At 37.0% G+C, this 57,671-nt stretch carries 60 protein-coding genes (1 of these 60 cut by a window edge); 31 read left to right on the top strand and 29 right to left on the bottom strand.

Going from position 1 to position 57,671, the window contains the following annotated elements:
- Positions 1-119: 119 nt before the first annotated feature.
- Positions 120-3,122 carry a TonB-dependent hemoglobin/transferrin/lactoferrin family receptor gene (locus U5B17_RS02360; protein ID WP_430803863.1) on the top strand — a complete coding sequence of 1,001 codons (3,003 nt, stop codon included), beginning with the start codon at positions 120-122 and terminating at the stop codon, positions 3,120-3,122.
- A gap of 119 nt (positions 3,123-3,241) precedes the next feature.
- Positions 3,242-4,066 (top strand): hypothetical protein, encoded by an 825-nt coding sequence (locus U5B17_RS02355; protein ID WP_430803752.1) that lies wholly within the window; start codon positions 3,242-3,244, stop codon positions 4,064-4,066.
- Between the two features lie 42 nt (positions 4,067-4,108).
- Here the strand turns inward: U5B17_RS02355 and U5B17_RS02350 are convergent, their stop codons facing one another.
- From U5B17_RS02350 to U5B17_RS02330, 5 genes are all read right to left on the bottom strand, one after another.
- Positions 4,109-5,125: a type II asparaginase gene (locus U5B17_RS02350; protein ID WP_430803862.1), complete on the bottom strand. Its 1,017-nt coding sequence runs from the start codon at positions 5,123-5,125 to the stop codon at positions 4,109-4,111.
- A 153-nt stretch (positions 5,126-5,278) separates the two neighbouring features.
- On the bottom strand, positions 5,279-6,949 hold the full coding sequence (locus U5B17_RS02345; protein WP_430803751.1) for an anaerobic C4-dicarboxylate transporter: 1,671 nt from the start codon (positions 6,947-6,949) through the stop codon (positions 5,279-5,281).
- 117 nt (positions 6,950-7,066) lie between these two features.
- Positions 7,067-9,448: a TonB-dependent hemoglobin/transferrin/lactoferrin family receptor gene (locus U5B17_RS02340; protein ID WP_430803750.1), complete on the bottom strand. Its 2,382-nt coding sequence runs from the start codon at positions 9,446-9,448 to the stop codon at positions 7,067-7,069.
- 248 nt (positions 9,449-9,696) lie between these two features.
- Complete coding sequence (gene flgG, locus U5B17_RS02335) at positions 9,697-10,485, bottom strand: flagellar basal-body rod protein FlgG (RefSeq protein WP_230056282.1); 789 nt, start codon at positions 10,483-10,485, stop codon at positions 9,697-9,699.
- A gap of 20 nt (positions 10,486-10,505) precedes the next feature.
- Positions 10,506-11,318 (bottom strand): flagellar hook-basal body protein, encoded by an 813-nt coding sequence (locus tag U5B17_RS02330; RefSeq protein ID WP_430803749.1) that lies wholly within the window; start codon positions 11,316-11,318, stop codon positions 10,506-10,508.
- A gap of 158 nt (positions 11,319-11,476) precedes the next feature.
- Between U5B17_RS02330 and rpoD the strand changes: the two genes are divergently transcribed.
- Both rpoD and U5B17_RS02320 read left to right on the top strand, forming a co-directional pair.
- A complete protein-coding gene (rpoD, locus tag U5B17_RS02325) occupies positions 11,477-13,321 on the top strand; it encodes an RNA polymerase sigma factor RpoD (protein WP_430803748.1) in 1,845 nt (614 codons plus the stop codon).
- An 87-nt stretch (positions 13,322-13,408) separates the two neighbouring features.
- A complete protein-coding gene (locus U5B17_RS02320; RefSeq protein ID WP_430803747.1) occupies positions 13,409-13,612 on the top strand; it encodes a hypothetical protein in 204 nt (67 codons plus the stop codon).
- 35 nt (positions 13,613-13,647) lie between these two features.
- Here the strand turns inward: U5B17_RS02320 and U5B17_RS02315 are convergent, their stop codons facing one another.
- The 4 genes from U5B17_RS02315 to U5B17_RS02300 are packed head-to-tail and all read right to left on the bottom strand — an operon-like array spanning position 13,648 to position 16,605.
- Entirely contained in the window at positions 13,648-14,931 is a 1,284-nt protein-coding gene (locus tag U5B17_RS02315) for a M20/M25/M40 family metallo-hydrolase (protein WP_430803746.1), read from the bottom strand.
- A 10-nt stretch (positions 14,932-14,941) separates the two neighbouring features.
- Positions 14,942-15,202: a heavy-metal-associated domain-containing protein gene (locus U5B17_RS02310; RefSeq protein WP_430803745.1), complete on the bottom strand. Its 261-nt coding sequence runs from the start codon at positions 15,200-15,202 to the stop codon at positions 14,942-14,944.
- The gene (locus U5B17_RS02305; RefSeq protein WP_430803744.1) at positions 15,195-15,518 is read right to left on the bottom strand and encodes an aryl sulfotransferase; all 324 of its coding nucleotides are present in this window, start codon (positions 15,516-15,518) and stop codon (positions 15,195-15,197) included. The genes U5B17_RS02310 and U5B17_RS02305 overlap by 8 nt, the downstream gene beginning before the upstream one ends.
- A 1-nt stretch (position 15,519) precedes the next feature.
- Positions 15,520-16,605, bottom strand: coding sequence for a transglutaminase domain-containing protein (locus U5B17_RS02300; protein ID WP_430803743.1), 1,086 nt, complete (start codon positions 16,603-16,605; stop codon positions 15,520-15,522).
- Between the two features lie 88 nt (positions 16,606-16,693).
- Between U5B17_RS02300 and U5B17_RS02295 the strand changes: the two genes are divergently transcribed.
- The 3 genes from U5B17_RS02295 to U5B17_RS02285 are packed head-to-tail and all read left to right on the top strand — an operon-like array spanning position 16,694 to position 18,292.
- A complete protein-coding gene (locus U5B17_RS02295; protein WP_430803742.1) occupies positions 16,694-16,870 on the top strand; it encodes a hypothetical protein in 177 nt (58 codons plus the stop codon).
- A 1-nt stretch (position 16,871) separates the two neighbouring features.
- Positions 16,872-17,762 carry a tRNA 5-methoxyuridine(34)/uridine 5-oxyacetic acid(34) synthase CmoB gene (gene cmoB, locus U5B17_RS02290; protein ID WP_430803741.1) on the top strand — a complete coding sequence of 297 codons (891 nt, stop codon included), beginning with the start codon at positions 16,872-16,874 and terminating at the stop codon, positions 17,760-17,762.
- Positions 17,763-17,770: 8 nt separating this feature from the next.
- A complete protein-coding gene (locus U5B17_RS02285; protein ID WP_430803740.1) occupies positions 17,771-18,292 on the top strand; it encodes a hotdog domain-containing protein in 522 nt (173 codons plus the stop codon).
- A 1-nt stretch (position 18,293) separates the two neighbouring features.
- Here the strand turns inward: U5B17_RS02285 and U5B17_RS02280 are convergent, their stop codons facing one another.
- Positions 18,294-18,893: an MBL fold metallo-hydrolase gene (locus tag U5B17_RS02280; protein ID WP_430803739.1), complete on the bottom strand. Its 600-nt coding sequence runs from the start codon at positions 18,891-18,893 to the stop codon at positions 18,294-18,296.
- Between the two features lie 136 nt (positions 18,894-19,029).
- Between U5B17_RS02280 and U5B17_RS02275 the strand changes: the two genes are divergently transcribed.
- The 6 genes from U5B17_RS02275 to U5B17_RS02250 all read left to right on the top strand — a co-directional run bounded on the left by U5B17_RS02275 (position 19,030) and on the right by U5B17_RS02250 (position 24,496).
- Positions 19,030-19,785, top strand: a complete 756-nt coding sequence (locus tag U5B17_RS02275; RefSeq protein ID WP_430803861.1) for an NAD+ synthase — start codon at positions 19,030-19,032, stop codon at positions 19,783-19,785.
- 19 nt (positions 19,786-19,804) lie between these two features.
- Positions 19,805-20,935: a DegT/DnrJ/EryC1/StrS family aminotransferase gene (locus U5B17_RS02270; RefSeq protein ID WP_430803738.1), complete on the top strand. Its 1,131-nt coding sequence runs from the start codon at positions 19,805-19,807 to the stop codon at positions 20,933-20,935.
- Positions 20,928-21,842 (top strand): tetraacyldisaccharide 4'-kinase, encoded by a 915-nt coding sequence (locus tag U5B17_RS02265; protein ID WP_430803737.1) that lies wholly within the window; start codon positions 20,928-20,930, stop codon positions 21,840-21,842. The genes U5B17_RS02270 and U5B17_RS02265 overlap by 8 nt, the downstream gene beginning before the upstream one ends.
- A 39-nt stretch (positions 21,843-21,881) precedes the next feature.
- Positions 21,882-23,342: a threonine synthase gene (thrC, locus tag U5B17_RS02260; RefSeq protein WP_430803736.1), complete on the top strand. Its 1,461-nt coding sequence runs from the start codon at positions 21,882-21,884 to the stop codon at positions 23,340-23,342.
- The gene (gene kdsB / locus U5B17_RS02255; RefSeq protein WP_430803735.1) at positions 23,339-24,049 is read left to right on the top strand and encodes a 3-deoxy-manno-octulosonate cytidylyltransferase; all 711 of its coding nucleotides are present in this window, start codon (positions 23,339-23,341) and stop codon (positions 24,047-24,049) included. Before thrC ends, kdsB begins: the two co-directional genes overlap by 4 nt.
- 84 nt (positions 24,050-24,133) lie before the next feature.
- Positions 24,134-24,496, top strand: coding sequence for a nitrous oxide-stimulated promoter family protein (locus tag U5B17_RS02250; protein WP_430803734.1), 363 nt, complete (start codon positions 24,134-24,136; stop codon positions 24,494-24,496).
- 11 nt (positions 24,497-24,507) lie between these two features.
- On the opposite strand, the gene nth is transcribed toward U5B17_RS02250, so the two are convergent.
- A complete protein-coding gene (gene nth, locus U5B17_RS02245) occupies positions 24,508-25,152 on the bottom strand; it encodes an endonuclease III (protein ID WP_430803733.1) in 645 nt (214 codons plus the stop codon).
- A gap of 84 nt (positions 25,153-25,236) precedes the next feature.
- Here nth and U5B17_RS02240 point away from each other — a divergent pair, with 84 nt between their 5' ends.
- From U5B17_RS02240 to dsbD, 11 genes are all read left to right on the top strand, one after another.
- Positions 25,237-26,055 (top strand): peptidylprolyl isomerase, encoded by an 819-nt coding sequence (locus tag U5B17_RS02240; RefSeq protein WP_430803732.1) that lies wholly within the window; start codon positions 25,237-25,239, stop codon positions 26,053-26,055.
- Between the two features lie 18 nt (positions 26,056-26,073).
- Positions 26,074-27,138 (top strand): class II fructose-bisphosphate aldolase, encoded by a 1,065-nt coding sequence (gene fbaA / locus U5B17_RS02235; RefSeq protein ID WP_430803731.1) that lies wholly within the window; start codon positions 26,074-26,076, stop codon positions 27,136-27,138.
- A gap of 3 nt (positions 27,139-27,141) precedes the next feature.
- On the top strand, positions 27,142-28,458 hold the full coding sequence (locus tag U5B17_RS02230) for a MotA/TolQ/ExbB proton channel family protein (RefSeq protein WP_430803730.1): 1,317 nt from the start codon (positions 27,142-27,144) through the stop codon (positions 28,456-28,458).
- Positions 28,442-29,551: an OmpA family protein gene (locus tag U5B17_RS02225; RefSeq protein ID WP_430803729.1), complete on the top strand. Its 1,110-nt coding sequence runs from the start codon at positions 28,442-28,444 to the stop codon at positions 29,549-29,551. Before U5B17_RS02230 ends, U5B17_RS02225 begins: the two co-directional genes overlap by 17 nt.
- A complete protein-coding gene (locus U5B17_RS02220) occupies positions 29,548-30,396 on the top strand; it encodes a 1-aminocyclopropane-1-carboxylate deaminase (RefSeq protein WP_430803728.1) in 849 nt (282 codons plus the stop codon). Before U5B17_RS02225 ends, U5B17_RS02220 begins: the two co-directional genes overlap by 4 nt.
- A 10-nt stretch (positions 30,397-30,406) precedes the next feature.
- The gene (gene hisD, locus U5B17_RS02215; protein ID WP_430803727.1) at positions 30,407-31,699 is read left to right on the top strand and encodes a histidinol dehydrogenase; all 1,293 of its coding nucleotides are present in this window, start codon (positions 30,407-30,409) and stop codon (positions 31,697-31,699) included.
- Positions 31,700-31,758: 59 nt separating this feature from the next.
- Positions 31,759-32,529 carry a flagellin gene (locus tag U5B17_RS02210; RefSeq protein ID WP_430803726.1) on the top strand — a complete coding sequence of 257 codons (771 nt, stop codon included), beginning with the start codon at positions 31,759-31,761 and terminating at the stop codon, positions 32,527-32,529.
- 214 nt (positions 32,530-32,743) lie between these two features.
- A complete protein-coding gene (lysM, locus tag U5B17_RS02205) occupies positions 32,744-33,160 on the top strand; it encodes a peptidoglycan-binding protein LysM (RefSeq protein ID WP_430803725.1) in 417 nt (138 codons plus the stop codon).
- Between the two features lie 9 nt (positions 33,161-33,169).
- Positions 33,170-33,691: a DUF937 domain-containing protein gene (locus U5B17_RS02200; protein ID WP_430803724.1), complete on the top strand. Its 522-nt coding sequence runs from the start codon at positions 33,170-33,172 to the stop codon at positions 33,689-33,691.
- A 158-nt stretch (positions 33,692-33,849) separates the two neighbouring features.
- Positions 33,850-35,046: a major outer membrane protein gene (locus tag U5B17_RS02195; protein WP_430803723.1), complete on the top strand. Its 1,197-nt coding sequence runs from the start codon at positions 33,850-33,852 to the stop codon at positions 35,044-35,046.
- A gap of 144 nt (positions 35,047-35,190) precedes the next feature.
- Positions 35,191-36,906 (top strand): protein-disulfide reductase DsbD, encoded by a 1,716-nt coding sequence (gene dsbD / locus U5B17_RS02190; RefSeq protein WP_430803722.1) that lies wholly within the window; start codon positions 35,191-35,193, stop codon positions 36,904-36,906.
- A gap of 63 nt (positions 36,907-36,969) precedes the next feature.
- Here dsbD and U5B17_RS02185 read toward each other — a convergent pair whose 3' ends face one another.
- The 5 genes from U5B17_RS02185 to U5B17_RS02165 form a co-directional block, all read right to left on the bottom strand.
- Positions 36,970-39,963, bottom strand: a complete 2,994-nt coding sequence (locus U5B17_RS02185; RefSeq protein WP_430803860.1) for a S8 family serine peptidase — start codon at positions 39,961-39,963, stop codon at positions 36,970-36,972.
- 5 nt (positions 39,964-39,968) lie between these two features.
- Positions 39,969-40,100, bottom strand: a complete 132-nt coding sequence (locus tag U5B17_RS02180) for a hypothetical protein (protein WP_430803721.1) — start codon at positions 40,098-40,100, stop codon at positions 39,969-39,971.
- A gap of 206 nt (positions 40,101-40,306) precedes the next feature.
- Entirely contained in the window at positions 40,307-42,181 is a 1,875-nt protein-coding gene (gene dnaK / locus U5B17_RS02175) for a molecular chaperone DnaK (protein ID WP_430803720.1), read from the bottom strand.
- A 65-nt stretch (positions 42,182-42,246) separates the two neighbouring features.
- Positions 42,247-42,780, bottom strand: coding sequence for a nucleotide exchange factor GrpE (gene grpE / locus U5B17_RS02170; protein ID WP_430803719.1), 534 nt, complete (start codon positions 42,778-42,780; stop codon positions 42,247-42,249).
- On the bottom strand, positions 42,777-43,580 hold the full coding sequence (locus tag U5B17_RS02165; RefSeq protein ID WP_430803718.1) for an HrcA family transcriptional regulator: 804 nt from the start codon (positions 43,578-43,580) through the stop codon (positions 42,777-42,779). Before U5B17_RS02165 ends, grpE begins: the two co-directional genes overlap by 4 nt.
- 328 nt (positions 43,581-43,908) lie before the next feature.
- Here U5B17_RS02165 and U5B17_RS02160 point away from each other — a divergent pair, with 328 nt between their 5' ends.
- Positions 43,909-44,154 (top strand): helix-turn-helix domain-containing protein, encoded by a 246-nt coding sequence (locus U5B17_RS02160; RefSeq protein ID WP_430803717.1) that lies wholly within the window; start codon positions 43,909-43,911, stop codon positions 44,152-44,154.
- 2 nt (positions 44,155-44,156) lie between these two features.
- A complete protein-coding gene (locus U5B17_RS02155; protein WP_430803716.1) occupies positions 44,157-44,324 on the top strand; it encodes a hypothetical protein in 168 nt (55 codons plus the stop codon).
- A gap of 10 nt (positions 44,325-44,334) precedes the next feature.
- Here U5B17_RS02155 and acpS read toward each other — a convergent pair whose 3' ends face one another.
- Genes acpS through U5B17_RS02090 form a run of 13 tightly spaced genes read right to left on the bottom strand, consistent with a single transcriptional unit; the run spans position 44,335 to position 53,101 of the window.
- Complete coding sequence (acpS, locus tag U5B17_RS02150; protein WP_430803715.1) at positions 44,335-44,688, bottom strand: holo-ACP synthase; 354 nt, start codon at positions 44,686-44,688, stop codon at positions 44,335-44,337.
- The gene (fliL, locus tag U5B17_RS02145) at positions 44,685-45,221 is read right to left on the bottom strand and encodes a flagellar basal body-associated protein FliL (RefSeq protein WP_430803714.1); all 537 of its coding nucleotides are present in this window, start codon (positions 45,219-45,221) and stop codon (positions 44,685-44,687) included. The genes acpS and fliL overlap by 4 nt, the downstream gene beginning before the upstream one ends.
- Before the next feature lie 45 nt (positions 45,222-45,266).
- Positions 45,267-45,962 carry a hypothetical protein gene (locus U5B17_RS02140; RefSeq protein ID WP_430803713.1) on the bottom strand — a complete coding sequence of 232 codons (696 nt, stop codon included), beginning with the start codon at positions 45,960-45,962 and terminating at the stop codon, positions 45,267-45,269.
- Complete coding sequence (hemC, locus tag U5B17_RS02135) at positions 45,959-46,897, bottom strand: hydroxymethylbilane synthase (RefSeq protein WP_430803712.1); 939 nt, start codon at positions 46,895-46,897, stop codon at positions 45,959-45,961. Before hemC ends, U5B17_RS02140 begins: the two co-directional genes overlap by 4 nt.
- The gene (locus U5B17_RS02130; protein WP_430803711.1) at positions 46,872-47,234 is read right to left on the bottom strand and encodes a hypothetical protein; all 363 of its coding nucleotides are present in this window, start codon (positions 47,232-47,234) and stop codon (positions 46,872-46,874) included. The genes hemC and U5B17_RS02130 overlap by 26 nt, the downstream gene beginning before the upstream one ends.
- A complete protein-coding gene (locus U5B17_RS02125; RefSeq protein ID WP_430803710.1) occupies positions 47,197-47,619 on the bottom strand; it encodes an FxsA family protein in 423 nt (140 codons plus the stop codon). The genes U5B17_RS02130 and U5B17_RS02125 overlap by 38 nt, the downstream gene beginning before the upstream one ends.
- The gene (locus U5B17_RS02120) at positions 47,613-49,316 is read right to left on the bottom strand and encodes a proline--tRNA ligase (RefSeq protein WP_430803709.1); all 1,704 of its coding nucleotides are present in this window, start codon (positions 49,314-49,316) and stop codon (positions 47,613-47,615) included. The genes U5B17_RS02125 and U5B17_RS02120 overlap by 7 nt, the downstream gene beginning before the upstream one ends.
- Positions 49,303-50,580 carry a glutamyl-tRNA reductase gene (gene hemA / locus U5B17_RS02115; RefSeq protein ID WP_430803708.1) on the bottom strand — a complete coding sequence of 426 codons (1,278 nt, stop codon included), beginning with the start codon at positions 50,578-50,580 and terminating at the stop codon, positions 49,303-49,305. Before hemA ends, U5B17_RS02120 begins: the two co-directional genes overlap by 14 nt.
- Positions 50,580-51,473 carry a polyprenyl synthetase family protein gene (locus U5B17_RS02110; protein ID WP_430803707.1) on the bottom strand — a complete coding sequence of 298 codons (894 nt, stop codon included), beginning with the start codon at positions 51,471-51,473 and terminating at the stop codon, positions 50,580-50,582. Before U5B17_RS02110 ends, hemA begins: the two co-directional genes overlap by 1 nt.
- Positions 51,460-51,900 carry a hypothetical protein gene (locus U5B17_RS02105; RefSeq protein ID WP_430803706.1) on the bottom strand — a complete coding sequence of 147 codons (441 nt, stop codon included), beginning with the start codon at positions 51,898-51,900 and terminating at the stop codon, positions 51,460-51,462. The genes U5B17_RS02110 and U5B17_RS02105 overlap by 14 nt, the downstream gene beginning before the upstream one ends.
- Positions 51,893-52,147, bottom strand: a complete 255-nt coding sequence (locus U5B17_RS02100) for a DUF2018 family protein (RefSeq protein ID WP_430803705.1) — start codon at positions 52,145-52,147, stop codon at positions 51,893-51,895. Before U5B17_RS02100 ends, U5B17_RS02105 begins: the two co-directional genes overlap by 8 nt.
- A complete protein-coding gene (locus tag U5B17_RS02095) occupies positions 52,140-52,772 on the bottom strand; it encodes an HAD family hydrolase (protein ID WP_430803704.1) in 633 nt (210 codons plus the stop codon). The genes U5B17_RS02100 and U5B17_RS02095 overlap by 8 nt, the downstream gene beginning before the upstream one ends.
- Positions 52,769-53,101 carry a hypothetical protein gene (locus tag U5B17_RS02090; RefSeq protein ID WP_230056236.1) on the bottom strand — a complete coding sequence of 111 codons (333 nt, stop codon included), beginning with the start codon at positions 53,099-53,101 and terminating at the stop codon, positions 52,769-52,771. Before U5B17_RS02090 ends, U5B17_RS02095 begins: the two co-directional genes overlap by 4 nt.
- A 163-nt stretch (positions 53,102-53,264) precedes the next feature.
- Between U5B17_RS02090 and U5B17_RS02085 the strand changes: the two genes are divergently transcribed.
- The 5 genes from U5B17_RS02085 to U5B17_RS02065 all read left to right on the top strand — a co-directional run.
- Positions 53,265-54,533 carry an O-acetylhomoserine aminocarboxypropyltransferase/cysteine synthase family protein gene (locus U5B17_RS02085; protein WP_430803703.1) on the top strand — a complete coding sequence of 423 codons (1,269 nt, stop codon included), beginning with the start codon at positions 53,265-53,267 and terminating at the stop codon, positions 54,531-54,533.
- 75 nt (positions 54,534-54,608) lie between these two features.
- Positions 54,609-55,295 (top strand): response regulator transcription factor, encoded by a 687-nt coding sequence (locus U5B17_RS02080; RefSeq protein ID WP_430803702.1) that lies wholly within the window; start codon positions 54,609-54,611, stop codon positions 55,293-55,295.
- Entirely contained in the window at positions 55,295-56,536 is a 1,242-nt protein-coding gene (locus U5B17_RS02075) for an ArsS family sensor histidine kinase (RefSeq protein ID WP_430803701.1), read from the top strand. Before U5B17_RS02080 ends, U5B17_RS02075 begins: the two co-directional genes overlap by 1 nt.
- 24 nt (positions 56,537-56,560) lie before the next feature.
- Positions 56,561-57,004 (top strand): pyridoxal-5'-phosphate-dependent protein, encoded by a 444-nt coding sequence (locus tag U5B17_RS02070; RefSeq protein WP_430803700.1) that lies wholly within the window; start codon positions 56,561-56,563, stop codon positions 57,002-57,004.
- Positions 57,005-57,020: 16 nt separating this feature from the next.
- Positions 57,021-57,671 carry the 5' portion of a potassium/proton antiporter gene (locus U5B17_RS02065; RefSeq protein ID WP_430803699.1) on the top strand. Its footprint extends 786 nt past the window's final position, so only the first 651 of its 1,437 coding nucleotides appear in the window; the start codon lies at positions 57,021-57,023; its stop codon lies beyond the right edge, outside the window.

Here is a 57,671-nt window from a genome sequence, read left to right as displayed (position 1 = left end):
ATCAAATAATATATTTTAAACAAAGCATTAATATTAAGCAACATATAAAAATTTTAATGTTATTATTTTTACAAAAAAAATGATAATAATTTTAATTATGAAAGGAGTTTTTGAGAAAGATGAGAACAGGGATTTACTTATCTCTTTTTCTTTGTTGTGCCTTACTGGGACAAGAATCAGAGGTTGCCCTTGAAGAGGTAACTGCATATGGTGATAGCGAGGAACAAACCGTCAAAGAAAAAAAGGTTGGTGAGACAAAAATAAAAGCTGAAACGCTAAACAAAAGACAAGTTTCAGATAGCAGAGATTTGGTTAAGTACGAAACTGGTGTTACAGTTGTTGAGGCTGGTAGAAGTGGTTCTAGTGGGTATGCTATACGTGGTGTGGATGAAAATCGTGTCGGCATCATGATTGATGGACTTAGACAAGCAGAAACACTTAGCTCGCAAGGCTTTAAGGACATTTATGAGGGTTATGGGAATTTTAACAATACAAGAAATGGTGTGGAAATGGAAAATGTCAAAATGGCAACCATTACAAAAGGTGCAGACTCCATAAAAAGCGGTAGTGGCGCTTTAGGTGGCTCTGTAATGTTTGAAACAAAGGATGCAAGAGATTTTTTAATCAATAAAGATTATTATTTAGGTTTTAAAAATGGTTACCAAAGTGCCGATAGTCAAAATTTTAGATCACTTACAGCAGCGGCTAAATATAAGTGGTTTGATATGCTAGTAATTAAAACAAACAGGGACGGACACGAGAGGAAAAACTACTTTTTTGATATATACAAATCGCAAGAACAAGACTACAAAGCTTTAGGAAGAGAGCGAGAAAAGGTTGATCCATACGATATCAAACGACAAAGCACTCTTGTTAAATTTAGCTTTTCTCCATTTGATGAGCTAAGAGTAAGTGCTTCAGTAGATGACTCAAAGCTAACTTCAAAAGGAGATGATCTATCGTATCTTATTCCTGACGATCAAGGGGCTATCAGAAAAACAGATGATTATTCACATAGAAAAAATACTCAATACACAATAGAAAGCTTTACAGAGACTCCATTTTGGGATAGTGTAAAAATTTCTTACTCAAATCAAAAGATTACAAACAGAGCAAGAAACGATCAGTATTGTGATAGAGATGACTGTAAAGGTGTGTTAAATCCAAAAGGTCTAGTGTTAGACAATAGTTCAGATATTATAAAAACAGTTGATAAAGACGGAAATGAACTTACTGGTAAAAAAGATGGATATTATAGAAGCTACCACATAAAAGGAGAAAAACTTTCAGGAACAGACTATATGGAGTATGAGGCTTCAAGAGCTTATATTGATTGCAGTGTTTATGACTGCTCAAAAAAGATCAAAGTCTTTCTTGAAAGAGATGAAGAAAAAGACCAAGATGTTAATAATTTTGTAGAAAGAGAGCTTGAGATAAAAGAGATAAATGGCAAAAAATATGGTGCCGTAAAGCTACATAAATTTAAACAATTTGGCTTTTTACCAGCGATAGAAAAGGCTTATATTATAGTGCCAGGAGGCACAGGATTTGAAAACAACTCTTACACAGATAGGGACTTAAACACCAATACAAAGCAGTTTAGTATAGACTTTGAAAAAGAATTTGAAATTCTAACAACAGAACACAGCCTAAAATACGGCGGTCTTTATGGTAAAACCAGAAAAAGCATGGTAAATAAAGATGGTTTTGAAGGCAAACAAATACAATGGTGGCAAAAGAATTTTCTCTATGTAAAAGAAGAAACAGACTGGGATACAGATACTTTAAACCACATACCAGATCCTACTAGATGGGTTGGTCCAAAGTCGGGTGGAAATATAAAAACAAATATAAATTCAAGAGATTCGTTTTTAATACCAGTTCAGACAACAAATACTGCTCTTTATGTTAGTGATTACATACGGGGGGGGGATTATGCTGACTGGATAGGATTTGATTTAAATTATCGATATGACAAGACAAAACACTCGCCAAGATACGATGAAAACACTCCTGTGCCAAAAGGACTTATTACTGGCACACTTTTAAAGTTACCTTGCCCTATTGGCTCTAGGAATTGCGGATATAATGACCCAGTCTATGAAACTAATTTTCGTCAAAATTTAGCGCTTTTACTACAAGAAAAAGAGTATAAAAACCATAGCTATTCATTTGGCATAGATTTTGATCCATTTTCGTTTATGCGATTTCAAGTGAAATATGCAAATGCATTTAGGGTTCCTACATCAGATGAAATATATATGACTTTTAAACATCCTAGTTTTTCTATATTGCCAAATATAAACCTAAAAACAGAAACAGCAAAGACAAAAGAAGCTGCACTAACCTTTTATCATAACAAAAGCTTTATAACAGCAAATATCTTTCAAACCGACTATAAAAATTTTATCGATATGGAGTATCAAGGCAGAAAAGAGTTAGCATCTGGCGTTTTGCCTTATCCAACATACCAAAGCATTAATAGAGATAGTGCTGTCGTAAAGGGGTTTGAGATCAGTTCGCGATTGGAGCTAGGAGACATACATTCTAAAATGGATGGTTTTAGAATAGGATATAAACTAACCAAGCAAAAAGGCAGAATGGATGGCAATATACCAATGGATGCCATACAACCAGATACATCAGTATACACCATCGGATACTCTACCACTAACGATAAATATGGCATAGATCTTCTTTTAACAGATGTAAGAGCAAAAAAAAGTAAAGACACACACAACCCATACTGGAAAGAGCAAAGCTCAAGATGCAATGATCCATATCATATATATGCGCCACATACTTCACAAAGCTGCCCAGCAGATCATCAGCTGTCGCCAGATATAGTTAATGGGTATGCAGTAACAGATAGTACAAAACACTGGCGTAGTGGCGCATATAGAGTACTTGATCTTATCGCATATGCAAAACCAACTAAAAATTTCTCATTTACTTTTGGAGTATATAACATAACAGATGAGAAATATATCACTTGGGATTCGATGCGTTCCATTCGTGTTTTTGGTACATCAAATTTAATAAATCAGAAAACAGGCGCAGGTATAAAACGCTTCTATGCGCCAGGTAGAAACTTTAAATTCACTTGGGAAGTGAAATTTTAAGCTTAAAATTTCACAGATAAATGAAAATTTTATCTGTGAAATTTTTTCTTTTTATATATCTATAAAGCTATTTTTAACTTATATTTTTATAGAATATATTTCAAACAAAGGAGCCTTTATTGAGAGTTTTGTCAAGAATTTACAACCATCTTTTTAGTCCTGCTTCACTTATAAATATCATTGAAGAAAACAAGATAAAAGGCATGAGTGTAGATTCTAGTGAGCTTTATAAATTTGCCATCTTAAAAACTGAACGCAACATGAAAGCAACCATATTAGCATATGAAGAATTACTAGCAAAACATCCGACAAAACGACCACTTTTTATATTTGAAAACACGACTCAGTGTGAATACACAAGCTCTCATGCAGCCACTGGTGAGTTTTTTTTCGATATTGACGAGTACAATAGATCTTTTGCTAATGGAGCAGCAGAGATTAAGAAGTTTGAGCACATTTTAAGAGTTTTAAACACTAAAAATACAAGCCTTAGCGACTTTTATGGCAAGATAAATTTAAGTAAAAATAATGCATTTAAAGCACTTGCAGAGCTTAGCTACAATGATGCAAAATTCTTAGAAGAGGATATCATCGTGCACCTTTGTCCCACCAAAAAGAGCTCAGAATGTTTTGCGAGGATGATAAATGGTTACTTTGTTGATGACTTACAACCTCACCAAAGCTACGCACTTATAAATTTTGTCTGCTCGTTTGAATATGATTTTATAGGTATAGGCGCGAATTTAATGCTATTTTACAGACCAAATCTACTCGAAAAAAATAGAGCAAAAGAGCTTTTTGCTGAGCTTGAAAAATTATATGGACTAAATGAAAAACAGTTGCAAGAAGCGATCAGCTTTTTAGTAGAAAGCAAAAAATATCTCTTACTACCTTACACAAACTCATTTAGCGACACAAAATCTACTCAACCAAGTATAAAATAATTATATTTTTAAAAAAGGACGGAGTATCTCCGTCCATAAGATTTAATGAGTTAAAAATAGCTCTTGAATTTTTGCTTTATCCATAGTTTTTGTAAGTGCTAGCATCAAAAGCACTCTAGCCTTTTGAGCATTTAAGTTATCGCTTGCTAAAAAGCCGTATTTTGCGTCATCTACCTCGCCATTTAGCGTTGTTTCACCACTTCCTACACGAGAGTCGCGCACTACAACAACACCCTTTTTTACGCCTTCGCCAAGCGCTTCAAGCACAGTTGGGAAAGGGTTTCCGTTGCCCATACCAGCACTTATAATGCCTTTTGCTCCGTTTTTAATAGCTATATTTGCAAAGTCGGCATTGTCATTTGCATGGCTGTAAAGTATATCAACGCGAGGCAACTCAGTGATTTTTGTGATGTCAAACTCTGAGCTAGATGTGTGTTTTCTAAGTGGAGCCATATAAAATTTGACATTGCCATAAAATACAGTACCTATCTTGCCAGCATTTGGCGACTTAAATGTCTCAACTCCAGTGGTATTAGTTTTAGTAACCTCTCTTGCTGCATGAATTTCATCATTCATCACAACCATAACGCCCTTATTTACACTATCTTTACTAATTGCAACATTTACAGCATTAAAAAGATTTAGCGGTCCGTCAGCACTTAGTGAGCCAGAGTTTCTCATAGCACCAACCATAACGATCGGCTTATCGCTTTTAACTACTAAATTTAGAAAATATGCCGTCTCTTCCATAGTATCCGTACCATGAGTGATAACAACACCATCTGCCTTACCACTAGTTAGTAGCTCATTTACGCGTTTGGCAAGTTTTAGCCATACTTCGTTATTCATCTCCTGAGAGCCTATTTGTGAGATTTGCTCGCCCTTTATCGTAGCTATCTCATTTATCTGTGGAACTGCTGCAATAAGCTTATCTACTGTAACAGTGCCAGAAGTATAAGCGGTCGAAAGCTCTCCAGATCCACTACCAGCGATAGTACCACCAGTTGCAAGGATATAAATCGTAGGCTTAGCAAAAGCCAAAGTAGTTCCAAGAAGCATAAATGCTACCACCTTTAATACAAATTTCATTCTATCTCCTTTGTAAGAAAATTGATGAAACATTATATCTATATTAAATTAAAATTTTACTTAGTTATTTTAAAGATTTGTCTAAAATTTTAGAGATTTCGGGGATACTCTCCCCGAAAGTTTTTATAGGTAGCCAAAAAGACCTGTAAATATATAGCCAAATATACAAGAAACTACAACACCGATGAGTCCTGGTATGATAAAGCTGTGGTTAATAACAAATTTACCTATCTTTGTTGTGCCAGAGCGGTCAAACTGTATCGCTGCAAGGTCACTTGGGTAAGTTGGCAAAATATAATACCCATAGCAAGCTGCAGCAAAAGCAAGAATAATAGCTGGATCAACACCAATACCAAGCGCAAGTGGAACAAATGCAACAAGTGCAGCTGCTTGAGAATTTACAAATTTTGAAATCAAAAGCAACATCACAGCATATGTCCAAGGATACTCTTTTACTATATCCCCAAGCGCAGCCTTCATCATAGGCGTATGCACTGCAAACATCGTTTCAGCCATCCAGCTGATACCAAAAACTGCAACAAGCGCGATCATACCTGATCTAAATATCTCATTTTTACCGATCTTGTTAGCATCAGTTGGTGTAAATATAATAATCGCCGCACCAGCTAAAAGCATAAAAATTTGAATAACATGAACCATGCCAAGAGTATATTTTGAAGCTTGTTTATTAGAAATATTAATGTATGAGCCTTGAAATTCCTCTTTTTTACCATCAGCGTTCATATAAGTAACTGTGCCATCATTTGAACGCACAAAGCTCTCTTTCGCGCCATTTTTACTTGTTATCTCAACAGCTTGAGCTTTCTGGCTTGAGCCTATCTTGCTGTTTGAGACACTAAGTTCTGTTGATTGAGCCAAAATGCTACCATCTTTTACGGTAACAGTTTTTAAAATTTTTTGCTCTGTTGGATAGTTTGCAATAACTTGAACTATCGTCGCATCTTTTGTAGAAGACCAGCTTGGACGAAGCTCTTTAAAGTATCCAAGAAATGCCACCACAGCGATAGCAGCCAAAAATATCCACATCGCAGCCCACTGATGATTTGGTAATTTTTTACCAAGAAGAGTTACAGAGTCGCCATAAACATACTTTTTAAATTCAGGATCTTTAATCTTTTCTTGAAATTCCTCATCTTTATCAAGATCTTTTCCTCTAAACCAACTAAAAATTCCTATCACTAAAACACCACAAAATGTCGATGGTATAGTGATTTTCAAAAGATCAAGATAGCCATCAAAGCCAGGGATAGGGTTTTTTGCGCCCAGCAAAAATGCAGTCAGCGTAACAACAGCAACCGAAACTGGACTTGCGATAATACCCATCTGCGATGAAATCGAGCTTGCAGCCATCGGGCGCTCAGGGCGTATGCCATTTTTAATAGCAATATCATAAACAATCGGAAGCACCGTATAAACAACATGTCCAGTACCACAAAGTATAGTAAGCGTGCAAGTAACAAACGGCGCAAGAATGCTTACATATTTTGGATTTTTACGCAAAATTCTCTCTGCGATCTGAAGCATAACATCAAGACCTCCAGAGGCTTGCAAGGTAGCACTGGCCACAACAACCGCAAGAATAGTTAGCATTACATCTATAGCTGGCTTTCCTGGTTGGATATGAAAGCCAAATATAAGCATAATAAGTCCTATACCTCCTAGCATACCAAGAGCTATACCGCCCTTTTTTGCACCATAAAACAGACAAATAAGCACGATGGCGATTTGTATGCTAAACTGCCACCCCTCGCTTAAACTTGTGAGAAATTCCATATTTTCCCCTTCCCATTTAAAATATATTTGACATTATATTAACTTTGCTTTAAAAAATAATTAAATTTTTAACTTTAAATTTACTTTAGCACAATTTATGTTTTATAAAAGTTTGTTTTAATATCTCATCTCAAAACTAACGCTAAAATTTCGCCCAGCTGCTGTATATCGTTCAAGTCCAACGCCAGAGCCTAAAACATAACCTTGATTACCATTATATCTTAGCTGACGAAGACTATCCCAAGTTGTATATTTTTTATCAAAAAGATTAAAAATCCCTGCATTGATACTAAAATTTTTACTTATTTTATACCCTGCAGTTAGGTCGTAGATGGTGTAGGACTTGCCTAGATATGGATGCGGTTTTATATCGCCTTTATATACATCTCCGGTCGTTTTATCGACATTTACTTGAAGTGAGTTTAGTGGGATAAAATCCATCGCATCTTTTTGCTTTTTAGCTCTTACATATTTGCTAGTTAGCAAGAGATTAAGTTTTTCTCCTTCATAGCCAAAACCTAAAATTGCCGTAAACGGCTGAACCGCCATAAGCGAAGTTCCGTCGCTTTTGCGTCCTTTTTGATAGGTGGCTTTTAGCGTTGCAAAATATTCGTCAGCCAAATTTAATACTCCACCATTTGCCCTTGCATTTAGCTCAATGCCTTTGATGACCGCTTGATCAATATTTGTCTGTTTATAGATGACTTTATCAAGCGAGTATTCCGTCCTATGTGTTGGCGTACCAGGAGGGGCACCCCAGTTACGAACTCGTCTAGAATTTACTACAACATCATATCCAATATCTATAAAATCACTATATTTTGTATAAAACGCACTAGCTGCAACTGCGTAATTTTCACTATTTTTAACCAAACTAATTTCATGATTTTGTGCTTTTTCTGGCTTTAAGTCCAAATTTCTAGCATAAACGGTGTTAGAGCTTGAAGTCCCCATCTCAAAATACATCTCTTCAACTTTTGGTGCACGAAAGCCTGTGCTAAACGCATAAGAAAATGCCGTATCATCAGCAAATTCATACTCAAATCCAGCCTCGTAAGTAAAAGCATTAAATTTACTCTCAGGAAGCTGTTTAATTTGCTGTCTTGCGTTTTCATATTTTAAATTTGAAATTTTTGGCGTATAGGTATAGCTATCAGCTCTAATGCCGAAGTTTAAATTTAGTGTGTCATTTACGCTAATATCATCTCTTAAATACGCATAAAAAAGTTTGCTTTCAACAGGTTGCTGGTAAGTGAAATTTTTGGTATCTGCCCCCCCTGCACCGTGGTAGCTGTAAGTTAGCTCGGTATTTTCGTTTGAAAACTCACCATTATGAAGTCCAGCACCAAAGCTAAAAATATGTCCGCCAATATCGCCAAAAATACCCTCGCTATCAAATTGTGTGCGTTTTTGGCTAAACTCATAGCTTCTATACTTATCAATCTTATCATTTAGATGTGCATTTAATCTAGGAAATGCATTATACTGTGTGCTGTGCGAAATTTGCTGGACTTTTTGCTTTGATAGACCAGCCTTAAAATAGCTTAAAATTTCATCACTGCTTGGTTCGTATTCGTAGTATATACCATATCTTTCGTATGGTATTTTTTCATTGAAATTTCGCCTGTTTGCCGATGCGACGCTGTTGCTTTTTTGCTCTGTAAAATGCTCTTGTTTTAAATCTTCGTAAAAACTGTTTATAAAGTGATCGTCATATCTGTAGCCTAGTTTTGCAAGGCGAGAGTTGCTTTTGCTATCTGCTGTGTCTGGTAAAATTCTACCAAAAGAGCAGAGATTTGGGTATTTGTGCGTGTTATTTTCGCCACTTGTTGTCATACCACAATACGATATGTCTTTAATGCTTCCGCTGTAATAGTTTTTATACTCATCGCCGTTTTTGTAAGTGTGCTGAAAAAGTGCTTCGATGCCGTGAAATTTCACACCAGCACCTGTGACTTGGCGAAATTCATTATTTATAGATGCGTAGCCTGTTTTGCTATAAAAGCCAAAATTTTCACCCTCTCTTACAAAATCATCGGCATTTTTAGTCTGCATGGATACCGATCCACCGATCGCACCACTACCTTTTGTTAGAGAATTTGCTCCTTTTGTGATCTCGACACTTGATAAATTTTCAAGCTCAGTAGAGTTGCGATTGCCATTCATTAAGCCTTTGATATAGTAAAATCTTGGCATAAAACTTTGTGCGGCCTCCATCCCATCAACCTTTACAGACACTCTATCGCTATCAACGCCTCGTATAGCATAGCCGTTATTACCACTTCTGCCACCCTCGGTAACGCTAACGCCCGTTTCATTTCTTACAAGATCTTTTTCGTTAAAAATTTGCCCTTTTTTAATATCGCTTTTATTTAAAATAGACTTTTTAGATGAGTTATTTTTGGCTGTTACGCTTACTTCATCAAGCCTAACTTCATTAGTTGCAAAGATCGTATTTACGAGCAACATCGCAACTATGCCACCATATTTTTTAAGCATAAGAATTCCTTTAAATTAAAAATAGTTCTCAATTATAAGGGAATTTTGCTTAATTATAATTGATACTAATTATTAATATATAAAGAAATTTATAAATAAAACAAACCCACAAGTCACAAAATTTGCAGGTTTTAAACCTAGTTGATCGTCCGACTATTTTTAAACTCATCGCTTGAAAAATAAAGCACATCGACCACCCAAGCAAGAAGCATAAATACAATCACAGATAAAACATAAATCATCTTAACCTACCTTTTTAGTCCATTTACTATCTCAAGCATCGAGTCGCTCGTAGTGATGCCTTTTGAATTTGCCTCATAAGCACGCTGACCCGTGATAAGATCAGTCATCTCCTCAACTAGCTGGACATTACTCATCTCTATAAAGCCCTGCCTTATAGTGCCAATACCATCAAGTCCAGCTACGCCAACAACGACATTGCCACTAGCCGCTGTTTCAAGATAGTTATTATCGCCCATAGAGTGAAGTCCTGCTGGGTTTATAAAATTTGCAAGCTCTATCTGTCCCACTTGCGCCATCTCAGCCTCTCCTGGTTGCAAGATAGAAACCGTACCATCAATGCCGATAGAAATTTGTGTTGCATTTTCAGGGATAACTATCTGCGGTATAAGCTGATAACCATCAGAATTTACTACCGTACCGTTTGCATCAAGCTTAAACGCGCCATTTCTAGTATAAGCTGTAGTTCCATCGGGAAGCTGAATTTGAAAAAAGCCATCGCCAGCGATAACAACATCAAGGTTGTTGCTTGTCTCTTTAAAATATCCTTGTGAAAAAATTTTATTTATAGCTGTTGGACGAACACCAAGACCCACCTCAATGCCAGTTGGGCTTGTAGTAGTCTGGCTAGTTGCAGTGCCTGCATACTCCATAACCTGATACATTAAGTCTGCAAATTCCGCACGATTTTTCTTATATCCATAGGTATTTACATTTGCGATATTGTGCGTTGTTACATCTATTTGCGTTTGCTGTGCTATCATACCTGTTGCAGAGGTATAAAGTGATCTCATCATAGCTTTTATCCTTTTAAATTTTATTGTCTTACACTGGCGATTTTTGAGATCGCGTCGTTGTTTAGGTCGTCCATATGGCTTGTCATGACTTTTTGATAAATTTCAACCAAACGCTGTGTCTCAATAAGACCCACCATTTCGGTTACTGGATTGACATTTGACATCTGAGCATATCCTTGAAATACAACATCAGCATCTGCCACATCAGCAACATCGTCCATTGTTTTTGGTTTATACAAATTATCTCCCACCTTTTCTATGTCACGAATTTCTCTTGGTTGCGCTATAAAAAGCTTTACTATAGGCTCGTTATTAGCGTAAGCATTACCGTTTTTATCAACCGTTAGCTTTGTGTCAGAAGCTATTTGAATACCACGAGAATTTTCAGGCAAAGCCTCATATCCACTAGGCAAAACCCTATATCCCTCTTTGCTAACCAAAAAACCTTCACTATCAAGGCTAAAAGCACCATTTTTAGTTAGTCTTGGTCCTTGAGGAGTATCGACTAAGAAAAAAAGGTCATCTCGCTTTATTGCAAAGTCAAGATCATTTGTACTGTGCTTTATACCACCAGAGCTAAAATCTGTATATTCTTCAACGATTTGCGGAACTCTATCAATCGTTCTATTTAAGTATTTTGCAGCATCTTTTGTATGATTTTTAAGCGGAAGCTCATCTTGAACTTGCTTAAAAATTCTAGCAAAATCTCCAACAACAACATCATCTCTTTTATATCCAATAGTATTTACATTTGCGAGATTGTTTGTAATGACATTTAGTCTATTAAACTGCGTAACCATCGCGCCTGTGGCTTGGTAGTATCCATTTTGCATTTTACACCTTAGTATAGGCTTTTGCCAAAAAATTTTTATCTTTAACCTCACATAAGCAAAAAGTGTTCCAAAATAAATTTTATAAAATATTAAGAAAATTTCGGTATAATCCATCTCTTTTAAAACCCGTGATAGCACAAAAGGGAGTATCTACTAATATGAGTTCAGCAAAGAAAAATTTTTCCCAAGTCGAAGAGCTTTTTGCCGAAAATGCAAAAGGTTTTGTTACCTATGAAAAACTTGTAAAACTATTTGACAAAGCCCCAGCAGCAACGGTCATAAAAAAGATCGAATCCTTAGCTAAAACACATAAAGTACAGCTTCTTACTGCTGCTTCAATCGCAAAAATGCGAAATATTGAAGATGCTAAAAAACGCCAAAAAGAGATCGAAAAAACACAAGAAGTTGATATAGAAGAAGAATTTGACCTAGTTGGCGATAGTGACTTTTTAGAGTGGTCGCGCTCTGATAGCCCAGTCAGAATGTATCTTAGAGAGATGGGTCAAATAGCCTTGCTTACAAAAGAAGAAGAAGTAGAGATAAGCAAAAGAATAGAACTTGGCGAAGACATAATAATCGACGCTTTTTGCTCTGTGCCATTTTTGATAGACTTTATACTAGATTATAAAGAGCCACTTATAAACAGAGAGCGTCGTGTTAAAGAACTTTTTAAAAGCTTTGAAGATGAAAATGAAGAGGATATCGAAGAAGATGAAAATGAAGATGAATACACTGATGAAGATGAAAAGCCAAAGAAAAATTTAAAAAACGATAAGCGTGCAGAGAAGGTTATAGAGAGTTTTAAAGCACTTGAAAAAGCCAAAAAAGAGTGGCTTAAAAGTGCTGGAAAGCAAGCAGAGCTTGAAGAAAACGATGTGGGCGGAAACTTAAATATAGCATTTAAGAAGAAGATTTTAAAAGACAAGCTCATGGACTTAGGTCCTACAAGCAAGCTGATAACCGAGATCGTAAAATCAATGGAGACGGCACTAAAAAGCGATGATGAGTTTGACAGAGAACTAAAACGCCTAGAATACCGCCTTCCGATGTTTAGTGATGAGCTTAAGAAAAACCACAAAGGAATTTTAAAAGATATCTTAAAACTTAGTAAAGAAGATATCATCTCTCGTGTTCCAGAAGCCACGATGGTTTCAACTTATGTTGAGATAAAAAAACTTTTTCAAACAAAAGAGGCAAGTAAAAGTGGTTTTAACCTAGAACCAGCTAAGCTTAAAGAGGTTTTAGAACAAATAAAACGCGGAAAGAAAATTTCTGATGAAGCAAAAGCCAGAATGGCAAAGTCAAACCTAAGACTGGTTGTAAGTATCGCAAAACGCTACACAAACCGCGGTCTGCCATTCCTTGATCTTATACAAGAGGGAAATATCGGGCTTATGAAGGCGGTAGATAAATTTGAGTACCGCAAAGGGTATAAATTTTCTACCTATGCAACATGGTGGATACGCCAAGCAATCTCTAGAGCTATCGCAGATCAGGCCAGAACTATAAGAATCCCTATCCATATGATAGAAACTATAAACCGCATTAACAAAATAAATAGAAAATACATGCAAGAAGAAGGCAAAGAGCCAGATGTTAGTGTAATAGCTGAAGAGGTCGGACTGAGCATAGATAAGGTGAAACAGGTTATAAAAATCACAAAAGAGCCTATCAGTCTTGAAGCCCCTATCGCAAACGAGGATGATGGTAAATTTGGTGATTTTGTTGAGGATAAAACATCTTTAAGTCCTATGGATCACATCCTAAAAGGTGACTTAAGACAGCAAATAGATGAGGTTTTAAGTCAGCTAAATGACCGTGAAAAGGCTGTTATTTGTATGAGATTTGGTCTGCTTGACGATGAGAGCGACCGCACACTTGAAGAGATAGGCAAAGCACTAAATGTTACTCGCGAGCGTGTTCGCCAGATCGAAAGTTCGGCGATTAAAAAACTAAAACATCCAAAAGTTGGCAGAAAACTTAAAAACTATATCGAGGGGTAAGCACCCCCCCCACTTCTGTAAGTTTTATAAAAAAGTTTTGCATTTACTTTAAAATACTATAATGTATAAAAATTTAGAAGGATAAAAGTGATCTCAGGGATAAATTCTTTTAACACTTACCAAAACATTAGCCAACCAAGAGAACGCAGTGAGCTTAATCAAGCCGAAGAGGTACAAAAAGTGCAACTTCAAGCTATGAAAGCTTCAGAACAACTTGCCGAGCAAACACTTGAGCTAAGTGCAAGTGAAGAAAATTTACAAGCAAGAAAAAATTTAGATATTTTTGCTTAAACTTAAAAATTTAGGCTAGTTACCCTAGCCTAAATTTACTGATATTTTTTTACGATATTTCTTACGACTTTAGTTATGATCTCCACCGAAGCTATCTCGCATTTTTCACGAGTTGAGTGCGGAGAGTAGATATTTGGACCTATCGAGCAAGCTTCCATATCACCATGCTTATCACGCAAAACTCCACATTCAAGTCCAGCATGTATAGCAGCTAGCTTTGCTTGTGGGCGAAACTTTAAAAGCTCTTCTAAAACTGTATGCGCAAACTTATCTGGTTCTGGTTTCCAAGGCACCGATCTATCCTTGCTAGTTACGCTAAAACCAAGAGCCAAGGCAAGCTCACTAAGCTCAAATTCCATCCTATGAAGCCCATTCCAAGTCATCGAACGAGCAAAAAACTCAACCTCGGCTGTCTTTTTATCAAATTTTAAAAGTGATAAATTTACGCTATCATTTGGCAAGCCAAGCTCTGAATTATAACTTCTTACACCTTGCGAAAAGGCATTTATAAGAGCTAGGATTTTATCCCCATTTTCCAAAATTTCATATTTTTCATCAAGTTTTTTAACGCTTATGTGTGGGTTATCACTTTTTAGTAAAATTTTACTTACAACTATTGCTTTTGCTGAAGTTGGTATAGAGTTGCTTCGCTCGCCACCCTCGATAAAAGCAATCTTTGCTTTGCTTTTTCTCACAAATTCAGCCAAGACTTTTATCGCATTTGGTATATCTTTATGTATCTCATTTCCAGAGTGCCCACCGGGATAGCCAGATACCAAAATCTCATACACATCTCCTTGATCGGCTTTTTTTGAGCTCACATCAATGCTAGCAAATACATTTATACCACCGGCACATCCTGTTACAACCTCGTTATCATCTTCACTGTCAAGGTTTAAAAGTTTTTTACTAACAAGCTTACCTTTAAAGTTATTTGCCCCAACAAGCCCAACCTCTTCGTCATTTGTAAAAAGACACTCAACATTATCAAAATCGGCAAGCATTTGCATCATCATGGCAACACCTATACCATTATCAGCACCTAAAGATGAGTTTTTAGCTCTCATAAAGCCATCATCATGATACTCAACTACAACATTTGGTGCATCACCCATGCAAACCATATCATAATGACTTTGTAAACAAATTTTTGGCTCGCCCTTTATGGCATGTATATTTCCAAACTCATCTACGCTTACTTTTGCACCTTTTTGCTTTGCAAAATCAGCCAAAAACTCACGCATCTGTGCAGTTTCAAAACTACAATGCGGTATCTTGCAAAGTTGCTCAAATTTTACTAAAACTTCATTTTTGATCACTTTTGCCTCCTTATTTTATGATAACTCCTGGATATTCAGTTGCTTCAAGTGCTTTTAATATCTCATTTTCATTAACATCATCGCTAGCTTGTATGGTTAAAATTTTACTTTTCATATCAGCCTTTGCGCTTTTTACACCATCAACTTTCAAACTAGCTTTTCTTACTATGGCTGTACATAATGGGCAATGAATTTTTTCAACCTTTATAACTATCATTTTATCAGCAAAAAGCGACGATGTAAAAAGTAAAATAGCTAAAATTTTACGCATAAAGTTCTCCTAAAATTTCTGGATAAAATAGCAAAATAACCAGCAAAAAACCCAAAAGAGCATATATCACATACCATCTTTTGCGTCTGCTATCTAGCGAGCAGGTATTTTGGTTAAAAAATATATAAAATATCGAAACACCGAAAGAAACAAGTGAAAGCATAGTAAATATTGTACGATATTGACTAAGTGGCTCTAAAAATGAAAGAAACGAAAAACTCGTTCCAAACAAGACAAAAAGTAGCGCAGGAAGGCAACAAAGTGTTGCCATAAATGCGCTTACAATAGCTAAAAATATAAATTTTATATGTTTCAACTCACACTTCTTTTGATGTATAATTGTAGCTAAATTCTTTTGGATCGTAATAGTTTTGTGTATTACCATCAACCTCGGCATACGGATAACCAAAATTATTTATAGGTGTTTGCTCGGCTCTTGGCTTTAAGTTAAAGTCGCGACCATAGTTAAAGCCTATCCAGCACATCTCCCAGTTACCAAATAAAAACTCGCGCACCTCATTTAGCTTCGCATCGCCATTTTGTAGCTTCTCGCCAAGTCTAACCTTTGTCACATCAGCAGGATCAACAGGTATCCAGCCATAACCCTTAAGATAAAACTCTGCTCTACAATGCTGAGCACCAGAAATATGACTTAGTCCGTCATCTTTTGGCTTTGCACCCATTTGACCGCTAAATCTTGATGAGCCAACCCTAATACCAAAAAGCTCACGAGCAGGGATACCTAGCGCCCTACAAAGCCCAACAAATACACTATTTATATCCGTACATTTGCCAACTAATTTACCACTTTCAAGTATCATTTTTACATCGCCCAGACCACATCCCATAACGCTATTATCGCGCTCCATCGTATCAGCTACCCAGTTATAAATAAGCCTTGCACGCTCCAAATCGCCCTTAGTCTTGCCAACTATCTTGTCTGCAAATTCTTTTACTATGCCCGTTGTTGGAATTTGTGCAGTAGGTTCTAAATAGCGCGATATCTCAGGAACAAGCTTTTCATTTTCGTTAAAATTTACCTTGCTAAAGTCAGTGTTTCTCTCAGTTGTTTGAATTTTAAAGCTAACATCTATAAACGCCTTTTGCTCGTCTTTATTAAAGTCTGCAAAAAGTGTAGGAATTTCAAGATCTGAGATAAAATACTCTCTTGCGCTTGTGTCTACTTTATAGTCACTTACAAGTTGTTGAAAAGGGGTATTTGTAACAAGTGGCAGCCAAAATCTGGTCATCTTGCCCTTTTCTAAAATGGCATGTTTTAAACTCACATCAAAAATTCGCACTGCACCCATTTTTTGGACACTATTAGCTCCAAAAGCAACACTTGGCAGCACACTTGCTGCACCTAAAACCGCACCTATTTTAAAAAAATCTCGTCTTTGCATAAAAATGCCTTGTATTAAAATGACTAAACTTAGTCCTAGTGCTTGCATTTTACTATAAATTCTTAAAATTTATGATAAAATCAACGCCATGAGAAATTTTTTTAAACTTTTTATCCTGATATTTGTTTCATTTTGCCTAAATGGCTGTCTATTTTTAAATGAAAGAGGCATTTCTACAAGATATTATAACGACTGCAAAGAGTATTATGATGCGGCTGGAAACTACCAAAAAGACTGCCCACACAATGTCATAGACTGGAAATAGCATGCAAGAGTTTTTAAAACTTAAGCAAAAAGAGCTAAATACAGCTAAAAATTTAGACATCTTAAAAAAGCTTGAATATCTTGGTAAGATAGAGGCAAAATGCGATTTTGATGATGTTGTAAGAATAAATTTTAGCAATATAAGTGGCCAAAATTTAAAGCGCATAGAAGACATAGCAAAACAGCTAAAACCATGGAGAAAAGGACCTTTTGCGCTAAATGAAATTTTTATTGATACCGAATGGCAAAGCTTTATAAAATTTAATCTACTCGCCCCACATCTTGATTTATGTGAAAAAAGCGTTGCAGATGTTGGGTGCAATAATGGCTATTATATGTTTCGTATGTTGCCATTTAAGCCCAAAAAACTGGTTGGTTTTGATCCTAGTGTGCATACTTTTATGCAGTTTAGATTTTTAAATCACTTCATTTGTTCAGACATTCAGTATGAACTTCTTGGCGTGGAGCACTTAGCTAGCTATGGCATGAAATTTGATACTATTTTTTGCCTTGGTGTGATATATCATAGAAGCGATCCAGTAAAGATGTTAAAAGAGTTAAAAAGTGCATTAAATGATGGCGGAGAAATTTTTTTAGATACGATGTATATTGACATGCGAGGAGACTTTGCGCTAACACCAAAAAATACATATTCTAAAATCCCAAATATCTACTTTGTGCCTACCATTTCAGCACTTCAAAACTGGTGCGAAAGGGCAAAATTTAAGGATTTTGAAATTTTAGCAACAAAGCCGACAGACTTTGAAGAGCAACGAAAAACTGAGTGGATAAACGGACAAAGTCTTGAAAGCTTTTTAGACCCATTTGATAGCACAAAAACTATCGAAGGCTATCCAGCGCCACGCAGAGTTTATATTAAAATAAAAATTTAAGGAAAAATATGGCTGAAGATAACATTTATGAAGAGGCTAACGACTCGCAAATCATCCTTCCAGAAGATGAAAATCCATTTCGCAATGACATAAAAACATCAACAGAGATAAAGCTAAACTTAAGCGGAGTGGTGACAGAACTTGAAAAAAACCATTCAAAAACACGGCTATTTACGACAGCTGAGATGGTTTGCGACACTGAAGGACTTATACATAGCGGTTTTATATTTTCTGCTGCAAACTATGCGGCACTAACATCAATAAATTTACAAAACTGCGTTACCATAAACGCTAGGATAAATTTCTTTGCTCCCGCAAAGCTTGGAGATGTTATAGACTTTGAAGCCACAGCTTATTTTGACGAGTCGCGCAAGCGAGATGTGCGAGTAATAGGTCGCATAAGAGAGATGAAGGTCTTTGAAGGCACATTCCAGCTAGTGACACTTGAAGAGCATATATTTACAGCTCAACAAAAAAATATCCAAAAAGAGGCTGCCCTAAGGCGTGCTAGAGATAAAGAACAAGCTTAGGTCAATACATTTTTACATATTGTAGCCAAGAGGTAAAATTTTGCTTCTCACGCTGTAGTGAAGTTTCACCTCCATGCCCTGGCAATATCCTAAAATCACCCTGCAATTTCATAGCCTTTTCAAGACTTTTTATCATATCATTTTTATTTGAATACGGAAAATCCCATCTGCCTATACTATCTTTAAATAAAAAATCCCCACTAAACACAACATCTGCAAAACGAACCATCGAACAGCCAGGAGTGTGGCCTGCAAAGTGCATAAACTCAAAGCTAAACCCCTCACACTCATAAGCACCCTCATCAACGGCAAAATCTGGTTTGCAAACATTATATCCTTCATTAAAAATATCATTTTCAAGCATAAAAGCATCATCTTTATGGATAAAAATTGGTGCCAAACTTGCCTTTTTGATCTCACAAATATCATAGATATGATCGAAATGTCCGTGCGTGCAGATGATAGCTTTTAAATTTTTAGCATTTTTCATAACCCAGTCAAAAGCGCCGTCTCCGGGGTCTATAACAGCCTGTTTGTCTCCTAAATTTACTATATAGCAGTTTGTTGCATATACGCCAAAGGCTTTTGAGAGAATTTCCATATTTTTCCCTTTTTTAATTCATTTCTTTAAGAATTTTACAAAAAAATCCTTAAACTTAAAAAAAAATTTATGCTAAATAGGCTACAATAGCTATTATTAAATAATATTTTAAGAGGGCTATTAGCACAAAGTTATGATGGATTTTAAGAATATCAAGTCAAATTTAGTAACTTTTTTGCAAAATGCACAAAAAATGACTAGGGCTGAAAATTTACTACTTGGTGTTAGTGGAGGTCTTGATTCTGCTGTTGTTGCAACACTTTGCAAACTTGCAGCACCACAAAATACATATGCCCTTTTGATGCCTACAAGCTCCTCAAATAAGCAAAATTTACAAGATGGACTTAAGCTTTGTAAAACACTCGATATAAATCATAAAATCATCAACATAGATGAAATTCTAACCGCATATCAAAACCAAATAGGCGAAAATTTAGGCAACCTTAGAAAGGGAAATTTATGCGCAAGGATTCGTATGAGCTTACTTTATGACTACTCTGTAAATATCGATGCTATCGTTGTTGGCACAAGTAACAAAAGTGAACTTATGCTAGGATATGGTACGATTTTTGGCGATCTAGCATGCGCTATTAATCCTATCGGCGAGCTTTATAAGAGTGAAATTTTTGAGTTTGCGCGCTTTTTGGGTATAAGTGAAAATATCATAAACAAAGCCCCATCGGCTGACTTATGGGAGGGTCAAAGTGATGAAGGCGACCTTGGATACAACTATGGCGTCCTTGACGAGGTATTACGACAAATAGATGAAAATAAACAAAATTTAAGCCTTTTAGACGAAAAAGTAGGCGACAAGGATCTGCTAAAAAGTGTTTTAAGTAGATACCATAAAAACCGCTTTAAAGCGCATATGCCTATCATCGCAAAACTATAAGATAAAACAAGGAGATAAGATGAGTGAGATTAGCTTTTACAAACCAAGTATCGGAGATAGAGAGCGTGAGCTTATATCCGAAGCACTTAGTAACCCAAATTCTCAAATGGTAGAAAGGCTTGAAGAGAAGCTAAGGGAGTATTTTGGAGTAAAGCATGTTATTAGTACAAATAACTCCGCTGCTGCTCATCATCTAAGTCTTTGCGCGATGGATATAAAGCGTGGGGATAAGTTTATCTGTTCGGTAAATGCCTTTCCAAGCATTGCTCAAGCTATCCGTCACTTCGATGCCGAGCCGATATTTGTGGACATCAATGAAGATGATTTAGGAATTTGCCCAAAAGCACTTGAGGTAACTTTAGAGAAATTTAACCACAAAAAGCTAAAAGGAATTTTTCTAAACCATGTCGCTGGACAAAGTGCCGAATTAGATAAAATTTATGATATAGCAAAACAGTATAAAATAGAAGTTCTTGATAGCGCTAACAGAGCTATCGGACTAACTTACAATGGTCAAAAAATAGGCAACACTGGCTCACTTTTAACTTGCTTTCAAACTTATTCGCAAGTTAAAGACTCAGTTGCAACAGCTGGATTTATCGCTACAAATAACGATGAGATAGCCAAAAAAGCCGAGCTGCTTCGCAACTATGCCATTACAACTGGTTTTGATAAATTTGGAAACCTAAGCTATATATATGATGTTGTTGATATTGGAGTAAAATACGACTTAACAACGATAGATGCGGCATACTCGCTCGCACAAATCGAAAAAAATGATGTGATTATCAAACGCCACCAAGACATAGCTGCGTATTATGACGAGCAACTTAAAGACTGCCCACATGTAAGCACCCCAGTAAAAAAACGAGACCACATATACACACAATACATCATCAAGATAGACAAAAACAGAGATGGTTTTGCTAGAGAGTTACTTGAAAAGGGCATAAATACTTCGCTTCACTATATACCTATCCATCTTTTAAGCTACTATAAAAATAAATATGCCCTAAAAGTAAATGCTTTCCCAATAGCGCTTAAAACATATCAGCAGATACTATCCTTACCTATCTATAATGTCATGAGTGATGCCGATGTTGAGCGTGTCGCAAAAGAGATAAAAACGATAGCACACTCTCGTGTTTAAAAACAAACTCCACCTATGGGCGCAAGACTTTTTCTTGCACCCTAGCCTTACTCAAAGGCTACTTGCCTACGCACTTTTACCACTTTCTTTAGTATATGCATTTTGTGTTTGTATTAAAAAATTCTATACCAAAGAAAAAGACTTTTATGCACCTATTATTAGCATAGGAAACCTAACTCTTGGCGGTAGCGGCAAAACCCCTTTAGGTATCGCTATAGCAAATGAATTTTCAGGCTCTGCCATCATACTTAGAGGATACGGTCGCGCTTCAAAGGGGATGATATTAGTAGCTAAAAATGGTAAAATTTTAACAGATGTAGCAAAGAGTGGTGATGAAGCGATGGAGTATGCAAAGTGCGTCCGAAAAGCTACTGTTATCGTTAGTGAAAAGCGAGAAAAAGCCATAGAGCTAGCTAAAAACTTAGGGGCAAAATATATCTTGCTGGATGATGGCTTTGGCAAATTTCATATCAAAAAGTTTAATATCTTAGTAGTTCCGACCCCAGAGCCAAAACTAAATTTTTGCATACCTAGTGGCGTATATCGATATCCAAAATTTTTTTATAAATATTCTGATTTTATAGCCAAAGAGGGTATTTCACATTTTAGAGAGAGTGAAATTTTAGCTGCGACTAGTCGCATGGTACTTGTAACTGCTATTGCTAACCCAAGCCGCCTTGAGCAATTTTTTAACAAGAGTATAGCTCAAGTTTTTTTCCCAGATCATCACACTTTTAGCAAAAAAGAGTTAAGCGAAATTTTAGAAAAATACAACGCAACTTCGCTTTTAATGACACAAAAAGACATCGTAAAGGTTGAAAATTTCAACCTGCCCATATCGCTCATAAAGCTAAAAACCACACTTTGTGATGAGTTTAAAAGCGTTCTAAAAACATTTTTGCTATAATTGCCTAAAATAAATTTGCCCAAACATCAAGGACAGCCAATGAGACTAAATCCAACCAGACTAAATCTAAACGAAAAACCAAAACAAGTAAACTTTAGCACCGCACTTTTAAGCCCAAGTAGTATGCACGGCGGACTTTATGCACCCACAAAACTACCAAAAATAAGCATGCGAAAATGGCTTGAGCTTAGCACTCTTAGCTACGAGAAGTTGGCTACTGAGATTATTTTGATGTTTAAATTTGATGTAGATGAGAAAATTTTTAAAAGTGCTATCAAGCGTTATAAAAATTTTGACCGTCCAAATCAACCAGTTGAGTTTAAAAAAATAGACAAAAATCTCTATATAAACGAGCTTTATCACGGACCAACAAGGGCCTTTAAGGATATGGCGCTTCAGCCATTTGGCGAAATTTTAAGCCAACTGGCCAAAAAACGAGATGAGAACTACCTTATCATGTGTGCAACAAGTGGCGACACTGGTCCAGCCACGCTTAAAACATTTGCCAACACTTCAAATATCAAGGTAGTTTGCCTTTATCCAGATGGTGGCACAAGTGATATACAAAGACTTCAGATGACATCAATGAAGGGCGAAAATCTAAAAAGTATCGGCATAAAAGGAAACTTTGATGATGCACAGCGTGCCCTAAAAACACTTTTAGTAAGCCAAAATTTTAAAGATGAACTAGCCAAAAGTAACTTAAAGCTAAGTGCGGCAAATTCAGTAAATTTTGGCAGGATCTTATTTCAGATCATCTATCACGCTTATGCCTATGCAAAGCTAATTAAAAACGGCGCTTTAAGTAAAAATGAAAGCTTTGATATTATCGTACCAAGCGGAAATTTTGGCAATGCACTTGGAGCATATTATGCCAAAAAAATGGGTGCAAAGATTAACAAGATAAAAATCGTTTCAAACGCCAACAACATACTTACCGAGTTTTTTACAACTGGCACATACGACCTACGCAACAAGTCACTAATACAAACAATAAGCCCAGCCATGGATATACTAATTAGCTCAAATGTTGAGCGACTTCTTTTTGATAAATTTGGCGCAGTCCGCACAAAAGAGCTTATGGATGATCTCACAAATCAAAAATTCTATAAACTCACAAAAGCCGAACTAGAGAGCGTAAAAGAGGACTTTGAGGCTGATTTTTGTACGGATAAAGAGTGTGAAACATTTATAAACGAGCAAGCAAGCAAGGGTGTTATCGTAGATCCGCACACAGCGACTTGCTTTAAAGTGATAGATAAAACTCGTATAAATATCATAACTTCAACGGCTGACTGGGTGAAATTTACACCAAGTATGCTAAAAGCTTGTGGTCTAAAAGCAAAAAGCGAGCTAGAAGGTTTAAAAGCTTTTGCAAAAGCACACAAGCAAGAAATTTCACCAAATATTTTAGAACTTTTTAGTGCTAAAATTTTACATCCAGATGTGATAGCCAAAGAAAAGATCGAAGATAAAATTTTAGAATGGATCAAAAAATGATAATCATCCCAGCAAGACTTGGCTCAACCCGCTTTGCAAATAAAATTTTAACCGACATTGGCGGAGTTCCTATGTTTGTAGCTACCGCTAGACAAGTATCAAAGTGCGATGATGTCGTGGTTGCAGTTGATGATGAAAGCGTGGCAAAAATTGCAAAAGAGTACAAACTAAACTCTGTTTTAACCGATACTTCGCATAACAGCGGCACAGACCGCATAAGACAAGCTTGTGAAATTTTAGGGCTTAGCAAAGATGAGATCATTATAAATGTCCAAGCTGACGAGCCATTTATCGAAGCTGAAAATATCTCAAAATTTCGTAGCTTTTGCGAAAAAATGCGCGAAAGCGCCTTTATGTTTTCGTGCTATAAAGTGATAGATAGCTCGCATGTAGATGATACAAATTTGGTTAAAGTGGTGACGGATAATAAAGGCTTTGCGCTTTATTTTTCACGCTCAAGAGTGCCATTTAACCGCGCTGAATGCGAATTTTACAAGGCTCATCTTGGCATTTACGGATATAGTGTAGCAAGTTTAAATGAATTTTGCACACTACCCTACTCACATCTTGAAAATACTGAAAAACTCGAGCAGCTACGCGCTCTTGAAAGTGGTAAACGCATAGCGATGCTTGAAGTAAAAAGCGAAAGCATAGGTATTGACAGCAAAGCAGATCTTGTACGAGCAAGAGCAAAATTTGGTTTTTGATATAGGATTTTAGCACAAATTTGTTGAGCTACATCAAAGAAATTTTTTCATTTTTTTGCTAATCTTTTACAAAAAAGGATAATGATGACAACTGAAAAATTTATCTATGAAGTTACAACGGTTACAAAATTTATACAAATTTATTGCAACGATAAGCACAAAGATATTCCAAAGCGCGAAAGCTCTGCAACACTTGACTTTAAGAGTGAAAAAGCAGTCGTAAAAGCTGAGTTTTGCCTATGTGCAGAGTGCGAGCAAATGGCTCGCTACGCCTACGCACGCTTACAAGCATGTTCACACGAAGTAAAGCCACGCTGTCATACCTGCCCACACCCATGTTACGAGCTGCCAGTGTGGAAAAATATGGCTAAGATGATGAAATACAGCGGTATGAAGCTAGGATTAAATAAAATAAAAAGGCTATTTTTACGCTCAAGAGAGGAGTAAGTTTAAAATTTCTAGCTATTTTTTACTAAAATTTTATCCTTACTCTTGCAAAGATCGGCTAAAAAACAGGCTTCACACTGTGGTTTTACCGCCTTGCAAGTATAACGCCCAAAAAGCACCATGCCTTGATGAAGCTTGCCAAGATCCGTTTTAAACATTTTTACTAGGTCATCCTCTGTCGCTTCTGGTGTCTTTGCGTTGCTTAGCCCAAGTCTGTGCGAAACGCGAAAAACATGCGTATCCACAGCCATTACATTTGCGCCCACAGCCTCAAGCATAACTACATGCGCAGTCTTTTGACCCACGCCAGCTAGACTTTTTAAGTCATTTTCATTTAGCGGAATTTCTGCGTTAAAGCGCTCTATAACAGCGTTTGCCATTTTTATTAAATTTTCAGCTTTATTGTTAAAAAAACTACATGAGTTTATTAAAAGCTTTAGTGACGCTAGTTTTGCATTTGCTAAAGCGCGCACATCAGGATACGCCTCAAAAAGAGCTGGAGTGATCAAATTGACTCGCTTATCCGTACATTGCGCACTTAACATTACACAAACTATTAATTCATAGTAGTTTCTAAATTTTAGCTCACTTTTAGCGCCATCAAAGTGCAACAAAATTCTCTTTTTTATCTCTAAAATATCTTTTTTCGTTCTCATAACTGAATTTTACCATAAATTACTAAAAGTTAATGAGTTTCTTGCTATAATATAGTTTTTCAAATTTTATTTTAAGGAAACACAATGAAAAAATCTTTACTTTCTGGGCTTATAGCTCTTTCAATGGCTGCAACACTTAACGCTGCAACAGTAGCAACAGTCGATGGAGTGGCTATAACCGACACCGAAGTAAATGCGCTTCTTGCAGTAACTGCACCTGGCGCAACTATCGACAAGATACCAGCTGATGCTAAAAAACAAGTTATAAATTCTCTAATAGACAGAAAACTAATTATCAAAGATGCTCAAGCAAAAGGTATCGACAAGGACGCTGAGTTTGTTCAGGCTTTGGCAAATGTTCGCGAGCAAGTTTTGGTTGAAGCATACATGAAGAAAATTTTTGACACTATGAAAGCTAGTGATGCTGATGCAAAGGCATTTTATGACAAAAATAAAGAGATGTTTAACCAGCCAGCATCAGCTCGTGCTAGACACATCTTGGTTGAAAAAGAGGCTGATGCAACTGCTATCATCTCTGAGCTTAAAGGCTTAAGTGGTGACGCTCTTACTAAGAAATTTGCAGAACTTGCGAGCACAAAATCTATCGACAAAGGCTCTGCTTCTCAAGGTGGCGAACTAGGCTGGTTTGGTCAAAGCCAAATGGTTAAGCCTTTTGCAGACGCTGCATTTGCACTTAAAAATGGTCAAATTTCACAAAAACCAGTTAAGTCAAATTTTGGCTACCATGTCATCTTAAAAGAGGAGTCAAAACCAGCTGGAACTATACCTTTTAACGATGTTAAAGAGCAGATCATTCACCAGCTAAAAATGGAAAAATTTCAACAAAACATCAAAGCTCAAACAGATGCTTTAAAAGCAAAAGCAAAAATAGAGTATAAATAATCAATCAAAGGAGCAAAAATGGGCGTTTTAGATGTAGTAAAACCTGGTGTTGTAAGCGGTGATGATCTAAGCAAACTTTATGCCTATGCAAAAGAGCATGGTTTTGCTATCCCTGCGGTAAATGTCGTTGGCTCACACTCGATAAATGCAGTCCTTGAAGCTGCAAAGATTGCAAATTCGCCTGTTATAGTTCAATTTAGCAATGGCGGTGCTGGCTTTTACGCCGGCAAAGCCTGCCAAAACGCTGATGTGTTGGGCGCGATCGCTGGAGCCCAGCAGGTTCATCTACTAGCAAAAGCATACGGGATTCCTGTTATCCTTCACACAGACCATGCCGCAAGAAAGCTTCTTCCTTGGATAGACAGCCTAATAAATGCAAGCAAAGAGCATAAAAAAACTCATGGAGTACCGCTCTTTAGCTCACACATGCTTGATCTTAGCGAAGAAAATTTGGATGAAAATTTATCAACTTGCGAAGAGTATCTAAAAAAACTTAGCGAACTTGGTATAAGCTTAGAGATCGAGCTTGGTGTTACTGGCGGAGAAGAAGATGGAGTGGATAATACAGGTGTAGATAACGCGCTTCTTTACACGCAACCAGAAGATGTTGCTCTTGCTTATGAAAGGTTACTAAAAATAAGCGATAAATTTAGTATCGCCGCTAGTTTTGGCAATGTTCATGGCGTTTATAAGCCTGGCAATGTCGTGCTTCGTCCAGAAATTCTTAAAAACTCACAGGAATTTGTGGCTAAGAAATTTAACACAACTGATAAAAAGCCTATAAATTTTGTCTTTCACGGCGGTAGCGGAAGCGAACTACAAGATATCAAAGATGCCGTTAGTTACGGTGTTATAAAGATGAATATCGATACAGATACACAGTGGGCATTTTGGGATGGGGTAAGAGGCTATGAGTCCAAAAATAGAGCCTACTTACAAGCTCAAATAGGTAACCCAGAAGGCGAAGATAAACCAAATAAAAAATACTACGATCCGCGCAAATTTTTACGAGCAGGAGAAGAGAGTATGGTAAAACGCCTACAAATCGCATTTAGCGACCTAAACTGTATAAGTAGGAACTAAAAAATGGCAAATCATGCCGAATTTACAGACTTAGCCCTGCCACACTCGCAGGGCAGTTCACCGCTGACTTACTTTAAGATCATATTTTTACCCATCTTAGCCTATATTTTTGTACTTCTTGGATATTTTGGCATAGTAAATTTCAAAGTCCATCTTCATACACTTTTAATGATGGGCTTCATACTGGTTATAGCGCTCATTTTTGCAAGACATAGCGCAGAGCTAGCCTATGCAAAACTAGCCAAAAGCAGTGATGATTTTAAACTAGGTCTTAAAAATTTCATAATGTCACACCTTATAGAAATTTCTGGGAAAAAGAAATCAAATGCAAAATTTGAGCAGTTCTTAGATGATTACACCAAGGATCTACGCAACGATAACTTCGCAAATATCGGCACTGGATTATTTCCGATGCTTGGAATTTTAGGCACTTTTATAAGTATAACCATCTCCATGCCATCGTTTGATTCAAGCGATACTCTCGGTCTTGAAAAGGAGATAGGTGTCCTTTTAAACGGTATCGGAACAGCCTTTTATGTCTCTGTATATGGCATCTCTCTTGCTATTTGGTGGATGTTTTTTGAAAAGCTGGGACTTACAAAATTTGAGCGCTTTGCAAATGAGCAAAAACGCATAAGTAGTGAGTTTTTTTGGCAAAAAGATGAACTAGAACAAAGCTTTATGAGTTTAGCTTCACGCCATTTTGATGATATCAGAAGTGTTTTTGCACGCATTAGCAATGAGGAATTTTTCAAGAATCTTGACAATGTTGTGGGAAGCAAATTTGCCTCATATAAAAACCTACAAGAGCTAGAACAAAAAATCATCTCAGAAGCCCAAGTTAGGGTTGATCAAAACCTACGCCTACTAAGCAAAGCTGGCTTAAAACAAGAAGAGTTTTTAAAGGTAAATAGCGACATCTATAGAGCTCTTAGCGAATTTAACTCAAGCTTGCGTGATGTTGAGCTAAAATTTTCAACCCACTACAACCGTCTAAACGACCTAAATAATGATCGTATCGGCGGACTAGAAAAAAGTATAGCCAAATTTGATGCCACACTAAAAGGGCTTGACATGAGCCTAAAAAGCTTTGCTGTAAAAGTTTTAGAGGAGCAAAACCGCACGCTTGAAGCATTTAAACATAGCGTTTTGGAAGGGATTGGTGAATTTAAAAAAGTTTATGATAGCGAAGTTTTAAGCGAAAAAGAGCAAAAACGAAATGCCTTATTAAACGACCTAAAGCAAGATGCAAGCGAGCTTGAAAAAGAGATCGAGCGAGTGATGAAAAACCTAGAAAACAGCAATGAAACTAAACAATAAACAAACCGAAGAGCAGACATTTTGGGTTTCTTATGCTGACCTTATGGCTGGTCTTTTGTTTGTTTTTATGCTTATTATCGGTGCCGTCGTTGTTAAGTATGTCTTATCTCAAAACACCATCGCAAAACAAGACGCTACTATAAGTGCCGCACTTGCAAATTTAAAAGACGAACAGGGTAAAAATTTAAGCCTAGACAAACTAAATACACTACTAAAAGATGAGCTAGAAAAGGCGAGTAGTGCAAATTTGGCATTACAAAATAAAAATGAAGTCATTATCGTAGAACTTCAAGCACTAAAAAAGCGTATTTCTCGTTTAAGTCAAGAAAATAGTGACGCAAACGCCTCGATACTAAGCCTGCAAACCCAAAATTTAGAACTAAACAAAACTACTCAAGACCTTCAAACAAGGCTCATACTTCTTGATGATGAGCTTGAAAAAAGCAAAAATGATTTAGATGACGCAAATAAGACAAATATTAAAAATTTAGAGCAAATAGCTGCTCTTTTAAGTCAGATAAGCGATAAGGAGACTAGATACAACCTACTACTAACTGATCTAAACACCACACAAAGTCGTATCAAAAATTTAACCGGCATTAGAGTAAAAGTTATCTCCGAGCTTAAAGAAAAGCTTGGTAGCAGCATAGAGATAGACCAAAATTCTGGCGCGATGAAGCTTAGCTCTTCTGTGCTCTTTGACAAAAAAGACGCAACACTAAAAGATGAGGCAAAAGCAGAGCTTAAGCAAACCCTTACAAAGTATTTTGATGTACTTTTAAATGATAAAGAGATAAGTAAAAATATCGATCAGATAATGATAGAGGGCTTTACTGATAGCGATGGAAGCTATATCTACAACCTTGAGCTTTCTCAACGCAGAGCCTATGCCGTAATGGAGTTTATAAACTCATTTTACAAAGATGACCGCCTACGAAAACTACTTGTGGCAAGCGGCAGGAGCTATAATGACCTTATCTTAAAAGATGGGGTTGAAGATAAAGACGCTTCAAGGCGTATTGAGCTTAAATTTCAGCTTTCAAACAAAGAGGCTATGCGCGAGATTGAGAAATTTTTGGAACAAAAAAGATGATAGCACCCATAGAGCCATTTAACTTTTTAGGAGAAAAAATTTGGCTCTTGCGCGATGACTTGCTTGGCGAATTTAACGGCAACAAAGCAAGAAAGCTTGAGCGCCTATTAAGTGTTGATTTAAGCCAATACAAGGGCATTATCTCGCATGGCTCAAGCCAGTCAAATGCCATGTATAGCCTTAGTGTTTTTGCAAAAATGCGTAGATTAAATTTTCACTATGTCATCTCGCACCTTAGCTCATATCTATCGCAAAATCCCACTGGAAATTTCAAAGCCGCCCTGCAAAATGGCATGCTACTTACGGTAAATGAAAACAGAGAGCTTTTTGCTAAAGAATTTGCTATAAAAAATAGCCTTCTTTTTATTCAAGAGGGCGTTGCTATGAGCGAAGCTGAAGCTGGCTTTAAAACACAAGCTGCACAGATAAAAGAGCATGCAAAAAAGCTTGGCGTAAAATTTGATATATTCCTACCAAGCGGCACTGGAACAAGCGCTACATATTTAGCCAAAAACATTGATATGAGCGTATTTACATGCCCTTGTGTGGGTGATAGCAAGTATCTAAAAAAACAAATTCTCGCCCTTGACCCAAACTCAAAAGTAACCATACTAAACCCACCTAAAAAATACCACTTTGGCGATCTAAAGCCAGAGCTATTTGAGATATGGCAACAAATTTGCAAACAAAGCGGCGTTGAGTTTGAGCTGCTTTATGACCCAGTAGGTTTTTTGACACTAAAAAGGCATTTTCAAAACTTTAAAAATCCCATCCTTTACATACATCAGGGCGGAATTTTAGGCAATGAAAGCCAACTTAAACGATATCAAAGAAAACTAAAATAAAGGTAAGAATATGAAAATTCTAAACACAAAAGACAAAAATTTTAAAGATGAATTTAATAAACTAGTCCATCGCTCTGATATGGATATGAGTAGCGTTACACCAGTGGTTTTAAACATTATAGATGAAGTAAAAAGCCAAAAAGACAAGGCTATAATCTCACAAATTTCAAAGTTTGATCGCTGGGAGCCAAAAACAGCGGATGAGCTTAGAATTTCAACTGATGAGATGAAAAAAGCCTTTGAAAATTTAGATGAACCCCTAAAAAATGCTTTAAAGTTAGCATTTAAGCGCATAAAAGCCTACCACGAAAAAAACAAGCCATCTACATGGAGCATAAAAGATGAGCACGGCAACACATTGGGAGCGAAATTTAGCCCAGTAGATAGAGCTGGACTTTATATACCTGGAGGAAAGGCGGCATACCCTAGCTCACTTCTTATGAATGCCGTCCCAGCTATCGTGGCTGGAGTGCGCGACATTATCGTTTGCACACCTGCTATTGGTGGTGAAGTAAACTCTCTTTTGCTAGCAGCCATGCATCTTTGTGGTATAAAAACTGCCTTTAAGCTAGGCGGGGCAAGTGCTGTTGCAGCGATGGCATACGGAACGCAAAGTATCCCAAAAGTAGATGTCATCACAGGTCCCGGAAATATCTATGTCGCAACGGCTAAAAAGCTAGTTTTTGGCGAGGTAAATATCGATATGATAGCAGGTCCAAGCGAGATAGGCGTGATAGCTGACGATAGCGCAAACGCCCGCCACATAGCTATTGACCTACTTAGTCAAGCCGAGCATGACGAGCTTGCAAGTAGCTTTTTGCTAACTCCAAGCGAAAATTTTGCCAAAAGCGTAGCAGAGCATGTAAAAACTGAGCTTAACACACTCAAAAGAGAGTCTATCGCAAGAACTAGTATCCAAAATAAAAGCGCCATCATCGTATGCGCCGACATGCCTGAATGTATAAATTTAATGAACGAGCTTGCGGTTGAGCACTTAGAGATAGCTACAGATGATTGCGAGCGTTATCTTGATGACATAAAGCATGCAGGAGCGATATTTTTAGGACACTATACACCAGAAGCAATGGGTGATTACCTAGCTGGACCAAATCACACTCTACCAACTGGCGGAAGCGCGCGCTTTTACTCGCCTTTGGGGGTTGAAAATTTTATGAAAAGAAGTTCTATTATCGGTCTTAACAAGAGTGGTTTTCGCGCACTTTCATCAGCATGTATCGCACTTGCAAATGCAGAAGGTCTTGGCGCACATGCCCGCTCTGTAAGCGCTAGATTAGATGAGTAAATAAAGCTTAAATTTATATTGTCTAGGTTATAATTAGAAAATTTTTAGAAGGAGCTAAAATGAAAATCAATAGCTTTACAACAAATTCCCAGCAGATAAACGCCAATGGAGATAAGGCAAAAACAGCTGGAGAAAAGGCACTCCAAAACATATCTGCTGCTCGTGCTTTAAGCGGAGCTGACAGCTCAAATTTAGCCATCGCTGACGCGCTATTAAGTCAGAGTAATATCCTAGAACAAGGCATAACAAATGCTAACGACGCTATCGGCATGCTCGGTATAGCAGATAGTACTCTTGCAAATTTAAGCCAGAGTGCAGACCGTTTAAATGAGCTTTCAGTTAGAAGCAACAGTGCCGCACTAAATGATACCCAACGCTCTATGTTAAATAGTGAAGCTAACGCGCTTAAAGACTCTATGAACCAAAGCTTACAAGATGCTACATTTAATGGCAAAAATGTGTTTGGTGCAGAGATGAACTTCTTTACTGGATCAGCAACACAAGAGATAAATCTAAATTCAGAAACTATCGGCGCAGGAATTTCAAGCCTTGATATATCAAATCCTTCAACTATTGACGAATTTACAAAAAATATCAACTCACTTCGTGGCGATATAGGCGCAGCGCAAAATGGCATGCTTTCTGACATCTCAAACACCCTAAGACAAGGTGTTTCACTAAGACAGAGCGAAAGCAATTTACAAAATAACGACATAGCTAAAAATTTAAACGATATAAATAGCAGCAACTTACAGCTAAACGCTGCGCTTTTGGCTCAAGCACACAACACACAAGCTCTTGCAGCACAGATGGACAGACTTCTGGCGTAATAAACTTATCATTTTTTGGGGCTAGCACGCCCCTTTTTATTTTTAAATTTTCAAACAAACCAAAAATAGATTTTACAAATAATCCAGCAAAAAACATCATTTATCTACACAGCCAAAGCCCCAAAAATACTCTTTGTTAAATTTTTCTTACAACATATTCATTTATTTACCGTTTTACCGATATAATGATGTAATTTTTTAAAAGGAGTAAAACATGGGTTTTCTTTCATTTGTAGCAGAGGCGGGCAAAAAGCTTCTAGGCATAGGCGACGACAACAAGAGTGTTAAAGATGAGCTATCAACAAGCCTTGGTGACGCTGTTAAAAATTTTGAAGTCAAAGTCGAAGGAGACACCGTAAAGATAACTGGTGACGCACCACAAGATGTCAAAGAAAAAGCAGCACTCATCGCTGGCAATGTCGCTGGCATTAAAAATGTCGAATTTGACGGCGTCAAAGACAGCGAAGACAGCTTTTATACTATCCAAAAAGGCGACAACTTATCAAAGATAGCTAAGCAATTTTACGGCGACGCAAACAAATATCCAAAAATTTTTGAAGCCAACCGAGAAGTCATAAAAGACGCAAACCTTATCTATCCTGGTCAAAAGATCAGAATTCCAAAGCTTTAAAGGAACACAATGAACATTCTAAATCTTTTACTAAACTCTGGTCTAAGCCAAAACACCATAGAGCAGATGGCAAACAAAACAGGGCTAAACCCAGCAGATGTAAGCTCTGTTATAGCTAAAGTCGCGCCAGTATTTATGCAGCGCGCAAATGCAAATTTTAAGTCAGACGAGGACTCAAGCCAGCTACTTGATCTTATAAAAACAGCCGACATGAAAAGTCCAGACGCACAGCATGGCAACGAGCTTCTAGGCTTTTTAACAGGCTCAAAAGAAAACAGCCGAGCACTTGCTGGCGATGTTGGCTCACAGCTTGGTATAGACGCTGGCTCTATAAAGCAGCTTTTGCCACTTATAGCTCCAATTGTTGCAGGACTTTTTAACAAACAAGTAAGTTCATCAAATTTAAGCCAAAACGCTAGCCAAGGCGACCTTACCACTATGCTTACAAATTTCATCGATCAAAACAACGATGGCTCTATCGTTGATGATCTTTTTAAAATGGCTGGAAATTTCTTCGGCAAAAAAGCTTAAATACTTGGCGAGTTATCTCGCCAAATTTCTCTTTTTACTATTTTTTCGCACTTTTTGGTTAATATTCGGTAACAAATTTTAAAAATTCCACAAAATTTAAGCATACTTTAAAATATAAAAAGTTACCATTCTACTACATTTCTTAAAAGGAGAACATTATGAAACTTGCAAAAATATCACTTGCAACTATAGTTGCTCTAGGTGCTTTCTCAAGCGTAGCTTCAGCTACTCCACTTGAAGAAGCTATAAAAAATGTAGATGTATCAGGTATGGCTAGATACAGATATGATAGCATTAAGGATAAAACACAAAAAAATGATCATAATTCACACCATACTTTCAGAATCAAGACAAATTTCAAAGCAGCCATTGACGACAACTTCTTTGGCGTTTTAGGTCTAAGATATCAGTCAAGAGATACATCTGGTAATAATGGTCTTGATAAAACAGATGCTGATAAACATTTTGGCGTATACCAACTATATCTAGGCTACAAAGCTGGTAATACAACAGTTACAGCTGGTAAGCAAGAGGTCGGTACATTCTTTACAGATGATGAAGTTGGCACAGGTATTAGAGTTGTTAACCAAGATATCGAAGGTCTAACACTTGCAGCAGTAGCATTTGATGCACTTGATTATGATACTTATGAGGCAGATGGCCAATTACTAAAAACTGCAAACGCTAAATCATATAAGCCAGGCAACCTTTATGGTGTAGCAGCTATCGGCTCTTATGATCCAGTAGGCTTTCAATTATGGTATGCTAGCTTAGATAAGGTAGCTGATCTACTTGCAGTTGAGCTAACTGGTAAATTTAATGTTACTGACGATGTAGCTATCAGAGCTAAAGCTCAGTATGTTCACTCAGATGCTGACAGTAAAGCAGAAAAAATACTAGGCACAACAGATGGTAACTTCTATGCTGCTCAACTTGGCACAGATCTATTTGGCGCTGCGCTTGACGCTGGCTATGTAGGTTTTAAAGCAAAAGACTACGGCACTACATCTTATGCTTTTGAAGATGCTGGCAAACTTATCGAACCAGGCGAAAGACTAGTAAGTGATAAGATTGACTACACTCTAGCTGATGGCAAAGGCAGCTTTTGGTTTGTAAAAGCTGGATATACATTTGACAAATTCTTTGTAGGTGGCGACTATGCTGATGGAAATAAAAAGATTAAAAACGCTAATGGCATATCTAAAGTAAAATATGATGAGTGGGTAGCTAGACTAGGCTATAAATACAGCAAAAAGCTTAACTTTACAAGCTGGTATTCACAAATTACAGAAAAAGACAATAGCGGCAAAGATAAACGAGACTACTTCCGCTTCCAAACTGTATACTCTTTCTAAAAACTTGATATAAGTTTTACTCACCCCAAGCTAGGTTCGCCCTGCTTGGGGTTTTTAAATTTTATACTTTAAGACTCTGCTCTTACTTATTTTTACAAAAAATTTATAATTTTCAAGTAAAATTATCCCTTTTAAGGAGATAAGATGCTACGACTGATGACAGCCCTACTTTTAACCACCTGCATAGCTTTTTCACAAGTTTTAAACATAAGCGAAGCCTTTGATATAAAACATAAAACAAACACAGACGGAGTTGAATTTAGCTTTAAATTTGGAGAAAATATCTATATCTATAAAGATACTTTTAATATCTTGCTTGATGGGAAAAATATAAACAACAGCCTAGATATGCCACCCCATGAACAAAGTGGCGAGTACAACATCATCTTTAAAGAATTTAGCCTGCTTGTACCTAAAAATTTGCTTCAAAACGATATATCTACAATAACACTAAACTATCAAGGCTGTGCTAAAAATGGTATCTGCTACCGACCGCAAACTAAAATATATACCATAAGCTATAAAAATGGCGAACTAAAAGCTAGTGAACAAGTTGAAAATACAAGTAATGAAGTACCAGAACTTGCTGATGATGAGCGCATAGCAAATGAGTTGAAAAATACAAATTTCATACTCTCGCTCGCTACATTTTTTGGCTATGGCCTACTTTTAGCGCTTACGCCTTGTATCTTTCCTATGATACCAATACTTTCATCTATCATCATATCAAAAGGTGGTTCACAGCTTGGAGCTTGGCGCGGTTTTGTGCTTTCGCTAGTATATGTTGTTGCGATGAGTTTGGCTTATGCGCTGGCTGGTGTAGCGGCTAGCTTTTTGGGCTTGGGTCTTGGTGGTATGTTGCAAAATGGCTGGGTGCTGGGCTCTTTCGCTCTTGTATTTATCGGGCTTGCATTTAGCATGTTTGGTTTTTATGATTTAAGACTACCAGCAAAATTTGAAAATTTTATCAATAAGCGCTCGCAAGGCAAAAGCGGTCTATTTGGCGTTTTTATCATGGGTTTTGCAGCGGCTCTTGTGGTTTCGCCTTGTGTGGCTGCCCCTTTGGCTGGAGCCCTACTTTACATAGCACAAAGCGGAAATGCACTTTATGGTGGCGTAATGCTTTTTGTAATGGGTCTTGGAATGGGCATACCGCTACTTGTTATAGGAACTAGCAGCGGTAAAATTTTACCAAAGCCTGGTAAGTGGATGGATGCTATAAAGGCTGCATTTGGCTTTTTGATGTTAGCTATGGCAGTATGGCTTCTTTCTAGGACGCTAGGAAGTGGCTTTGAGCTTGCCGGATATGGAGTGATCGGTGTATTTATGGCGGTATTTTTTGGAGCATTTGAACCAGCAAGTAGCGCAAAACAAAGGGCAAAAAAAGCGATATTTTTACTTTTATTTATATACTCAGCTATGCTTTTAGTTGGGGCTTTTAGTGGTGCAAAAGATCCTTTAAAACCATTGGCAAATTTTAATCAAAATACAAACTCCAAAGAGATACAAAATGAGCTAAATTTTCGCTCTATAACAAATCTAAACGAGCTAAAACAAGCCATACAAACCGCCCAAAAACCGCTTATGATTGACTTTTACGCCGACTGGTGCGCTAGCTGTAAGGAGCTTGAGAGCATAACTTTTACTGATCAAGCAGTTGTAAAACGCCTTAAAGAATTTGAGCTTATCCGTATAGATGTAACTAAACAAAGTAGCGAAAATGACGCAATGTTGAAAGAATTTTCACTCATTGATCCACCAGCTTTGCTCTTTTTTAAAAATGGCGAACAACTTAGCTCAAAACGCATAATCGGCTTTATATCGCCCGAAAAGTTTTTAGAGAAAATTTCAGGGATATGATTGTTATTTTTTAAATTTTAACACAAAAAAACAAGGGCAAATTTTTGCCCTTGTCACTAGAAGTTAAAATCCAAATTTTACTTTTGCATACGCTCCATGCGACTTGCTATTGTCATTAAATGCTCCGCTATAGCCTATACCAAGCATTAAATTTTTTATCGGTTTTGCCTCAACACCAAACTCAATCGTAGTTAAATTTTTCGCTTTATTGTCTTTCATTGTAGTTTCGCCAATATCCTTAATATACATGTCTATGCTATTTTTGTTGTTTAAAATTTGATTATAAGCAACATCGGCGACCACTGTTATACTGCCAAAAGCCACACTAGGACGCACACCAGCCGTTGCGACTTGTGTGTTTTGGTTGTTTGCCTTGATGGTATAAAGCGATGTGTTTATCTCAGGAATTTTCATGCTGATGTTTGCTGCACCAAGATACGGCTCCACGCTAACTCCACCAAGATTAAGCTTGCTTAAGGCAAGTTCGACAAAGCTTGTCATCACTTTTTTATTGTATGCTACACTGTTATAAGCGATCTTGCTGTGCTCCAAGTAAGCTTCTTTGCTCTTTACATCACTGTTTGAGCCTAGTATGCCCATTTTAAGTGTAGCATTTAAAAGATAAACATCACCCATTACACCAAAATATCTAGTGTTTGCTTTGTTATCAATGAGCTTAACTTTTTCCTTACCGCCACCCAAGAAAATGCCAAATCTATATCCATCATTTAAAACATTTACACCGATAATCTCATCAGTTGTGTTTAGATTTGCGCTTTGCAAGTAACCATTTTTCCTACTTGAAATTTTATTTGCTAGTGTAGTACTCCATAGTTCAAGTCCATCGTCAAGCTGAGTGCGTTTAAATTTTGAACTAGTAGCAAGCGCATTTTTAAGCAGTATCGTATGAACCAGCTCATTTTGTCGAGCAGCTAACTCGTCATCTTTTGCAAGTGCTCTATTTATGGCATTAAGGTTATCCTTTGTGCTAAGCATCATCGCTTTGTAAAGCTCACTTTGTCGATTTGTATTAGCTAGATTTACTAGGCGTTTTTCGTTTTCGCTTTTAGCAAATTCGCTCATAGTGGCTAATTTTTTAACCTTTAAAACCACTTGTGAGTTGGTTAAAACTTCACGCTCAGTCTTAAAAAGTGCATATTCAAAGACTTTTGTATTATCCTGTCCAACAAATGTGCCATTGCCAGTAAAGATTAGCTCATTTTGGCTACCATCTTGCAACGCCTCTGCTTTGCTTATGTCAAGAGCAGCTTTCATTACAGAATTTTGTGCATAAGTTATATTTAACCCACGAACATTTTCGCCAATAGCAAGGGTTGCGCCAGAGTTTAGTGTGGCAGTAACGGCGGAATTGTCACTATTTTTTGTAATGACTTCAAGCCCTGTTGCTGTAGGTTTTACGATGTCTGCCTTGCTTAAAATTTCAAGCTCTGCACCATCTTTTACGATAACTAGTTTAGAGCTTGAAAGAGATTGATTTAGAGCTGAAATTTTACCTTCATTAATTGTAGTTTTTCCAGTAAAAGTATTGTCTCCTGTTAGTATTAGCTCGGCGCTGCCATTTTTGGTTAATGCACCCTCATATCCTTGTGTAGTTCTAGCTTCTCTTGCAGTCGCTCTTGCGGTTTCAAATTCTTTTTCAAGTCTTTCATGTTCAGTTAGTGCGCTTTTTGCATCCAAAACAGCCTTTCTTGTCACCCATTCTGCTGCTTCTGTTTCATCTTCTGTTTTTCTAAATTTTATAGCCTTATCGCTTATGTCGTTACTCCAAGTATCATCACTTGATAGATTTAAGTTAAACTCACCCAAAAACTGACCAGGACCAAACATCGCCTTACCAAGATCAAGCGCGCCCCAGCCCCATATCTCATCTGGCGTACCATGTTGTGCTGTAAAATTATCCAGTGGAGTTACGCCATCACTTTTGGTTTGTCTAGCTGTTGTTAGCATTACCTCTCTGATTTGTTGTGGTGTCATATAGTCATATCGCTGAGCCATCACTCCAAGCGCTCCTGTTACATGCGGCGCTGCCATTGATGTGCCATTTTTGCTTTGGTATGTTGGCGTACCATAAGTATCTTCATTTTCAACATCCACAACAGTTGATAAAATTTTATTTCCTGGTGCGGCTATACCCCACCATTTTGATGCACCAACATAGTTGTAGTCTTGCTTATCATCATCTTTTATGCCAGTAACTGCAACCCATAAATTTTCAATATCTGGACGAAAGTACGGCAGTATCGCACGAGTAAATGGATGTGTCATCTTGCGCTGGTTGCCGGTGGTGAAAACTTGCACCATATTATTTGCCTTTGCAACATCATAAGCTGCGTCTAAGAAATTTTTATTGCCATTTTCAATAAACTGATAATACGCCTTTTTTGCAACTTCAAGATCTTTAATGTAAATATGCGCATCTTTATCTGATGGTTCTGTAATGGTATCGGTTGATTTTTTATATTTATATCCCGGCGCGCCATTGTATGATGAGTTTAATCTAGGATTTGACCCCCAGCTATTATTTACAAATTTCACACCTTGCTTAGCAAGTTCGTTGTAAATTTCATAAAATAGATTGTAATCCAAATTTGCACCATAGGTTATATTGTCATTTGTGCCGTGATTTCCCACATAAACCTCAGACTCAAATGCTACGCCATGCATCTCCTTTCCATCTCTTGCTGCACCAATAGTGCCTGTTACATGAGTGCCGTGGTTATCGTTTGTAGCATATATCCAATCGCCATCGATGTTAAAGGCTTCGCCTTTTTTAAATTCACCTTTGTCTGATTGATCATAGTTTCTGCCGCCGCCATCTGCAACTGGCTGTGATTTATTTATAGGGGCATTTACTCGGTTTCCATCAATGCTTGCATCAGGGTGTTTAAAACCATCTTTGCTATATACTCCAATTGCATTTACGCCAAAAACCCTTCCGATAAATTCTGGATGCGATAGTAATGCACCAGAATCAACAACACCAATTTTAACCCCTTTGCCAGTAAAACCAAGCGCATAAGCAGTAGAGGCGTTTATGCCTTTTAAGCCCCAATATTTGCTATATTCAGCACTTTCCCAACTTGTCGTGCTACCCCCCCCATTTCAGTATAGCCATTTAGCCCACAAGTTAAAAACATCAAGGCCACTGTGGAAGCAACCATCCTCCTCGACATATAAACTCCTTGTTTTATAAAATGAAACTTACAAAGTATTATATGTTGATCAAGATTAAAAGTTAATAAATTTTTTTAGTTTTATATTTTAAGATAAAATTTATGTAAGAAAAATTTCTATTTTTAGACCTTTCTTGTAGTAAAGCCTTAAAATTTTACATTTAAAAAGATAATTTTAGCGGACTTTCATCCGCTAAAATTATACCTTACTCGACTTCGGCGTCGATTACATCATCATCTTTTTTCTTAGATTGTTCGCCACCAACGGTGTTTTCGTCCTTTTTATACATCGCTTCGGCTAATTTGTGACTAGCTTCGCTTAGAGCTTTTACCTTCGCATCGATCTGCTCTTTTGTTGCACTCTCATCTTTTAAAGTTTCACGAAGTGCGTTTAGAGCCGCTTCGATATTTACCCTATCATCAGCTGGGACTTTCTCGCCTAGCTCATCAAGGCTCTTTTGTGTCTGATGAACGAGTGCGTCAGCTTGATTTCTAGCCTCTACCGCCTCTTTGCGTTTAGCATCTTCTTCTTTGTGAAGCTCAGCCTCTTTTACCATTTTGTTGATCTCATCATCACTTAGACCGCTTGAGCCTGAGATTGTGATGTTTTGGGCTTTGCCAGTGGCCTTGTCTTTTGCTGAAACGGTTAAAATTCCGTTCGCGTCGATGTCAAACTCAACTTCGATTTGTGGCACACCACGAGGTGCAGCTGGGATACCTTCAAGGTTAAACTGACCCAAAGATTTATTATCTCTTGCAAACTCACGCTCACCTTGAATAACATGGATAGTAACGGCGTTTTGGTTGTCTTCGGCAGTTGAGAAAGTTTGGTTTTTCTTAACTGGGATAGTTGTGCCCTTTTCGATGATCTTTGTCATCACACCGCCCAAAGTCTCGATACCAAGGCTTAGCGGAGTAACATCAAGAAGCAATACATCTTTTACATCGCCTTTTATAACAGCGCCCTGGATAGCCGCACCGATAGCAACAACTTCGTCTGGATTTACGCTTTTGTTTAGCTCTTTGCCAAATGCCTTTTTAACCTCTTCGCCAACAAGCGGCACACGAGTTGAACCGCCGACCATAACGATCTCTTTTACTTCGCTCTTGCTAAGACCTGCATCTTTTACTACTTCGTTGATTTTAGCGATAGTTTGGGCAACCAAGCCCTCGATCATACCTTCAAATTTTGCACGAGTTAGCGTTTTAACAAGGTGTTTTGGACCTGTTGCGTCGGCTGTGATAAATGGTAGGTTGATGTTGCTTTCTTGTGCTGAGCTAAGCTCTTTTTTTGCATTTTCAGCAGCCTCTTTTAAGCGCTGAGATGCCATAACATCTGCTTTTAGATCGATACCTGTTTCGCTTTTAAACTCACTTGCGAGCCAGTCAATAACAAGGTTATCAAAGTCATCGCCACCTAAAAACGCGTTACCACCAGTTGCCAAAACTTCAACTACATTATCGCCAGTCTCAAGCACTGTTACATCAAATGTACCACCACCTAGGTCATAAACTAAAATTTTCTCAGCCTCTTTTTTATCCAAACCATACGCCAACGCCGCAGCTGTCGGCTCGTTGATGATACGAAGCACATTTAGCCCAGCTATCGTTCCAGCCTCTTTTGTCGCCTTTCTTTGGCTGTCGTTAAAGTATGCTGGCACTGTGATAACAGCATCTGTAACGCTCTCGCCAAGATAAGCTTCTGCGTCTTCTTTAAGCTTGATTAAAACTTTTGCTGAAATTTCTTGCGGAGTATAGACTTTGCCTGAAATCTCAATCGCGCAAGCTCCGTTGCGATCCACAACATGATACGGAAGTCGCTCTTTTGCCTCTTTTGCAGCATCTTCGTTACTCATAAGACCCATAATACGCTTAATAGAATAAATCGTCTTTTCAGGATTTGTAACCGCTTGACGCTTAGCCACATCGCCCACCAAAACATCGCCTTTGTCGGTGAATGCCACAACAGAAGGAGTTGTGTTTTTGCCCTCTTTGTTAGGGATAACCTTACTCTCGCCACGCTCATAAACGCTAACACAAGAGTTAGTCGTTCCTAGATCGATTCCTATAACTTTTGCCATTTTTTATCCTTTTTATTAAATTTTATTCTCATTTTTGGGCGTTTTCACGCTGTTTTACACAAATTTTAGTTTGCTATACTAACCATTGCTGGACGCAAAACCCTACCATTTATCAAATACCCTTTTTGCATAACTTGAACGATCGCACCGCTTTCGTGCGCCTCACTATCAACTCGCATAATGGCATTATGAATATTTGGATCAAACTCGCCATCAGTTGAAATTTGACTAACGCCGTGCTTTTCAAGCGCCTTTTTAAACTCATTTATAGAAAGTTCTATACCCTCTTTTATCTTTTTGGCAAACTCATCTTCAGCCTCAAATCCAGCGCCCATCTCAAGCGCATCAATAACTGGCAAAAGATCGCGTGCAAATTTCTCATTCGCATAGCTTGCCACATCTGCCTTTTCCTTCTCGACACGCTTTCGCATGTTCTCAAAGTCTGCATTTGCGCGGTAAAATTTATCCGTTAGCTCCGCCACTTGCTTTTCTAGCTCGATGATTTTGACATTGTCCGCATCAAGTCCATCAAAGCTTATATTTTCGCCTTGCATTTGCACCTCTTCCGTGCTAGCCTGCTCTTTTATCTCCTCGCTCACGCTGCCTCCCTTATCTGTTTTAGTAGTTTTATGTAGTCATTATAGACACTTCCAGCGCATATCATCGTAGATGTCTCTCCGCTAAATTTTACCCTTAGCTTTAATCCCAAATATTGACTTTCAAATATCGGATCAAAGTTTAGCCCATCACTCATGTGTGTAGCAAAACTTGGCTCAAGTATCATCTTAAAGCGCTCATCTTCAAACATTTTATAAGCAAAAATCTCATTTTCTTGAAATAAAATTTTAGCCCTTTTAAGCTCCCTGATCTTGCTTCGCAGTTCGCTTAAACCAACTTGAGAACAGATAAGTTCAAGCTTGTCTAAGCTAACTTCACCGATATTTTGTAAAAATTTTTCAACCCTTGTGTCATACTTTAAAACTATCTCATCTTTTGTAAAATTTAAAACCAAAAAGCGGTTTTTAACATTTAAAATTTCAATTAAATTTTGTTCAAATTGAGCATATATCATAGTATAAACTTCATATTTGTCGCTTAAAATTTTAAGTATCATCTCATCATTTATATCAAGCAACTCTTGATTAAAATCAATATCGCCAAAAACATTAGCCCAGTAGTGCCTCATAGCATTTACAGTAGGGATCCTGCCACCACTTATATGAAGCTGTGTTATCGCCCCTTCATCTGATAACTTTTTAAAATAAACTCTTATAGTTGAGGCTGGCATAGAAACATCCATACGAGAACCAAGCTCACTTGAGCCTATCGGTGCATTTTCATCAAGATAGGCTTTTATGATGGAATTTAGTATCAAGTCACGCTTGCTAAGTTTACTCATTTTCCTATCACCTTTCTTAATTTTTAGCACTCTATATTTTAAATTGCTAAGTGGATTATACTATAATGAGTATATAAATGTCAAGTCTAAATAAAATTTTTTATAAAACTTTAGTCAAATAGACTCAATAATAATTATAGATAAATTTTAACTCATCCTACAATAGTTTAAATTTTAAGTTATTTTATAGATATTTTATACATTATACCGTATAATAATAATATTTTAATTGATAAAATATACTTAAATATTAATATTATAAACAATTTTTTACTTTTTTTATTATTTTTAATGTATATTTAATGAATTATATTGTATTATTTCGCCCATGATTGAAACAAATGATATCTTTAATCTACTTCATAATGCTATAGAGTCTAAAAATTTGGGCAAGAAAATTTCTCAAAGCGATATGGCTAAATACCTTGGCATATCGATGCGCACATATCAAGACTGGCGACTAGGAACTTCAAAACCGCAAGCAGCTGTTGCTGTTTGTCGTTTGCTTTGTGAGCTAGATGAAGATGAGATATTATTTGTTATAAGTAAATTTAAAAAGTTAATAAAAGGATAAATATGGATAGTATCACACAAAAAGAAAAGCTTGAGCTTGAAGAGGTTTTTGCGGCGATTTATACCAAAAAAGATAACAAATTTATCCAGTTTTATAAGGAATTTTACTCAGTTGCACTAATAAATATAAAAAATTTGCGAAACAAACTATCTTATGTAGGTAAAAAGTAGGTAGTAAAATTTACTCTTTTTGCTTTAGCATTACAGCCGCTATGGCAAACCCACCATCGTGCGTAATGCTTAAACTTGTTGATGAGATGTTAAAATTTTGCATTATTTTATCTGAGAATTTTAATATCGGTGCGCCACGCTCATTTTTAGAAATTTCTATATCAAAAAAACTACATTCAGCAGATATGCCAACACCAAGAGCTTTGCTTGCTGCCTCTTTTGCTGCCCAAAAGCCAGCCAAACTAGCATCGCTTTTTATAATATCTATCTCTTTTTGACTTAAAAAGCGCCTTAAAAAATCTACTCCAAAACGCTCTTTAAGCCTAAAAATTCTATCTATACTAACGATGTCAATGCCTATCATTGTATAACAAAATCAGTAAAGAAAAGGTTTTTGATATATCCGTCACTAAGAACTTCATTTATCCGAGACACTATCTCGTCTTTTAGCCTATCCTTGCCTTTTGTAGTGCTTATCTCTTCATATGTTTTTGATGAAAGAGTACGGATGATAATATCACGCAAAAGCGCCTTTTTTTTATCAAGCTCTGGCGTCATCGACTCGATACTTTGCTCCAAATCTATCTTGGTTTTTAAAAACCTTGAACCATTTTCACTTAGTAAATTTACTATGAATTGATCAAGGGGATAGACTGGTCCCATATTCATAAAGTCAGCGCTTCTCTTGCCAGGCTGTGCGGCCGGTGCTTTTTGTGTAGCCATCGGCTGTGCTTGCTGAACTGCTGGATCTGTTGGAGGAACTTCATCATCACCCATAAGTAAAAATGCTATCAGACCGCCAACCACAAGTAAAAGTACCAAAACTGCAATGATAATAATGATAAGCAGACTCTTGCCACCCTTTTTCTTGCCATCTTCTACAACTTCTTCTGCCATAATTTCTCCTTAAATTTTCGTGATTATATCAAATTTTAATGCTTTTTAGGTAGTTTTAAAAAGATACCATTTTGATTTTGGTAAAATTTGTTTTATCATAATATATTTTGATGGGTGCATTTTTGGCAACTCGCTATCGCTTTGAACGCGCATAAATCCAACGACATTATCCACCATACCTCCAACTATCAATGAAAAAACCTCATCCTTTTCAACTGCATTAAAATGTAAATCCTTAAGCTCACTTTCATAATCTTTGCCAGATTTTTCAAGCTCATAAATTTTTTCAAACTTATCAACATTTGCATTTGCAAACTCTAGTAAATTTTTATCAGAGCTTATAACAAGCTTATAGTTTTCAATATCAATGCCAGCCTTTAAATCCTCTGGAACTTTATCGTAGTTTTTAACCATATCAAGCATCATACCAGTCATAGCAAGGCTTCTCATGGCATAAATTCCATCGCTCTTGGCATAAACATAAAGATCGATAAAAGCATCATCTCTTGCGCTACTAACTGCGTGCATAGCGATGATGTCATGCTCATCATTTTTGCCAAGCATATCAAAACTTAGTTCAAAATTCTCTGCTATATAAAACTCACTTGCCTTGTGCTTTGCAAGTTCGCCTTTTAGCTTATTTTGGCTAAAATTTTTATCAGTAAAAAGCGCTTTTACAAGCTCAAAACTATCAGCAAAAATAAAATTTAAAGCTAGCAATAAAAATAAAACTACTCTCATAGCTCAGCCGCCATTTTTTCAGCTCTTACCAAAAGCTCTTTTGCACCTTTTTGAATAAATTTTTGTGCAAAAATTTTACCAGCGTCTTTATACTCATCTTTTTTTACACTTGTGCTATCGCGCAAAAACTCACTACCATCCGGCATACCAACAATAGCACTTACAAAAATTTCATCTCCATCAAGTCTTGCACTAACTCCAATAGGAGCTTGGCAACCACCATTTAAAGTAGCGACAAAGTCCCGTTCTATAGTTGTTTCTACAACAGAAACTTCATCGTTTAAAAACTCGATTTGATCTAAAATTTCAGCCCTTTCAACACTCTCTATCCCTAACGCACCCTGCCCCATAGCTGGTATCATCTGCTCTTGTTTAAAAGCATAGATAAACTTTACCTCATTTTGGACATTTAAGCGATTTATGGCTGCCATCGCTAGGATGATAGCATCAAACTCCCCCTCTTTTAGTTTGCGCAAACGAGTTTGAACATTTCCACGAAGCGAGATTATGTTTAAATCAGGTCGCATGATAAGTAGCTGCATGCGGCGACGAAGGCTTGTAGTACCTACCTTTGCGCCTTTTGGTAACTCATCAAAACTTGCAAATTTCTCACTTATCATCGCATCTCGCACATCTTCACGAGAGCAAATTGCTGCTAGTTTTAAACCATCTGGAAACTCCACTGGTACATCTTTTAAGCTATGTACCGCTATGTGACTTTCGCCACGAAGCATGCTTTCTTCAAGCTCTTTTGTAAAAAGCCCCTTTCCGCCGATCTTTGAAAGCGGACTATCAAGTATCACATCGCCTTTTGAAAGCATACCAACGAGTTCAACCGATAAATTTGCATCATGTTTTTCAAGACGAGCCTTTATATGCTCGCTCTGCCACATCGCAAGCAGGCTCTTTCTAGTTGCAATTTTGAGTGTTTTCATCTTTTACCCTTTTATAAATTATACTAACTTTCTCTCCCAAAAGCTCATCTCTCATGCTTGTTTTTGCATTTACATCTATAATGTCATTTGTAAAAATTTCATCTTTTACAAATAAAACTTCATTTTTTCTTATCATTTTCTTTAGTGGTTTAAATTCTAGCTCAAGCTCAAAAAAGTGAGCCTTAAAGCCATTTTCTAGCTCTAAAATTTTAACTGGCTTTACACTTATTACATCAAATTTTTCATTTTTAGAGTAGCTTTTTTGTAAGAAATTTTCAAGCATGCTAGAATTTACAAAACTAGCGCAAAGAGCTAGACTCACTAACCACTTCAACATCTATAATCTCTCCTTCGTTTTTGCTGGCTTCAGAGTGGTTTGAGTTAAAATTTTCATAATAAAAACTATTGTCTTTTGTCCCTTTAAGTCGTGCAAAAAGCGATATAACAGCCAAAATAGCACCTACAATATCACACAATATCCCCGGCAAAATCAGTAAAAAGCCAGCTATACCTAGCCCAAATGAGCTAAAAATATCACTTGGCTTAAGCCTGCTAAAATTTGATCGAAAATTTAAAAATCCAACTTGAAATATACAAACTATCCCAACTATTCCACTTATAAAAATTTCAAGCAAAAACGCACCAAAACCATAAGCGCTCACAAAAAAGTAAGCAAATACAAACTCAATAAGCAAATAAGGTAGCGGCAAAGCTCTTAGCATAATTTCGCTTTTAAGGCTTCTAGAGCCCTGCTGACTTCTATCTCAGTTTTTACAAGTTTATCCCTGCAGATAAGCTCAACTTTGCCATTTTCAAGACCCTTACCAACAACGATAGCATAAGGGCAACCGATAATCTCAAAGTCATTCATTTTTACACCAAAACGCTCATTTCTATCATCATAAAGTACATCTATACCTATACTTTTTGCATCTTCGTATAGCTTGTTAGAAAACTCGCTAGCTTGCTCATCTTTGAAATTTGAAAGTATTATAACAGCTTCAAATGGCGCACACTCTTTACTCCAAACACAACCTCTCTCATCATGGCTTTGCTCTATCATGACAGCCATCAAACGGCTTACTCCTATACCATAACAACCCATAATATAAGGCTTTGCCTTGCCATTTTCATCAAGAAAAGTGGCATTCATAGCCTTTGAGTATTTATCTCCTAGTTGAAATATATGCCCAACCTCAATACCCTTACTAAGCTCTAATCTACCGCCACACTCAGGACATCTATCGCCAACACTAACGCTTGCTATATCTTTAAAACGATCATCATTAAAGCTACTTACACTAACTCCAACAAAATGGTAGTCTTTTTCATTTGCTCCACAAATCATCTGCGATTGCCCTTTTAGCTCGGCATCTATAAAAAACTCAACTCCTTTTAATCCAACAGGACCGCAAAATCCAGCCACAACACCAGCCATACTTATCTCTTCATCACTAGCATCCACGAGTTCTAACGCACCGCATGCGTTTTGCGCTTTTATCTCTTGAAGCTCGTCATTTCCACGCACAAAAAAGACAACGATTTTTTGAGTATCTTCATATATCGCTTTTTTAATGACTGCTTTTATCGTATAAAACTCATCGACCTTAAAAAACTCAGCTATATCTTTTATAGTCTTTGTATTTGGTGTGTAAAATTTATCCGCACTAGCTTCTGGTGCTTGAGCACTTGTTGTTTTTAAGGCACGCTTTGCAGCTTCAACATTTGCAGCGTATGAGCAATCCTCACAGCAAAATATATCATCCTCTCCATTTTGCGCAAGCACCATAAACTCCTTGCTTCCGCTCCCACCTATCGCTCCACTATCAGCCGCAACCGCACGGAAATTTAAACCAAGTCTCTTAAAAATTTTTGTATAAGTTGCTTCCATAAGGTCAAACTCGCGCTTTAGGTCCTCATCATTTGCATGAAAGCTATATGCATCCTTCATAATAAACTCACGCCCACGCAAAATACCAAATCTAGGCCTTGCCTCATCGCGAAATTTTGTATTTATCTGATATATATTTTTAGGCATATCCTTATAGCTAGTAAGCTTTCCGCGCATTGTAGCCACAGCAGACTCTTCGTTTGTAGGACTTATGACAAAGTCATTATCCTTGCGGTCACGAAAGCGCAAAAGCTCTTTTCCATAAACCGAATATCTGCCACTTTGTTTCCACAAATCAGCATTTGTAACAGCACTAAATTTCATCTCAAGCGCACCAGCTGCCCCCATCTCTTCACGGATAACTGCTTCTATTTTATTTAAAACCCTTTGCGCTAGTGGCAAATAGTTATAAAGTCCAGCACCATTTTGTTCGATAAATCCACCACGAACTAAAAAAACATGGCTCGGTAAAGTTGCATCTTTTGGAGCTTCTTTTGTGGTTGGTGCGTAGAATTTAGAAAACTTCATCTAGTTCGTCCTTTTTGTTTGTTTGAAAATTAAAAATATATCTCATAGCTCTTGCAATCTCATTTGCATCATCTTTTGATGAAAGTGATTTTAAATTTATGGTAGGCGTGTGTAAAAACGCATTTGTAAGCTGTATTGCAAATTTTAGCACCTCATCCCTATCGCAATGCCTTAAATAGCCCTTTTGCATCGCTTTCTCAAGCTCTTTTTTAATGCAGGCATTTGCACTTAGTCTAAGCTCTTTTATAAGTGGGGCACTTACGCTATCTTTTATAAATTTTAAAAACTCACTTGTATCTTTTGCCACGATACCGTAAGCTATTTGCGCTTGTTCTTCTCTAAGAGCAAGATTTGCACGCACGATCTCTTCAAGGTCATCAACAGTATAAACTTTTATATCTTCATTTTGAACTATATCTATATCTCTAGGAACTGCAATGTCAAAAAAGTAGCGCTTAAATGGCGTTTTTTCAAGCATCATATCAACGATGATAGGATGCGGGGCAGAGGTACTTGAAAAGATAAGTTCATGTGAATTTACATACTCTTTTAGCTTTAATATACTATCCCAGCTAGCCTTATCGCCAAGCTCATCAACTAAAGCCTCAACTCGCTCGGTCGAGCGATTGACAATAACAATATTTGCGCCACTTCCAATAAGATGCCGTGCAGCCAGTTCTCCCATCTCTCCAGCCCCCACTACAATGGCTGTTTTCCCATCTAGTGTGCCAAAAATTTCCTTTGCCTTAGCTACTGCGACCGATGAAACTGAGATGGGATTTTTAGAAATTTGTGTTTCATTTCGTACTTTTGCCGCACATTTGATAGCATATTCTAGTGCTTTTTCAAGCTTTTCGCCACTTGTATTTGCGCTTTTTGCAAATTTAAAAGCATCTTTTAGCTGTCCAACTATCTGCGTTTCGCCAACAACCAAGCTATCTAGCGAGCTTGCCACAGCAAAAAGATGGTGGATGGCTCCACTATTTTCATAGATATCAGCCCTTTCAAACAACTCATCTTCAAATACTCCAGAAAAAACCGCCATACATCTTATGATATGTGTACTAGCAGGTTTTATCTCATCTACGCTGGCTAAAATTTCGACTCTATTACAGGTACTAAGAACAATGACTTCGTCTATATTTTTACTTGATTTAATAAGTCTTAAAATTTGCTCTTTTTTCTCGTTGTTATCAAGTGCTAGCTTTTCTCGCACCGAAATATCAGTGTTTTTATGAGTAAAGCTAATGTTTAAATAACTCATCAAAACTCCCTATCGATCATGCTGGTGATGATGCTTTCAAGCTCGGTATCTTGATACTCTTTTATGCAGTTTAGTGCCTCTGCTCCAAGCTCTCGTGCTAGATTTATCACCTTTTGGATAGAGCCTGTAGAGTCAAATTTTTGCCTTAACCATGAGATCTGAGCGCTATCTAGCTCTTTTTTATAAAGCGACTTTAGCTTATCTTTATCGCTGTCATTAAGGCTTTCGTAAAGATAGATATATGGCAGCGTCATCTTGCCTTCAACAAAGTCATTAAGCGCTGGCTTGCCAAGAGTCTTGCTGTCTTGCGTGATGTCAAGCACATCATCAATAATCTGAAAAGCAAGACCTAAATTTTTACCATAAATGCTAAATTTCTGCTCATCCTTGCCAGCAAGCAAAGCCCCACAAATAGCGCTAACTTCGATCAAAACTGCCGTTTTATTATATATCATTTGCATATACTTTTCTTTATCAGTGTTAAAAAAACCAGAAAGCTCAACATCCATAAGCTCACCGATACTTAGCTTACTAACTGCATCTGAAACGACTTGAGCGATCTTTGGCTCGAATTTTGAAAGCTCAAAAAAGCCTTTTGAGTATAAAATATCCCCCAGCATTATGGCATTTTTAGCGCCAAAAAGAGCGTTTATGCTAGGCTCACCGCGCCTTGTATTGGCATCATCTATCACATCATCATGAAGCAAACTAGCAAGGTGTATAAGCTCTATAACAGCACAAAGTGTAAATGCCTTTTGGCTTGGGCTAGCTATCTTTAAAAGAAGTTTTGAGCGCAGTTTCTTGCCAGAGCTGATACGCGAAAACATTTGCGTTGCGCTTTGGTAACCAAGCTCGTTTATAAATTTTAACATTATCTCATCAATTTGTTGCATTTATCCCCTTTTTTGGTGGGTCGACAAACTCGACATCAACCCTATTAGCACCGTCAATTATATCTACTTTAAATTTTGCCTTTTTGTCCTTAAAATCAATAAAAGTCAAAAGCAACTGTGCCGAATCTGTAGGCGGCATTGTAAAATCAGGCACTAATTTTTGCAAAAAACTTGCTCTTTTGTTATCAAGCGCAAGCGTTAGATGTTTTGGGTAGCGTCTAAAAAAGCTTTGTACGATGATATTTGTCGCATCAAAAAGTGTCCAGCGAAAGTCAAAACTATCTCGCTGCTGTGTCGCTTTTTCGGTCACCCAAACACGAGCCCACTCATCTTTTTTAAGCTCAAATGTATGCGTGCTGTTAAAAACTGGTGGAGCTGCAAAACAAAATGCGGCAAGCATTAAAAAAAGCACTACAATTTTACTCATTTTTGCTCAAAATTTCTCCGCTTACCTGAATGTAAAAGTCATTTATCTCGCTATCTATCGCAGCTTCATTCTCATCTAAAAAATCTAAAATTTCCGCCTCTTTAAATCCATTTTTCTCTAAAAAAAGTCTCATAGCAGCATAAAATTTAAAAATCTCATCAAGCTCAGTGGATACTAAATTTTGATTTGCATTAAATAAAATATCATAAAATTTTTGCTTTGGCGAACTTTCAAAAATGTCAATCATCAAGCAAGCCCTTTATCATCATAAGCGCCTCTTGTACGCTTTTAGCATTAAATTTAGCACTCTTGCTTACTTCGCCAAAACCCCAGCTAACCTGAATGTATGGCATTTTTGCATTATTTGCAGCAAGTTCATCTTTTAAACTATCACCTATAAAAACAGCTTTTTTAGCATCAAATTTATCACAAACTAGATCTAACATCTTTGGGTCTGGCTTTTGTGGGATCTCATCATTTGCACCGATAATGTAGTCAAATTTTTCAAAAATTTCACATTTTTTAAGTATAGCTTCAAGTGTATAAAGTGGTGCATTTGAAGCAAGTGTAACAGCATATCTCATAGCCCTACACTCATCTAAAAGCCAATCCACTTTATCGTAAGTGCAAGCAAATTTTGCGTAGTTTTGTTTAAATTTCTCTTCAAAGCTATCCCTTAGCCTTGCGTCTGGATTATTTATACCATAAAGATCGTAAGCCAAATTCCTACCTGGTTCATTTATTGCCGTGATGATAAATTGCGTTGATAGTGGTTCTAAAGACAGCTCGGCTCTTATATCATTGACTGTTTTTTCTATCGCAACTGAGCTGTCAATAAGCGTCCCATCCATATCAAATATCGCAACTCTCACAAATCTTCCTTAAATTTATTTTTATGTTTATCTTTTTTATAACTTTTTTGATTTTTTAGCTTTTCAAGCAAATTTGCACTACGCAAAAGCTCATCTTTTTCACCATTTAAAATGACTTGATTTACAAAATTTTCAAGCTCTTTTGTGTATGGCTGATCTAAAAAAACAGGCTCTAACTTTTCTAAAATTTTAGCATTTTTTTCACTTCTTTTTTCAAACTCACTTTTGTCAAAATCATCTCGCTTAAGTGCACTAATAGCAGACTTTGCAAATTTCTCAAGAGCCCTAATATACTTAACTCGCTTGGCTTTTTCCTCGGCTAAACTCATCATTTTCCAAAATTTTTATTGTTATTGTAGCAATGTTTTTTAAATTTATTGCTGAAATGACGATTTTACACACTTTTATCCAAAATTTGATAGCTTACTTTAAATTTACGCAATTTTTTAAAAAATTTTTATACAATTTAAAACAAAATCTTTGGAGGCAAGAATGAACCTAGAAACCATAGCAACACATGCTGGATATGATACCAAAACCGCAGCAGGAGCAATGTGTGCGCCACTTTATATGAGCACAGCTTTTGACTTTGGCAACACACAAACTGCAGCAAATCGCTTTGCTTTAAAAGAGCTTGGACCGATATACTCGCGCTTAACAAATCCAACTCTTGATGTACTTGAAGCTAGGTTTGCCGCTTTTGAGGGCGGACGCGCAGCTATAAGCACAAGCAGTGGTATGGCGGCGATATTTTACTCCATCATAAATTTAGCCGAATGTGGTGACAACATAATCGTCTCAAACAAAATTTACGCCTCAGCCTTGCTTACTCGCACGATGAAGCGTTTTGGTGTTGTAGCTAGGATTTTTGACCCAGATAATCCAAGTGAGATAGAAAATTTAATAGACGAAAAGACAAAAGCCATATTTTTTGAAAGCCTTTCAAACCCGCAAATCGTCATACCAAACATAGATGAGATCGTAAAGATCGCCAAAAAACACCGCATAGTAACGATAGTAGATAATACCGTGGCAACTCCAGTGTTATTTAAGCCGTTTAAGCATGGTATAGATGTTTCAGTGCATAGCGCCACTAAATACATTGGCGGTCAGGGTTCGGCACTTGGTGGTCTTATAAGTGTATCTTATGAGCTAAATGACCTGCTTAGAGATAATGCTCGCTATGCGTTTTACAACGAACCAGACGAGAGTTACCACGGTCTTATTTATGCAAAACTACCAGATGATTTTGATATATATATACTAAGAGCAAGACTTTCCTTATTAAGAGATTTGGGCGCTACGCTAGCTCCAATGAATGCATTTTTGCTTATACAAGGGCTTGAAACGCTAAATTTAAGGATGAAAAAACACTGTGAAAATACACTAAAAGTAGCTGAATTTTTAGCTTCGCACCCAAAGGTTAAAAGTGTTAATTATCCACTTTTAAATGGCAACAAATACAACGAAAGAGCAAAAACTTACCTAGAAAATGGCGCTAGCGGACTTCTTAGTTTTGATGTTGGGGATAGAGAATTTGCTACAAAGATTATAAACTCAACTAAAATTTTTAGTATCGTTGTAAATATCGGAGATAGCAAGTCGCTCATCACTCATCCAGCAAGCACTACACACTTTCAATTAAGTGAAGATGAGCTAAATGCTATTGGTATAGGCTCTGGTGTTATTAGGCTAAGTGTAGGGCTAGAGGATGCCAATGATCTTATAAATGACCTAGATCAAGCGCTTAGCGCCATCTAAAATAAGGAGCTCATCCCCCTTTTTAACCTTATAATAAATTTTTATCGTTATAATTTTAAAAAAAATGGAGAAAATATGACAAAAATTTTAATGATAGAAGATGACCTTGAGCTGGCTGAAATTTTAAGTGAGTTTTTAGAGGCAAACGAGATGAAAGTAACAGTGGTAGATGAGCCTTATCTTGGGCTTTCTACGCTAAATACACAAAGCTTTGACCTAGTCATACTTGACCTTACTTTGCCTAGCATTGATGGGCTTGAGGTTTGTACAGAAATTCGTAAAAACCACAATGTTCCCATCATCATCTCAAGCGCTCGCCACGACATAACAGACAAAGTTAAGGCACTAGATAACGGAGCGGATGACTATCTGCCAAAGCCCTATAATCCTCAAGAGCTTCTAGCTCGCATAAAAAGCCATCTGCGCCGCCAGCAAAATATGGCAAACTCAATACAAAAAGAGCATATAGATACAAATAAAGACATAGTCTTAAAAGATTTTGAGCATGAAATTTTATTTAAAGGCACTCCACTCTCATTAACGATAGCCGAATACGACATACTGCGATATCTTATCACAAAGCAGGGTGGTGCAGTAAGTCGTGAAGAGCTTATCTATAACTGCGAAAGCTTAAACGAAGACAGCACTAGTAAAAGTATAGATGTGATGATAGGTCGCATACGCACAAAACTTGGCGAAAACCCAAAAGAGCCTCGCTATATACACGCTATACGAGGTATCGGCTATAAGCTGGTTTTATAATGCAGCGCTCATCTATTTTTATAACGATCACCTTTATCTTTTCGCTTGCGCTTATCTCTATATGTCTGGCGTTTTTGTGGCTTATGGGATATGATAAGCAAAACTACTCAAAAGAGCTAAACAACAAATACTCAAATGTCGCGCAAGCACATCTTTTTTATATGAGCGGGATAATAAACGAGGAGAAATTTAAAGATTCACTTAAAAACATAAACATGCCAGAGATAAAAGACCAAGTCTTAAAAGCAGAAGTACTCGAAAAAGCCCAAGTTTTAGAAGAAATTTCTGATGATATAGGTTCAAGTGCTATACTACTTTTTAAAAGACATCACTATCTTAAAATTCGCCACATCGACAACATTAAACTACTTATGGATACTGAGTTTCAGCCATATCGCTATGAGGTTATAAAGGTTGTTTTTGGCATAGTTGGCATTATCTTACTCGTTGCATATATTTTTGTTATTTATAAGCTAAAACCACTTAGAAAACTAAAACGCCAAATAACAAAATTTGCAAATGGCGATATAGATGGCGTAGTAAATGTAAGCCGTGGAAATGACGAAATTTCCGATGTTTCTCAGGCTTTTTATGATGCTGTCTTACAGATAAAAACACTAAATGACTCACGCCATCTTTTCTTGCGAAACATCATGCATGAGCTAAAAACACCTATCACAAAAGGTCGTTTGGTTGCTGAGATGATGGATGAGGGAAAGAGCAAAGATAGATTTATCAGCGTTTTTAATAAACTAGAAAATTTGATAAATGAACTTGCAGCGATTGAGCAGACCACATCAAAGATAGAACTTAGCAACAAAACAACTTGTTTTTTAGATGACATCATAGATGAAGCTATTGATCTAGCGATGATAGAACCTAGTCAAGTTGGACTAAACAGAGTTGAGAATTTAAAGCTAAATGTTGAGTTTAAGCTTTTTAGCATAGCCATTAAAAATATGCTAGATAACGGTCTAAAATACTCAATTGACAAACATGTAAATGTTTTAACCACACCTGATAATATTAAATTTATGAGTCGTGGCGAACCGCTAAAAGAAACGCTTGAGTTTTATATCCAACCCTTTATCAAAGGTCAAAATACACAAAAAAGTTTTGGTCTTGGGCTATATATAGTAAGCAATATCCTAAGCGCACACGGTATGAAACTAAGCTATGAATATAAAAATGAAATGAATATATTTATTTTTGATAATTTGTGTGGTATAATTTCAAAGTAAAATTTACATAAAAAAGGGACAAAAATGGCTGCAAAACACTTTTTGCCACAAAATTTATCGTCACTTATTGATCTTGAAATTTCAGTCATGAAGCGCTATTACAACCATACAAAAGACGCCAAAGAGCTCTCTCTTATATACTTTCAGATCCCAGAAACAAACACTGGCTATGAGTGGATAATAGAAAAAATTTTAAGAAATACCGATGCTGTTGTGCAAGAAAAAAACCACTTTGTTGCCTTGCTTTTTGCGACAAACAAAAACGGAGCTCTTAAACTTTTAGAAGGTATTCAAGAATTTTTAAATGAAAAACCACTTGATATTGTAGTCAATTACCCTCACGATGGCAGCAGTTCAAAGGTCTTGCTTGAAAAATTTCAAGATGAGATAAAAGATAATTACGGTGTCTTGCTAGAATGCCTAAGAACAACCGACCTTGATGCGACTACAAATGATGAGTTTTTTTAATTTTTTAGGTTAAATTTTGGAAAATTTACTTTTATTTTTTGCGATCTTACTTATAACTTCGATATTAGCTAGCAAATTTACCGATAGACTTGGCATACCTTCACTGCTTGTCTTTCTTGGCGTTGGTATGCTTGCTGGCTCAGATGGGCTTTTAGGTGTAAGCTTTGATGATCAAAGTATGACACAAAATGTAGGCATGCTAGCGCTTATCTTTATACTTTATGCGGGCGGGCTTGACACGGTTTTTAGCTCTATAAAACCAGTTTTTTCAAGAGGCATTATATTAGCAACTGCTGGTGTTATACTAACTGCCCTAGCCTTACTACCAGTGGCTAAATTTTTACTTGGATATAACTGGCTTGAAGCATTTTTGCTTTGCGCCATCATCTCATCAACGGATGCAGCAGCAGTTTTTGCAGTATTAAAAGCAAATAATCTCTCTTTAAAAAACAATATCGGTCCGCTTTTAGAGCTTGAGTCTGGTTCAAACGACCCAATGGCGATATTTTTGACCTTAACCTTGATACAAATCATCTCATTATCTCAACTTCCAACAGGCAATGATATAGCGCTAACATTTTTTAAACAGTTTGGCATAGGGGCAGTTTTAGGCTATATCTTTGGTATATTATTACCTAGCATATTTAACAAGATAAAGCTTAAAATT

Source organism: Campylobacter australis, assembly GCF_050586305.1.
Taxonomy (GTDB): domain Bacteria; phylum Campylobacterota; class Campylobacteria; order Campylobacterales; family Campylobacteraceae; genus Campylobacter_A.
The sequence above is the reverse complement of the archived record's forward strand: the minus strand, read 5'-3'. Positions and strand labels throughout refer to the sequence as shown.

Bases quoted from the DNA above. Each gene is read 5' to 3' on its own strand.
- U5B17_RS02360 (WP_430803863.1), top strand. From the start codon at position 120: ATGAGAACAGGGATTTACTTATCTCTTTTTCTTTGTTGTGCCTTACTG.
- U5B17_RS02350 (WP_430803862.1), bottom strand. From the start codon at position 5,125: ATGCTTCTTGGAACTACTTTGGCTTTTGCTAAGCCTACGATTTATATC.
- U5B17_RS02345 (WP_430803751.1), bottom strand. From the start codon at position 6,949: ATGGAATTTCTCACAAGTTTAAGCGAGGGGTGGCAGTTTAGCATACAA.
- U5B17_RS02340 (WP_430803750.1), bottom strand. From the start codon at position 9,448: ATGCTTAAAAAATATGGTGGCATAGTTGCGATGTTGCTCGTAAATACG.
- flgG (WP_230056282.1), bottom strand. From the start codon at position 10,485: ATGATGAGATCACTTTATACCTCTGCAACAGGTATGATAGCACAGCAA.
- U5B17_RS02330 (WP_430803749.1), bottom strand. From the start codon at position 11,318: ATGCAAAATGGATACTACCAAGCCACAGGCGCGATGGTTACGCAGTTT.
- rpoD (WP_430803748.1), top strand. From the start codon at position 11,477: ATGAGTTCAGCAAAGAAAAATTTTTCCCAAGTCGAAGAGCTTTTTGCC.
- U5B17_RS02310 (WP_430803745.1), bottom strand. From the start codon at position 15,202: ATGCGTAAAATTTTAGCTATTTTACTTTTTACATCGTCGCTTTTTGCT.
- U5B17_RS02300 (WP_430803743.1), bottom strand. From the start codon at position 16,605: ATGCAAAGACGAGATTTTTTTAAAATAGGTGCGGTTTTAGGTGCAGCA.
- U5B17_RS02295 (WP_430803742.1), top strand. From the start codon at position 16,694: ATGAGAAATTTTTTTAAACTTTTTATCCTGATATTTGTTTCATTTTGC.
- cmoB (WP_430803741.1), top strand. From the start codon at position 16,872: ATGCAAGAGTTTTTAAAACTTAAGCAAAAAGAGCTAAATACAGCTAAA.
- U5B17_RS02285 (WP_430803740.1), top strand. From the start codon at position 17,771: ATGGCTGAAGATAACATTTATGAAGAGGCTAACGACTCGCAAATCATC.
- U5B17_RS02280 (WP_430803739.1), bottom strand. From the start codon at position 18,893: ATGGAAATTCTCTCAAAAGCCTTTGGCGTATATGCAACAAACTGCTAT.
- U5B17_RS02275 (WP_430803861.1), top strand. From the start codon at position 19,030: ATGGATTTTAAGAATATCAAGTCAAATTTAGTAACTTTTTTGCAAAAT.
- U5B17_RS02270 (WP_430803738.1), top strand. From the start codon at position 19,805: ATGAGTGAGATTAGCTTTTACAAACCAAGTATCGGAGATAGAGAGCGT.
- thrC (WP_430803736.1), top strand. From the start codon at position 21,882: ATGAGACTAAATCCAACCAGACTAAATCTAAACGAAAAACCAAAACAA.
- kdsB (WP_430803735.1), top strand. From the start codon at position 23,339: ATGATAATCATCCCAGCAAGACTTGGCTCAACCCGCTTTGCAAATAAA.
- U5B17_RS02250 (WP_430803734.1), top strand. From the start codon at position 24,134: ATGACAACTGAAAAATTTATCTATGAAGTTACAACGGTTACAAAATTT.
- nth (WP_430803733.1), bottom strand. From the start codon at position 25,152: ATGAGAACGAAAAAAGATATTTTAGAGATAAAAAAGAGAATTTTGTTG.
- U5B17_RS02240 (WP_430803732.1), top strand. From the start codon at position 25,237: ATGAAAAAATCTTTACTTTCTGGGCTTATAGCTCTTTCAATGGCTGCA.
- fbaA (WP_430803731.1), top strand. From the start codon at position 26,074: ATGGGCGTTTTAGATGTAGTAAAACCTGGTGTTGTAAGCGGTGATGAT.
- U5B17_RS02230 (WP_430803730.1), top strand. From the start codon at position 27,142: ATGGCAAATCATGCCGAATTTACAGACTTAGCCCTGCCACACTCGCAG.
- U5B17_RS02225 (WP_430803729.1), top strand. From the start codon at position 28,442: ATGAAACTAAACAATAAACAAACCGAAGAGCAGACATTTTGGGTTTCT.
- U5B17_RS02220 (WP_430803728.1), top strand. From the start codon at position 29,548: ATGATAGCACCCATAGAGCCATTTAACTTTTTAGGAGAAAAAATTTGG.
- hisD (WP_430803727.1), top strand. From the start codon at position 30,407: ATGAAAATTCTAAACACAAAAGACAAAAATTTTAAAGATGAATTTAAT.
- U5B17_RS02210 (WP_430803726.1), top strand. From the start codon at position 31,759: ATGAAAATCAATAGCTTTACAACAAATTCCCAGCAGATAAACGCCAAT.
- lysM (WP_430803725.1), top strand. From the start codon at position 32,744: ATGGGTTTTCTTTCATTTGTAGCAGAGGCGGGCAAAAAGCTTCTAGGC.
- U5B17_RS02200 (WP_430803724.1), top strand. From the start codon at position 33,170: ATGAACATTCTAAATCTTTTACTAAACTCTGGTCTAAGCCAAAACACC.
- U5B17_RS02195 (WP_430803723.1), top strand. From the start codon at position 33,850: ATGAAACTTGCAAAAATATCACTTGCAACTATAGTTGCTCTAGGTGCT.
- dsbD (WP_430803722.1), top strand. From the start codon at position 35,191: ATGCTACGACTGATGACAGCCCTACTTTTAACCACCTGCATAGCTTTT.
- U5B17_RS02180 (WP_430803721.1), bottom strand. From the start codon at position 40,100: ATGTCGAGGAGGATGGTTGCTTCCACAGTGGCCTTGATGTTTTTAACT.
- dnaK (WP_430803720.1), bottom strand. From the start codon at position 42,181: ATGGCAAAAGTTATAGGAATCGATCTAGGAACGACTAACTCTTGTGTT.
- U5B17_RS02165 (WP_430803718.1), bottom strand. From the start codon at position 43,580: ATGAGTAAACTTAGCAAGCGTGACTTGATACTAAATTCCATCATAAAA.
- U5B17_RS02160 (WP_430803717.1), top strand. From the start codon at position 43,909: ATGATTGAAACAAATGATATCTTTAATCTACTTCATAATGCTATAGAG.
- U5B17_RS02155 (WP_430803716.1), top strand. From the start codon at position 44,157: ATGGATAGTATCACACAAAAAGAAAAGCTTGAGCTTGAAGAGGTTTTT.
- acpS (WP_430803715.1), bottom strand. From the start codon at position 44,688: ATGATAGGCATTGACATCGTTAGTATAGATAGAATTTTTAGGCTTAAA.
- fliL (WP_430803714.1), bottom strand. From the start codon at position 45,221: ATGGCAGAAGAAGTTGTAGAAGATGGCAAGAAAAAGGGTGGCAAGAGT.
- U5B17_RS02140 (WP_430803713.1), bottom strand. From the start codon at position 45,962: ATGAGAGTAGTTTTATTTTTATTGCTAGCTTTAAATTTTATTTTTGCT.
- hemC (WP_430803712.1), bottom strand. From the start codon at position 46,897: ATGAAAACACTCAAAATTGCAACTAGAAAGAGCCTGCTTGCGATGTGG.
- U5B17_RS02130 (WP_430803711.1), bottom strand. From the start codon at position 47,234: ATGTTGAAGTGGTTAGTGAGTCTAGCTCTTTGCGCTAGTTTTGTAAAT.
- U5B17_RS02125 (WP_430803710.1), bottom strand. From the start codon at position 47,619: ATGCTAAGAGCTTTGCCGCTACCTTATTTGCTTATTGAGTTTGTATTT.
- U5B17_RS02120 (WP_430803709.1), bottom strand. From the start codon at position 49,316: ATGAAGTTTTCTAAATTCTACGCACCAACCACAAAAGAAGCTCCAAAA.
- hemA (WP_430803708.1), bottom strand. From the start codon at position 50,580: ATGAGTTATTTAAACATTAGCTTTACTCATAAAAACACTGATATTTCG.
- U5B17_RS02110 (WP_430803707.1), bottom strand. From the start codon at position 51,473: ATGCAACAAATTGATGAGATAATGTTAAAATTTATAAACGAGCTTGGT.
- U5B17_RS02105 (WP_430803706.1), bottom strand. From the start codon at position 51,900: ATGAGTAAAATTGTAGTGCTTTTTTTAATGCTTGCCGCATTTTGTTTT.
- U5B17_RS02100 (WP_430803705.1), bottom strand. From the start codon at position 52,147: ATGATTGACATTTTTGAAAGTTCGCCAAAGCAAAAATTTTATGATATT.
- U5B17_RS02090 (WP_230056236.1), bottom strand. From the start codon at position 53,101: ATGAGTTTAGCCGAGGAAAAAGCCAAGCGAGTTAAGTATATTAGGGCT.
- U5B17_RS02085 (WP_430803703.1), top strand. From the start codon at position 53,265: ATGAACCTAGAAACCATAGCAACACATGCTGGATATGATACCAAAACC.
- U5B17_RS02080 (WP_430803702.1), top strand. From the start codon at position 54,609: ATGACAAAAATTTTAATGATAGAAGATGACCTTGAGCTGGCTGAAATT.
- U5B17_RS02075 (WP_430803701.1), top strand. From the start codon at position 55,295: ATGCAGCGCTCATCTATTTTTATAACGATCACCTTTATCTTTTCGCTT.
- U5B17_RS02070 (WP_430803700.1), top strand. From the start codon at position 56,561: ATGGCTGCAAAACACTTTTTGCCACAAAATTTATCGTCACTTATTGAT.